The sequence below is a fragment of the Photorhabdus africana genome (assembly GCF_035181445.1).
In the GTDB taxonomy this organism is placed as follows: domain Bacteria; phylum Pseudomonadota; class Gammaproteobacteria; order Enterobacterales; family Enterobacteriaceae; genus Photorhabdus; species Photorhabdus laumondii.
Genome location: NZ_JAXBVE010000011.1, coordinates 57,672 through 115,342, shown reverse-complemented (window position 1 = coordinate 115,342; position 57,671 = coordinate 57,672). Strand labels below are relative to the sequence as shown.

The following is a 57,671-nucleotide window of genomic DNA, read 5'->3' as shown; positions in this document are numbered from 1 at the left end:
GTCTCGGACAGCCAAGATCTATGCCGCTGCGCCCAGTGGATCGGCCTGAAGGCACGCCACATCTCCACAGATATGAGCCGTCTCGATACCCTGCCCCTTCCGATCCTGCTGGATACGGAACAGGGCTGGCAGGTGCTAGAGAGAGTCGAAGGCGAGTGCATTACCTTGTATCAGCCAAGCGCGGGTAAGCTATGTCGCTATCCCCGAACCGTCTTCGCTAGCCATTGGCAAGGCAGCGCCGTGCTGCTGGCGGAGGCGACCGAGCAGCCGAAACGGCAGCGGTTTGGCTTCGGCTGGTTCGTGCCTTCCATCCGTAAGCATGTCAACCAGTTTAGGAACGTAATCCTAGTGTCTCTGATGCTACAGGTGATCGCCCTGGTGACCCCCATACTATTCGAGAACGTGATCGATCGGGTGCTGGTCAGCCGCAGCCTATCGAACCTGCAAGTGCTAGGAATCGCCATGTTGACTCTGGCTTTGTTCGAGCCCGTCTATGGTTTTCTTCGTTCCTGGCTATTCGCCAACCTCGCCAGCAAGGTCAACTCCGAGCTCTCCGGCCGCCTCTATCAGCACCTAGTGACCTTGCCTATGGGCTATTTCCAGCAGCGTCAGACCGGTGAAATCATCGCCCGGGTGCGCGAGATGAACCAGATCCGCCAATTTCTCACCGGTTCAGCGCTGACTATGGTGCTGGATTTGGCCTTCGTCGGCCTGTTTGTCGCCGTGATGTTCTCCTACGCCACCGAGTTAACCTGGCTGGTGCTCGGTTCTCTCGTGCTCTACTTTCTGTTCTGGCTAGGTATCGGGCCCCTGCTGCGTGCCCGGGTATTGCGAGAGTACGAGCTAGGGGCCGACAACACCGCCTTCCTTACCGAGTCAGTCACCGGCATTGAAACCATCAAAACCAACGCTACCGAAGCCGGCTTCCTACACCGCTGGGAGCGGCAGCTCTCTGCTTTCGTCCGCGCATCATTCCACGCCAAAGTGGTGGGGATCTTGGCTGGTCAGGGAATCGACCTAATCCAGAAGCTAACCTCCGCCCTGCTGCTGCTGTGGGGCGTTACTCTAGTAATGGAGGGCAAACTCAGCCCAGGGGAGCTGGTCGCTTTCAACATGCTCTCGGAACACGTGACCCAACCGATTCTGCGTCTGGCCCAAGTCTGTCAGGATTTCCAGCATACCCTGATCTCGATGCGCAGGATCGGCGACATTCTTGATGAGGAGGGAGAAAGTGGCAATGGCGGTCTGGCCTCCGTACCCAAACTACAGGGAGGGGTGAGTTTCAGAGGTGTGCGTTTTCGTTACAACGAGGATGGTCAGGAGGTGTTACGCAACCTCAACATTGAGATTCATCCCGGCGAATTCATCGGTATCACCGGGCCGTCCGGCTCGGGCAAATCCACTCTGGCTCGGCTATTGCAGCGCCTCTATGTACCTCAGCACGGCCAAGTGTTGGTGGATGGGATAGATTTGGCAATCGCGGACCCGGTGGCGCTGCGCCGTAACATGAGCATAGTGCTGCAAGAAAGCGTGCTGTTTGCTGGCACCATCGCCGAGAACATTCGTTTGTGTCGGCCTCAGGCCAGCGATGCGGAAATGTATGAAGCAGCGACTTTGGCCGGTGCCGATGGTTTTATCAAGACGCTGGACCGAGGCTATGAGACCCAAGTCGGCGAGCGTGGCGGCCAACTCTCCGGGGGGCAACGCCAACGCATCGCCCTAGCCCGAGCACTACTGACCAATCCGGGAATATTGCTACTGGATGAAGCCACTAGCGCCTTGGATTACGAGTCGGAAGCGGCAGTCATGACCAACCTACAACGCATTGCGCAAGGCCGCACGGTGATAAGCATCGCCCATCGCCTTAATACCCTGCGCCATGCCCATCGAATTCTGGTGATCGACCAAGGTCAGGTGGTCGAACAGGGCAGCCACGAGCAACTACTCGCCTTGAACGGACTTTATGCCCGACTTTGGACCTTGCAGATGAAGGATTCTTAGATCACAGACGGCTAGTCGTGTCCGTCATAGCCAGTCTTGCAGCGTTGTAACCTATCAATACCAAAGTAGGATTTTCTCAGAGAACCATTATGTCTAATAACAGTAACAACTACCCAGCACTGCTTAGCGCAAGCGGTACAGGATTTCGATTTCAAAAGGGAGCCAGCACCCATGAATGACAGAGCCGAACATCGTCCAGGTAGCGCCGATATCCAGCAATTTGCCATCGACCCTATATTGTTCGCAAAATCCAATACGATCAGTGCTGAAGCATTAGTAAGTGCAGGACAACTCCCGGCAACGGGACACGCCCAATTGGTGAAAGTTAAGGCTGGTTTATACGAAATCGAATACTCGACTCGAAACACGAATCATACCGCTAAGAGTGACACACACAGCGTGCCAGCATATTTCCTCAGCGACAACAGTTCAAGCCCAGCCAACGTGTTGCCAAGCTATGTGGATATTCCTAAGTATACGCTTTCAGGGCGTTTTCTGTTCACAAAAACGTTATCTGGCGGCTCGCTGGTGGTCACCAACCTTGATAAGGATACTTACCGGGTCTACTACGACAGTCGGGCCAACAGCTCGCTACTGTACGACAACGTAGTCATGGCTGTGGACAATAAGGACTACCATATCGCAGGCACCACTGACGGCTGCGCTATGGCGTACATGCAATACATTAATGATGAATGGCAACTGGTGTTCCAGCGCCAAGAGTATCAACAAGATGGTCAGATGCTCTGGCCGAAGTTGCGCGGCGGAGAGGATCCCATCTCGATCCAAGTCGCTAATAGTCAAGTGACTGAGCGTAACCAGGCCCAATTCGCCACCTACCGCGAGCAGGTTCATCAACAACTGAAGAAGGTCGCTGCCCAGTTTGGAGTCTCAACCGAAGGGGTCTCTGACGGTATATATACAGGGGGGAAGTTTTCTCCTGATCATCCGGCGATTGCCGCATGGATGGGCCTGCATGACAAGGTTCAAGCCAAGATCATGGCAAACACTCAGCAGTTGATGAGCAAACGAATCAAACTCTATGAGACCCGGAGAGAAACCCACGAAAAATCTCGGCTTAGCCTGATTGTCCAACAGATAAAGCAGATCAATATTACGCTGGAGTACTACAAGGCGCGATACGATTCAATCTTGTATAAAGCGCTCTCTGCCGAACAAAGCTGGCTATGGCAACAGATCAAAGCCAAGGAGGGTATGGAAGCCGTCGTACGGCTCAACGACGCATCTATCCAAGGCAATGGTCAGGAACCCGGCCACCAAATAGCCGAGCTTACCGCAGAACAGCGGGGAGCCTTGAGGGGCCGCATCACTGAAGCTAGCCGGGCCGAGCACACCAACAAAGTACTAAAACAGACAGCCATATTCAGCGAAGATTTTCGTCGTGCCGGTAGCAGCTTCTATCGTCTGGTGCCACAAGATGTTTATCTATCGTTGATCGGGGACGTATCTGACGGCCGTTGCTATCCCTTAGTCAGAGCCATGGCGGTGGCACTAGCCCACAGGGGCGAAACAGGTATCAAAAATCTGGTGAAAAAACTCTTCCTAGCCGCCTCCCCTGCAACAGGCCATGCCACACTACTAAAAAACAGCCTGGCAAGACTACACTCCAGTGTTGAAGCCGTGCAGGCGTCAACACCACGTGGGATGGTCAAATTGCCCGGTGTGGTTTCTCTGCTAAAGACAGTGACTGGGACCTCGATATTCGCGCTCAATACCCAGAATCACTCAATGATGGTGGGATGTATTGTCGGGGATGAAGGCCGTCGTTACTACTTCTATGACCCCAATGTCGGGATTTTTGCTTTCGACAATTCAACCAACTTCTCCCGCGCAATGGATCAACACCTGATAAAACACGATTTGGCCACTTATTACGGTTCGCTTGGCAGTAAGTCCGCCCCTGTTTTCAACTTGGTAGAGATCGATCCCGGCAAGATGGCCAGTGTACCGGTGGGCAGTAGCTTGGAGGTCGCTGACTTGATCCGCCCAGAAGCACTGATCAAGGTCATAAAGCAACGGCAACAAGTGAAGAAGACAGCTAGCACTCAGGTACAAATTACCAAGGATACCCAACTGCACGCCACATTGGCGACTCTCGATGCCAAGTTATGGGGGACAAAGTTCTACAGGGCCAGTACACGACTCGTCCAGGAAAACAATCTTGATCCGCGCTGGATACCAATGATTGGCAATATCGAGGATCAGGGCGAAGGCAATTACCGCATCCAGTTCATCAATCGCGATCAGCCTGAGGAGACCCGTTGGGTAAGCAGCGGCGATACCACCTTTATCAAATTCCGGCGCTTCATCAATAAACATATGTTTACTGTACGCCAGCATTTCACCTTTGACCGCGGCCAGATACGACCTATCAGCCGTGTCGGCAAGGCCGATCCGGCCGATGGGTTAAATGCCGGGTTGATGATCCAGACGCTGATCCAATGGTTTGCCGATAAGAACGTCGGCGATGTGGCACATGGGACTGTTTCGCCTGACCTGGCTTCCGTGCTGGAGGTTCACGCCTATCTCAATATCGTTGGTATGATTCACAGTGGCACCCTGGACATTGCCAAGGTCGCCGGGCTGGTGCGTATGGCATTACGCAGCAAAACGATAGTCGCCAAAACCTCGCTCAATGGCTTAAACTCTACTCAGGGACCCTCCGGCAGCGAAAACTTCGGTATGCTGTTTAACGGAGCCATGATCGGTCTAGGTGCTTATGAGTTGGCCCACGCCGAGAATGATGTGCAGAAGGCGGTATTCGGCACCCAGTTGGCGTTCGACTCGGCCAGCTTCATCACCAGTACCGCTGCTATGAGAGCTGGACTGCTCGGTGCCTCGACGGCCAGTGCCGTACTCGGTTCAGGAGGCGTGATTCTTGGCGGACTCGCTGTGGGCTTCACAGCACTGGCGCAAGCCTTTGGCGTGGTCTCCGAGGATGTTAAGGCGGTGGGCCGTTACTTTGATATGGTTGACAAAGCGTACAAAGGTAACGGCTATCGATATGATAACGAGAACAAGGTGCTGGTGCCTTTGCCCGGGGCCGTGATCAAGACGCTGGATTTGCGCAAGAATCAGATCGGCTTCGACAGTCAGTACATTTATCGTACCCGCTCGGGTGATACCGGCTCAGGGAAAAATGATTACTTTTTCTGGGTCGCTGATTTTCCGCGCATGGTCAACGACCGTAGTCAGGCGATCGAGGTCCGCAGCGGCATTGGTCACAAGGCCGCCTCCCGGCCTCTTAAGCACGGCGACAGCCGTGTTGTGATCCTGCCGGGTACCCCGAAGTCCTACATCAGCTACGAATACATGCTGCTCCCCGGCGCCACCACGCGCCATGACACGGGCTTTGACGTGATCCGCAGACTTGAGGAAGACAAACGATTCGACTACGACTTCTACATTTTTCCGGGTGAACAGACGATCCGCAGGATTAACCATGAGTACGTCGACACTCCGATCGAGGTAGTGCTCGATCAGCGCAACCGACAACTGGTTGTGCCTGAGTTACCCAAGAAGCTGCATGGCTACCTGAATTACGAGCTCAAGGGCGCGGGCGGCGAGTACCTGATCGGACTGAACGAAGGTACCCGCGTGAAGCTCACGAGCAATATTGCCGGTGCGTTGTCGCGCTGGATCATCGACAGCAGCCAGCTCACCGGTGACCGCATCAGTGTGTCGACGAACCGGTTGGTGGTGGGTGGCGTTGTGGTAGAGCTCGACCCGGCCCAGAACGGGCAGGTTTTAGTGGTTAACAACAGGGGGGAAGTGCGCAAAGTCGATTTCGCTAATCTGACCGCTCAGGTGGTCAGCGTAGATATGAGCAAGTCGCAGAGGCCCGGCCAGCAAATCGAGCAGCACCTGAGCGATCTCGCCAAGGCGCATCAGTTGCACGGGCAGTACGTGGTGGTGGAGAACTACAGATACAACGAGCGAAATGTCGGCCGGGCGTTCTATGACGTGGCCAAAGACCGCATGCTGTTCACCGACACCGACAATGAACAGGCCAGACATGCCCAACTGAGTGCAGTAATAGAAGACCATGCTTATTTCTACGATGCTGACAACTCAGCAGCGTGGCGGGTAAATATCGCCACCGCACAGGTCAACGCACAGTTTGAGATGCGGTTCAATCAGAATGCGGGCAAGATCAACCGGCTATGGCAGGAGGGGAATACGGTCTATCTGGCGCACCGTTATCAGCTAAAGGAAGGGGAAGCTGAGCTGAGTTATCGGCTCCTCGGTGACCGAATGGAGTTGGTCAATGCGGTGGGTGACGATGCGCTGCTCCAGCTTTTAGCACGTACCAGCCAGTATGATGATGAACTCACAGCCATACTCCAGAGCTACGAGAGCAATAGTACGCAGCGTGAAGCGCCAACGTATACGCTGGGCGCACGGCTGATCTACCCAACCAGTGCAGCGCTGGTCACAGTGTTCGGCGTGGATACGGCTGGCGTGGCGCATCGCTACTGGATACGCCCCGGCGACGGAACGCTAATCAAGCCGAATCTGGCGCCGCCAGCGGATCAAACCGTGCATTTCGCAGCAGAACAGCGAACCCGCAGCGCCTGGCCGATCCCGGCTGATCTGATGTTAGCGGGGAGCATGCCGCAGCCCGGCGGCAGGGAAGTGTTCTTCTTCTACAGCAAGGAACAGAAAGCGTTGTTTCGCCAGGAAGGTCCCGGCCAGACTGTTCTCAACGCCAGCCACCCCAGTGCATTGCGCATCAGCACGCCAGCACTAACCAATCTGCTCAACCTGAACGGCAACCTGCTCGCCATCACCGAGGATGGGCGGGTGGCCCGGCTTGACGCGCAGGGGCAGCTTAACTATGAAGCGGTTAACGAGCAGTGGCTCAAGGGGCGTCCCCACTGGTGGCAGGATCTGGCTAGCGTCACCGACGGCAGTACCATTCTGGCTGTGTTCGGAATCAAGAGCACCGACGGCAAAAACCTACTGCCGGTGTGGTACCACAACGGCCAGGTGGTGGTGGCTTCAGCAGCACTACAGGGCAAATCGTTGCAGTTCCTGGGATTCGAAACAGATGGCCTCTACGCGCGACTCTTCGACCCCGAAAGTGGCAAGCTGTATCGCCAGCCAGCCATGACCGAAAAAGCGTTGGCCACAGCTTTTGGCGGCACCAACTTGATGCTCAGCGCCTCGGCACAACTTCCCACTGCCAGTGAATTGATACCTAAATTGCATCTCAAGGAAGCGCGACAGATCGATGCCGGTATGCGCCTGACCACGGTCAAGGGCGAGATCTTACTACGAACCAACGACGGCGAGTTACAGTTAGTTGGCGTTGACAAAGGCTGGCGGCAAAACAACCTGACCCGCCTGCCACAGGCACTCGCCAAACTCACCGACCAGTGGCAGGTCAAAGGGGTATTGACCTTGCAGGACAACAATGCGCCAGGCTGGTTCGATACTGGCAGCGGTCAGGTATTTTGGGGTAATGGCATCCCGGTCTCGAACAATCTGCGCTTTGTGGGGATCGCCGCCGGTGAAAAGACGGCATATGTGTACAGCCCGATGACTCAGGCGCTGTACCAGATCAAGGACGACAGTGCACAGATGCTCAATCAGTTCACCAGCGTGGAGCGCATCGGTTCTTCCCTTCTGCTTCAAGGCGGGATTGTAGAGGACAGCAAAGACGATCTGACGCCACCACTCATTGATGGTGTCGACAGCGTGGTGCTGCATGGCGGAACCAATAGCGATACCTACCGCCTCAGCCGGGCGACATGGTCCCATTACCGTACGGTAGTCATCGATAATGAGGCTCCAGACAAGGCGATGGACCGCCTGATCATACCGGTGATTGATACGGAAAAAATCCTCGTTAACCGCTACGAGGATGACCTGATGCTGACCGACTCGGCCAATAACACTGTTTTGGTGATACGCAAAGTGTTCGGCAGTCAAGCTATAGCTCATCGGCATCTACAAATCGAGCTGGAAGATTTCTCGTCGGTGATCAACGTGGACCACCTGATCGAGGGCTTTACCCAGCAGAGTTACACCGAGGAAAGTCTGATGGAACTGTCTTGGGTCAACAAACAATCCGTCATCCCCGCCCATGCCGCTGTCCCGGACGCAGAGGGGCCAAGTCTGGCAAAGCTGAGCGGCGCGATGGCCTCGCTTCCTGATATCGGCGGTACCCGCGAACACCTGCCGCAAATCCGTCAGGCTTCACAGACTATGCTAACGCCATCACTGATCTCTTAAGGTCGCACGAGAAGCAACAGAAAGGGCGAAATGCCCTTTCTGTCCTATTTATTTAGTTGTGCCTTTTGGAAACTGTCTAATCGACAGGGAACCTTAATATTACAAGGAGAGTTTTTTGTAAATAAGCAATTAGATTTCTAATCTAAAATGGAAAATATAATAATATTTTCAAATTGCAATATAATCCATGTGATAATTTGGCATACATTATTACATGTGATTTTATATTTATCAAAAAATACTTTTCTACTTTATAAAATAAAAACACCACCAAGACTAAAATAAATATTTTTAACTTAAAAATTTGAAATTATATAAAATCGATACACTTAAGATACAAGTTATTAAAGAGGGAATTTTCATGCTCAAGAAATTATTAGTGGTTGGGGCATTAGCAGCAGGTATTGTATTAACTGGAGGAATTGGGTCTGTATCGGCAAGCATACCTAGTAGTTGGAGCAGTTGTTATTCTTCGTCTGTATACACTTCCAATAATGTCAAGTTATATACTCAATACCTTGTTAAAGGAAGCTAATGCATACAACAGCAATGGGATTAAATGGTATCTTAAAGGTTCTAAGGCACTATCTTGTAAAGAAAAAGGTAAAAATGTCACCAAATACGTCGCTAAATATGAAGGAAGAAAACAATAAAATTCTACTGAAAATCCTCATTATAAGCTTTCAGACCGCTGACAAAACACATTGAAAATAATGGAGTTTTTTACTTTATCATGAATAATAATATTTCCTACTTTTCCTTATTAACCTATTTCAACTGCCTTTCATAACGCTATTTACTGAATTCATATAATATTTAACGTACTCAATATATTGATTACCGTACATTATATTGAAATTATTATGCAAAACCCCATCAGATTTAAATAAAATAATCCGATATAAACAATATATACCGGATTATCATATCAAGGTTAAATCATTAATATATCAATATTACACCACCTCCCCTTCATCACTGATTGCCAGCGCCATATTTAAAGCCTGAGCTAAAACAGCTCTATTCTCATTATCTACCAATAAACTAAAATGGTCTCCCGGAATAGCAATGAGTTTAAGCGAAGTATCAGCCATTATTTTCGCCCAACCTAACGACGTATCAATATTTAAAGGTTCCGATTCTTCATCCGTCACAAAAGAAATAGACGGGTAAGGTTCCACCGCATAAAACTGATGCAGCGTTACCGCTAATGCTAATGGTTCATAATCTTTGACTATTTGATCATAATGCTCTATCTGTTCCCAACGCTTTGCCATTAATTCAGCACTTAGATTGACGGGATATAACGCCAGCTCCTGCGCCGCTGCAATAAATTGCACCAAATTCAATTTATCGATTCTCTGGTATAATGCCGCAATCTCTTCAGCATGTTCTTCCCCTAATTGCCTGACCAACTCAGCAAAGAATTGATGTTTTGGTTGCGCTATCTGCTGACCAAAGCTCTGTCCACCGAAACAATGAGGAGCAAGCGTGTCAATCAGCCCCAGAAAATTAACCCGTTCGCCAGCACTCAAAAGCTGTTGAGCAATGGCGTAAACCAATATGCCACCGGAAGAGTAACCACTTAGCCGATATGGGCCTACCGGTTGAACTGCTTTCATCAGGGTGATCATTCTGGCAGCCTGTTCTTCCATCGTTGACATCGGCTCTTCACTGATGGACGGCCAAGGGAGCGCATAAATCGGATAACCCGACGGAATATGCTGAGCCAGCCCGAAAGCATAGGAGTAGTCACCCATGCCACTGGGAACAAAGAACAGCGGCAGCTCTGTTCCATCAAGTCGTACCGATATGGCGCTGTTTTGCGGTTGAGACAGTAAATCCGAGGTGATTTTTGCGGCCAGTTCAGCCAGCACCGGGAATTGGAACAAGGTATTCAATGTGCAGACCATCCCTCGACCCGCGGCAATATTCGTCATTCGCATAGCGAGCAGTGAATGGCCGCCTAATACGAAGAAGTTGTCATATCGACTGACCTGCTCAACACCCAATAACTCACACCAAATCGCTGCCAAGGTGGTTTCTGTCTCGCCTTGCGGCGCTTCATAGACCTGACGAGAAAAATCTTCCTCCCTCGACGCGGCTAATGCCCGGCGATCTAGCTTGCCGTTCGGGGTTTGCGGGAAGGTATCCTGACGCACAAAAGCTGACGGCACCATATAATCCGGCAAAATAGCACTCAGATGCGCACGCAAACTGGCAGTCAGACCTTCATGCGCTTCCGCTACCACATAGGCGACCAAATGCTTGTCCCGACCATTTTCCCACACTAACACCGCCGCCTCTTGTACCGCCGGGTGTTCCAACAATCGGATTTCAATCTCCCCCAGTTCAATCCGGAAACCCCGAATTTTAACCTGCTCGTCGTTACGACCCAGAAATGCCAGATTGCCATCTGGCAAGTAACGGGCCAAATCCCCGGTGCGATACATCCGCGCACCGGATACCGGACTAAAGGGATCGGCTATAAAACGTTCCGCACTCAATTCCGGCTGGTTAAGATAGCCCCGCGCAACCCCGACGCCACCAATATACATTTCGCCAACACAGCCTAATGGGACAGGTTGACCGTCTCTGTCCAGTAGGTAGACGCAGGTATTTTTAAGCGGCTGGCCGATAGAGCTATCATCAGCCGGGGATAATATCTCCTGACAGGTCGCCGTCACGGTATTTTCCGTCGGGCCATAGGCGTTCAACAGTCGAGGTCGGTGGGTTTCCCGCGCAAACCAGTCCTGAATAGCACTCTTTTTAACCGCTTCACCCCCAATAATGATAAACCTGAGGCAATCCGGTAGCGGTAGTGTATTGTCTTTGGCAATCAGTTCAGACCAAAATAACGCCGGTAGAGACATCACGGTGATACGGTTCTGCCAAGCTAAGGCAATAAATTCCTGCATAGAAGTCAGCCAGCGATCATCACGCATGACCAATGTGGCACCATTACACAATGACAAGCAGCACTCTTCTACTGAAACATCAAACGCAAAAGAGGCAAATTGTAATAGCCGGTCTTGTGCGGTGACCGCATAGGTCTCATTAAAACCCAGATGACGTTGATACAGCGCCTGATGTTCTATCATCACCCCTTTCGGCTGCCCGGTTGAACCGGAAGTGTAAATCACATAGGCCAGATGCTGTGGTGTCAATGCAGTCACCAAGGGATTGCTGTCCGGTTGGTCTGGCAGGGTATTCGGCGTAAGTACGGTCAATCCGGTCAGTACTTCTTCGCCAAGCGTCGCTCGGCCAGCTTCATCAACCAGTACCACTGACGGGGCCGTATCATCCAGAATATACGCCAGACGTTCTCCCGGATAAGTCGGGTCCAGCGGCACATAAGCGCCACCCGCTTTCAGCACCGCCAACAAAGCCACCACTATCGCCGGTGAACGTGCCATGCAAATTGCCACCCGCTGATCCGGTATGACGCCCAATGCGATCAGTTGATGGGCAAGACGGTTGGCACGAGAATTTAATTCGGCATAACTGAGGGTCTGTTCTTCATAGACTAATGCAGTCGCTTCTGGGGTTTTCTTTACCTGCTGCTCAAACAGTTGGTGAATACATAATGGATCAGGATACGGGGTCTCAGTAACATTCAAGGTTTCCAGTAGCAGTGTCCGTTCCGTTTCAGGCAGGATGTTCAGCATACGTACCGGCGTCTTCGGGGCCTGTTCAAGCGCTTCCACCAAACTTTCCAGCGCCTGCTGCATATAACCACATAGTCTCTCTGGCTCAAACGGCTGCACCACCAGAGCGGTCAACCCCAACGTAGAACCCCCATCCTCCACCGACAACCCAAATGGGTAGTTCGTTCGTTCCTGTCCGTCCAGAAATTCAATACCTCTGATGACGTCATCCGACGTGGCCGATAAGGCATTGTGTCGATAGTTGAACAGAGCACTAAAGAGTGGCGTACCGCTGGCAATTCCACTGCACCGTTGGGCCAACGCCAATGAAGCATGCTCATGCTCCAACAACCCGGCCAGTCGCAGATGCACCGCACGCACGCTATCCTCTACCGCGGTCTCATCGATATCCAGTCGCAACGGCAAGGTATTCATAAACAACCCCATACCATTGTCTGCCCCTTCTCCCGCCTCCATACGCCCAAACAGGACGGTGCCAAACACCACTTTCTCCTGACCACTGGTATGCGACAGCACCTGTGCCCAAGCGAGATGACACAATGCCGCCAAACTGACACCCAAATGCCGAGCCTGACTACGCAGACGATCATTCAGTTCAGGCGCCAACATCCGGTGAGACTCCCTCATTCGAGATCCATCACGATGCACCTCCGTCAGTCCGAATGGGAATGTTGGCTCATCCACCGCCGCCAACATGTCGGTAAAGAAACGGGTATGTGCCGCCTGATCCCCCTTCAACCGGGTCTGAGCCACCAGATTGCGGAAAGGCACCGGTGCCGGCAGGCTATCCCCCTGCCCGGTAAAATAGGCCTGCACTTCACGGTGCATCACTTCCAGTGTTTCATGGTCACCAATCAAGTGATGCTGCAATTCCAGTAAGAACCAGCGTCCATCGGTTTCCTGAGTGATGACAAAATGCAGTAATGGTGCCTGACTCAAATTAAGACGATAATGCCCCGGATCAAAACGCCGGGTTAACTGGTCAATGACTGGGCCGTCAGCCGGGTCTAGCATCAGTTCCATCACAGGCAACCGTGCCTGACGCCAAACCACCTGCGCCGGAACAGATAATCCCTCCCAGATAAAAGCTGTACGCAGGATGTCATGGCGATCAATCGCCTGTTGTACCGCCGCCAGATAACGGTCCAATAGAGAGCGATTCTCAAAGATCACCGGATAGAGCAACAGATACGGATCGCCTTCTTGTTCCAACAGGTGATGGAACAGGATACCGTCCTGCAACGGTGACAGGGCATAGATATCCTGAATATTAGTGACTCCACCCGGCACCTGCCCGACGATGCGATCAATATCAGTCTGAGTCAGATCAATCAGCGGCAACATTTCCGGCGTCAGCGCCGTAGTGGCTGACGTGATGACGTTAGGCGGCACCACGACAACCTGATGCTGTCCCACTGTTTGCGCCAAGTCTGACAGCACCGGAAATTGGAACAGATCTCGCGCCGCCAATGTTAACCCCAAGCGACGCAAGCGTTCAATCATGCGTACCGCGAGCAGTGAATGGCCGCCCAACACAAAGAAACTGTCATGCCGGCTAATCTGCTCAATACCCAATAACTCACTCCAGATGGCCGCTAACGCTATCTCAGCTTCCCCTTGCGGCGCTTCATAGACCTGACGGGCAAAATCTTCCTCCCGCGGCGCCGGTAATGCCCGGCGATCTAACTTGCCGTTCGGGGTCTGCGGGAAGGTATCCAGACGTACAAAGGCGACCGGTACCATATAGTCAGGTAAAATCGCACTCAAGTATTCCCGTAAATCAGCAGCCAATCTCTCATGCGCTTGCGCTGCCACATAGGCGACCAGCCGTTTGTGCTGCCCGTCATCCAATGCCAGCACCGCCGCCTCTTGCACCGCTGGGTGTTCCATCAACCGAGTTTCAATCTCCCCCAGTTCAATTCGGAAGCCCCGAATTTTTACCTGTTCGTCGTTACGACCTAGGAATTCCAGCTCACCATCCGGCAAGTAGCGGGCCAAATCGCCCGTGCGATACATGCGCGCACCGGCTATCGGACTAAAGGGATCGACGATAAAACGTTCCGCACTCAATTCCGGCTGGTTAAGATAATTCCGTGCCACACCCACGCCGCCAATATACATTTCGCCAACGCAGCCTAATGGGACGGGCTGACCGTACTTGTCCAGCAGGTAAATACAGGTATTTTTAACCGGCCGACCGATAGAACAATCATCTGTCGGGGATAATATCTCCTTACAGGTCGCCGTCACGGTATTTTCCGTCGGGCCATAAGCGTTCAACAGTCGAGGCCGGTGGATCTCCCGCGTAAACCAATCCTGAACAGCGCTCTTTTTCACTGCCTCACCCCCAATGATGATGAGTCTGAGGCAATCTGGTAACGGTAATCCATTGTCTCTGGCAACCAGTTCGGACCAAAATAACGCCGGCAGAGACATCACTGTGATACGGTTTTGCCCGGCTAAGGCAATAAATTCCTGCATAGACGTTAACCAACGCTCATCACGCATCACTAACGTGGCACCATTACACAATGACAAACAGCATTCCTCGACTGAAACATCAAACGCAAAAGAGGCAAATTGTAATAACCGGTCTTGCGCAGTGACGGCATAGGTCTCATTAAAACCCAGATGACGTTGATACAGCGCCTGATGTTCTATCATCACCCCTTTCGGCTGCCCGGTTGAACCGGAGGTATAGATGACATAAGCCAGATGTTGTGGCGTCAGCTCGGCTACCCGCGGGTTACTGTCCGGCTGGTCTGGTAGGATATTCGAGCCAAGTACCGTCAGCTCAGTCAGAGCCTGTTCACCAAGCGCCGCCCGACCAGCTTCATCAACCAATACCACTGACGGTGCCGTATCATTCAGGATATACGCCAGACGTTCTCCCGGATAAGTCGGATCCAGCGGCACATAAGCCCCACCCGCTTTCAGCACCGCCAACAAAGCCACCACTACCGCCGGTGAACGTGCCATGCAAATCGCCACCCGCTGATCCGGTATGACACCCAACGCAATCAATTGGTGGGCAAGACGGTTGGCACGAACATTTAATTCGGCATAACTGAGCGTTTGCCCTTCATAGACTAACGCGGTCGCTTCTGGGGTTTTCTCTACCTGTTGTTCAAACAGTTGGTGAATACATAATGGGTCAGGATAGGGGATTTCCGTGGCATTCAAGGTTTCCAGTAACAGTGTACGCTCCGTTTCAGGCAGGACATTCAGCACACGTACCGGCGTCTCCGGGGCCTGTTCAAGCGCTTTCACCAGACTTTCCAATGCCTGTTGCATATAACCGCATAGCCGATCGGGTTCAAACGGCTGTACCACCTGAGCAGTCAGCCCCAACGAGGAACCCCCATCCTCCACCGACAACCCAAATGGATAGTTAGTCCGTTCCTGTTCGCCCAAGAATTCAATCCCAGCCATCGTCTCATCCAACGCTGCCGGTTGCTCATTATGGCGATAGTTGAACAGGGCGCTAAAGAGTGGGGTTTCACCCTGTACCCCACTGCACCGCTGAGCCAGCGCCAATGAAGCATGCTCATGCTCCAACAATTCAGCCAATCGTAGATGCACCGCCCGTACGCTATCCTCTACCGCGGTCTCATCAATATCCAGTCGCAACGGCAAGGTATTCATAAACAACCCCATGCCATTGTCTGCCCCTTCCCCCGCCGCCATACGCCCAAACAGGACGGTGCCAAACACCACTTTTTCCTGACCACTGGTATGCGACAACACTTGCGCCCAAGCCAGATGACACAACGCCGCCAGACTAACACCCAAACGCCGGGCCTGACTGCGCAGGCGATCATTTAACGTAGCGGTCAGCATCCGGTGGGATTCCGTCATGCGAGATCCATCACGATGCACCTCCGCCAGCCCGAATGGCAACGTTGGTTCATCCACCGCCGCCAACATGTCGGTAAAGAAACGGGTATGCGCTGCTTGACTCACTCCCAGCCGGGACTGAGCCACCAGATTGCGGAAAGGGGCCGGCGTAGGCAGGTGCTCTTCCTGCCCGGCAAAATAGGCCCGCACCTCACGGTGCATCACTTCCATCGTTTCATGGTCGCCAATCAGGTGATGCTGCAATTCCAGTAAGAACCAACGACCATCCGTTTCCTGAGCGATAACAAAATGCAGTAACGGAGCCTGTCCCAGATCAAGACGATACTGACTCGGATCAAAACGCCGGGTTAACTGGTCAATGACTGAGCCGTCAGCCGGGTCTAGCGTCAGTTCCGTCACCGGCAACTGTGCCCGGCGCCAAACCACCTGTGCCGGGGCTGACAATCCTTGCCAAATAAAAGCCGTCCGCAAGGTGTCATGGCGATCAATCGCCTGTTGCACCGCCGCCAGATAACGGTCCAGCAGAGCTCGATTAGCAAAGACTACCGGGTAGAGCAACAGATACGGGTCGCCTTCCTGTTCCAACAGGTGGTGGAACAGAATACCGTCCTGCAACGGCGACAACGCATAGATATCCTGAATATTGGTCATCCCGCCCGGTACCAGTTCAACGATGCGATCAATATCAGTCTGAGTCAGATCAATCAGCGGCAACATCTCCGGCGTCAGTGCCGTGATGGCGGGAGTGATGACGTTAGGCGGTATCATCACCGCCTGATGTTGCCCCAACGCCTGAGCCAATGCTGACAGCACCGGAGACTGGAACAGATCACGCGCCGTTAGTGTCAACCCCAAGTGACGCAGGCGTTCAATCATGCGTACCGCGAGCAACGAATGGCCGCCCAATGCAAAGAAACTATCATGCCGACTTATCTGCTCAATGCCCAATAATTCACGCCAGATAACCGCCAGAGCGATCTCAGCCTCCCCTTGTGGCGCTTCATAAATCTGACGGGCAAAATCTTCCTCCCGCAGTGCCGGTAATGCCCGGCGATCCAACTTACCGCTCGGGGTCTGCGGGAAAGTATCCAGACGCACAAAAGCGACCGGGACCATATAGTCAGGTAAAATCGCACTCAAGTATTCACGTAAATCAGCAGCTAATCTTTCATGCTCTTGTGCCGCCACATAGGCGACCAGCCGTTTGTGCTGCCCGTCATCCAGCACCAGCACCGCCGCTTCTTGTACCGCCGGGTGTTCCACCAAACGGGTTTCAATTTCCCCCAGCTCAACCCGGAAGCCACGGATCTTAACCTGCTCATCGTTACGGCCCAAGAATTCCAGCTCACCGTCCGGCAGAAAGCGGGCCAAATCCCCGGAGCGATACATCCGCGCATCGGATTCCGAACTAAAGGGGTCCGGCAAAAAACGTTCCGCGCTCAATGCAGGTCGGTTCAGATACCCCCGCGCCACACCCACGCCACCAATGTACATTTCGCCAATGCCACCCAATGGAACCGGTTGCCCCTCTCTGTCCAACAGATAGATGCGGGAATTTTTAACCGGCCGACCGATAGAGCGGGCATCTTCCGGGGATAATATTTCCTTATAGGTCACCGTCACGGTATTTTCCGTCGGGCCATAACCATTCAACAACCGGGGCCGGTGGCCTTCCTGCATAAACCAGTCCTGAACAGCGTTCTTTTTTACCGACTCACCACCAATCATGACGAGCCGGAGGCAATCCGGCAGTGGTAACCCGGGATCTCTGGCCGCCAGTTCAGACCAGAATAAGGTCGGCAGAGAAACGATCGTAATACGATGTTGCCGGGTTAAAGCAATAAATTCCCGTACCGAAGCTAGCCAGCTATCATCCCGGATAACCAGTGTGGCTCCGTTACACAATACCGAGAAAAATTCCTCTACTGAAACATCAAACGCAAAAGCGGCAAATTGTAACACCCGATCTTGCTCAGTGACGGCATAAGTGTCATTAAAGCCCAGATAACGTTGATAAATCGCCTGATGTTCTATCATCACCCCTTTCGGCTGGCCGGTTGAACCGGAGGTGTAAATCACATAGGCCAGATGCTGTGGTGTCAATGCAGTCACCAAGGGATTGCTGTCCGGTTGGTCAGGTAGGATATTCGGGTCAAGCACGGTCAACCCAGCTAGCTCGACGTCACCCAACGCCGCCCGCCCGGTCGCATCAGCCAATACCACCGCCGGGGCAGTATCATTTAGGATATACGCCAGACGTTCCGCCGGGTAGGTTGAATCCAGCGGCACATAGGCCCCACCCGCTTTCAGCACCGCTAGAAGCGCCACCACCATCGCCGGGGAGCGTGCCACACAAATCGCTACCCGCTGGTCCGGTACGACACCCAATGCAATCAATTGGTGCGCCAGCCGGTTAGCGCCAGCATTTAATTCTGCATAACTGAGGCGCAGCCCTTGATACTCTAACGCCGTGGCCGCCGGAGTTTGTTCTACCTGTTGCTCAAATAACTGATGAATACATAACGGATCAGGATAGGGAGTTTCAGTCGCGTTCCAAGTTTGCAGTAGCAATGTACGTTCAGCCTCTGGCAACAAATTAAGCTGCCCAACGGGAATTTCATCCCCCATCCTTTTCGATGCGGCCAGCACCTGTAAGTGCTCGCTCATCCGCAAAACGACTTCCGTACTCAGGCGGTTTTCATCATAGATCCAGCGAAAACCCCCCAGTGCATTTATCTGGAGGGTCAACAATTCGCCGGATACCTTTTGATCACGTGGCCTATCACCCTTTATCAACGAGACAGCGATTCGCCACGGTCGGCTTGTTGCCAACGCCGGGATAGCATGCAATGAAGGAGAGCAAGAGAAGAGATCACAACTCAATGTGCCGTGCTGCGCCAACCGGAACAACTCGTCATCAATCCAGCCAGCGACCTCACGCCAAGGCTTATCAAACGCAACCTCAACGGCCATAGGCACTACCGGCGCCAGATTTGCCGATTCATCTTTTACCTTATCCACGCTCCAACCGATTTGGAATACGGTCTGCTGAGTCAAACGCGCAAGGTAAATGACAAAAGTCTGTAACAACGCTCGCAATGGCTCCTCTTCACCATTTTTTGACAGAGGGGGCTGCCAAGCGCTCATTGCCCATATAGGTTCTGTTTGGTCTCCGGCGGTTTCGAAAGGTAACTGGAGGGGTTGCAAAGCAGCAAGACGCTCATACCAGAATAATTCACTGGATGTGAGTCTTTGAAGGATATTCTTTGTATTTCGAGTTTGTTGTGAAACGTCATTTGCATCGGTTATATTTTCTGACGTCTGAGTTTTAAATGCACTTCCCACTTTAGCAATATTATTTTTCATCTACTACTACCTCAACGAATCTGTTAGAAATTTGAGAACCGTCATTCCCGGACAGTCATCACTAATGTTTCTCTCCTACTTCTTGCCCAAAAATAAAAATGGACACATCTGCTATCCATCCAAGAGACTCAGATATCGGATGCACGGCCCGATTAATAACGGCCACTTAGCCAATCTTCAATGCCAATTATCCTGACAACAGACTGAGATATTCCATTTTTGTTCCTATTTTTCAGATAAGCTTGATTAATTCACTGCAATTTTTTTACTTATCCTAAATTCCATAATTAAAAACTTAACCATTAACTGCATTTATTATTCATAATTACCCAATAACCTTTAACTTTATCTGTTTTCAATTAATACCTAATTAAAATGATTTCAAAAATAAATTAAGTATTTTAAAGATAAAAAATACCAATTTATATTTAATTATCAAAATATTACTTTGATAATCATCTGTGAAATAACCCTCCACCGCGATGCATCTTGAAATCCATTGGGTATATATTAATTCCAAATACACTTATTCAAGAGGTATAAAATAACCCTGTGCATTCAATTATATCAAAATATAACGCCAAGCTAAAAATAATTCATAAAAAATTATTTTTCAACAATAAGACAATACCGCTAACGAATATAACACAAATGGATAAATATAAATTACATTTAACTTGATGACATATTGTTTTGTAATAATTATAACATGAAAAAAAATATAAATGTTATTATATCCAGAACCACCAATAAACAATTTAAAATTAAAATAACTTAATTTTCCATAGCTTCATAATAATACACAACGTAATCTATATATTACTCAATAATATTGACTATCGCCCAAATTAAATAAGTTTCCATAATTATGCTCCACTTCCAACCAGCCCTTGTGTACCAAGACATACAGCCTTTCCATCCAAGCGGTCCGTAGAATCAATGAGATAGGCTACAGAACCAATATTGTTCAAAAAGAAAACAAAAGACATAAGTGTATCGGTATTATGGAAAGCTATTTATAATCTTAATCACTCTTTAACTTAGGATCAGAATGCCAAGCACCATCCCATAACATTTAAAAAACCTGTTGATAAATCGTCACCGCTTTTGGGAGTAGCGATGTCAGAAAATGAAGTATTGGACGGTATCTTTGGTACTGTTATCCAAGTATCCTCTGGATGAAGGATTTCTTTCGTAAAATTTATCTAAAGCATCCATAATAAGTAATCTGTTGTTTGGAATTTATCTTAATATAGTGTTATGCACTAAAAATATACAATTCAAATTATAAGCCAAGGTTTATTTTTACTTGTAAGGATACTTTTTTAGGGTATTTTAAGACGTAGGGTTTTAGCAAAATCCATTGTAAATTTTTCTCTTAATGAGAATGACAATTATTATGTGAATCCAAGATTAATGGAAATATAAGTAATCGATATTTTGATAAGATGGTTATTATTATGCGAATGCAAGTTAAAAACTCATTTAAATGAATGGCTTTCATAAAGTAGTTGTTGTAAATATAATATTTTCTCGTTTTTCCTTTTCTGATATTTTATTCTTTAGGCTCTTCTATTAATGCATTCGGTAAAGATTTGCCTGAGGAAATCTGAGACAATGTTTTTTGTAACTTGGTAGAAATACTATAAATGGTAATGACTAACTAATAAGACAGAGAAACAGATTGTGGCAAACAAAGAAAAACGGCCTCACCATGACGGATTATTCAAATATTTTTTAACGCAGCCTGAAACGGCCAGGGAGTTTTTATCCCTTTATCTGCCCGAAGAAATCCAGTTGTTGTGTGATTTAGCCACATTGAAACTGGAGCCCGGCAGTTTTGTGGATGAGCATTTACGTCAACTGCACAGTGATGTGTTGTACTCGGTCGAAACGGCCCGGGGACAGGGCTATATCTATTGCCTGATTGAACATCAGTCCACCCCTGACCCGTTAATGGCCTGGCGGCTGATGTATTATGCCATGTTAGCCATGGCGGCTCACCTGAAAAAAGGCCATACTGAACTCCCGTTGGTGGCACCTCTGCTGTTTTATCATGGTGAGATTCGGCCGTATCCTTACTCAAACCGGTGGCTGGATTGTTTTACGCTCCCTGAACAGGCGGCTCGCTTATACCGTCAGGCGTTTCCGTTGGTGGACGTCAGTGTGCTCAGCGATGAAGAGATCCTGACGCATAAAGGGGTTGCCCTGATGGAGCTGGTGCAAAAACATATTCGCTGCCGGGATATGCAGGAATGGCTCCTCCAATTGGTGGAACTCTTGAATGCGGGGTATAATACAACTGAGCAGCGCAATGTGGTGTTACTCTATATTTTACTGAATGGACATACGCTGGATCTCTCACAATTTGTCCATCAACTGATTGAACAATCTCCGGAGCATGAAACGATGTTGATGACTATTGCAGAACAGCTTGAACAAAAAGGGCTTGAGCAAGGTATCAAGCAAGGTATTGAGCTAGGTCGAGAGGAAGGCCGAGAAGAAGGCCGAGAAGAAGGCCGAGAAGAAGGCCGAGAGGAAGGCCGAGAGGAAGGCCGAGAGGAAGGTATTGAACTAGGCCGAGAGAAAGGTAAAGTGGAAACGGCTCGTGCCTTATTACGGCATGGCGTGAGTTTGGACATTATTGTTACCAGTACCGGACTGAGCCGAGATAAAATTGAAGCGTTAAATTAATCTTCTCTTTTACAGCAAAATGCCGATATTCAAAATCGGCATTTTTGTTCCTATTTATAGGGAGCAAAATGACACCTTAAGAGCATGGGGAATGCGATTAGGTGAGTTGTTTGCGGAAACAAAATGACTTGTTCTGTTCCGTCAAAACCTCAATGTTCATGCGCCTGATGTGACGGTTTATTATTGATTTTGGCATCCAAACAGAGTTCATATACCCAATGGATTTCAAGATGGATCGCGACGGCAAGGGAGCGAATACGCCATTAATTAATAACCAAAGAGGAACTAGCCTCCTATAAACTTACCTGCACTTAATTAATCAAACTGGCGAAGGACAAAAATAACTTGCATAAAATAACCTCTTTTGGTAGCTATAATTGAGAACACTAATGTCAATAATGAGGGCAAACTGAATGACTAAATTAATTCTTACGCTGTCTATTATCCTTGGTCTTACAGGGTGTGTTTCGCAGAAACAACCACTTTCTCTTGATTACATCGCAGGTAATGAAACATTTCATTTATCCAAACCTTGTGTAGAACAAGCTCTTTCTGCAAAAGAAATCGGTGATGATTTACCTGTGAATGCCAATAACATTTTTATTAAGGTTAAGAAAGGGCTGAATTGTAGTGACCGATTCAAACTTTTTTTAGCAAGAAACTTAGGGAAAGAGCTGTTTATTTACTTTGATGGTAAACCAGTTATCAAAACCAGACTTGGTTCGATGATTCATCCAGAAGAAGGCTTCCATCAAGCAGTAAAATCGAAATCATTGTCAGATGAAATTCTTAGAGCCTTGAATTAATGAAGGGCCTATGGTTGCTACCCTTATGTTTCATTTATCCTTCGAAAAAAGCAAATCATAGGCTCAACACGATCTTCTCCACTCACTCTTTTGATCATCAATTAATCGACAAAATAGAAAATAATCATTCATTCATAATTTTCCTATCCCCAAAGACAAATAAAACCGCGCTTAATACCTAAAATGAGTAACTCCTACCATACCAATTAATAATTATCACACACTATTAATTAATATTCCCTAAAAATATTCATTACTTATAATCAGGCCGCTTTATTAAATGCGAACTAAATAATCGCGAAATAAATATTTTCAGCATAAATAATAACCGCCATAAGGCAGGTTGCTGCGGTAGCTATAGCTATAGCTCGGAGCTAATCAAAACCTTAGTGTTAATCAAAACAATCTATACCCAATGGATTTCAAGATGCATCGCGGCGGCAAGGGAGCGAATCCCCGGGAGCATAGCAAACTATGTGACCGGGGTGAGTGAGTGCAGCCAACAAAGAAGCAACTTGAAAGATGACGGGTATATAACGCTTTGTTTATCTTTTAAACATAAATAACCAATCAAGGAATAAATCATGTCTACAACTCCAGAACAAATCGCTGTTGAATATCCGATCCCTACTTATCGGTTTGTTGTCTCAATTGGTGATGAGAAAGTCCCTTTTAACAGTGTTTCCGGGCTCGATATTTCTCATGACGTCATCGAATATAAAGACGGCACCGGTAATTATTATAAAATGCCCGGCCAACGTCAGGCGATCAATATTACGCTGCGTAAAGGTGTCTTCTCCGGTGATACTAAACTTTTTGATTGGCTTAATTCTATTCAACTTAATCAGGTCGAGAAAAAAGATATTTCAATTAGTTTAACCAACGAAGCCGGCACTGAAATCCTGATGACCTGGAGCGTGGCAAATGCCTTCCCAACTTCATTAACCGCTCCTGCTTTTGATGCCACCAGCAATGAAGTCGCGGTTCAGGAAATTAGCCTGACCGCAGATCGAGTCACTATTCAAGCGGCTTAAGACTCATTTATAAAGCTGTTTACTCAAAATATTGCACAATAATTGGAGGCAACATGCCAACATATTCCTATCCCGGCGTTTATATTGAAGAGGACGCTTCACCCGCACTCTCCGTTCGTTCCAGTGCAACAGCAGTGCCGGTCTTTGCTGTTGCAAACAACAGTTCATTAATATCAGATAAACCCTATATTCGTGTTAGTAGTTGGATGAACTATTTGACACTAAAAGGCGGAGAACCATTTAATCCCAAGAATATCCTTGACGTTTCACTGCGTGCCTATTTTATTAACGGCGGTGGATATTGCTATCTCGTCAAAACTAAAGAGTTAGAAACACACGTGCCAAAACTTGACGATGTGACATTATTAGTTGCTGCCGGAGAAGAGATCAATGAGGTGACAGGGAAACTTTGTCAACCGGGCAAAGGGTTATTTGCCATTTTTGACGGCCCACAAAGTGATACCGATATAAAAGAACCAGAAAAAGCGCTCAAATCTTATTCCCCTACTGCTTATGGCGCAGTTTATTACCCTTGGCTGACCGCTGAATGGGGAGAAAATAAAACCGCCATTGATATTCCGCCCAGTGCGGTTATGGCCGGTATCTATGCCAGTGTCGATAACAGCCGGGGGGTTTGGAAAGCACCCGCTAACGTTCCGATTCAGGGCGGATTACAACCTAAATACCCAGTAACCGATGATCTGCAAACGCAATATAACCAAGGCAAGGCACTGAATATGATCCGTACCTTTCCTAAGAGCGGCACGCTGGTTTGGGGTGCCCGTACACTTGAGGACAGCGATAACTGGCGTTATATCCCGGTCCGCCGCCTGTTTAACAGTGCAGAGCAAAATATTAAAAATGCCATGAATGCCATGGTATTTGAACCCAACAGCCAACCCACTTGGAAAGCCGTCCACCGCGCTATCGATAACTATCTCCATACTTTGTGGCAGCAAGGCGGGTTGATGGGCAATAAAGCCGAACAAGCTTATTTCGTCCAAATCGGTAAAGGTCTCACCATGACCGATGACGATATCAAGCAGGGCAAAATGATTGTCAAAGTGGGTCTGGCGGCAGTTCGTCCAGCCGAATTTATTATCTTGCAGTTTACGCAGAACATCGCTCAATAATCGGAGGCAACATGCCAGCTATACCAACTACACCAACTTATCCTGGCGTCTATATTGAAGAAGATGCATCACTGGCTCTCTCCGTTAGCCAAGGGAACACGGCAATCCCGGTTTTTATTGGCCGTTTCTCACCGAAAAAAATCAGCGCAACGCCACAAATAACACGCGTGAGTAGCTGGTTGGATTTCACTAATCTGTTCAATGTGGGTTGTATTACGTCGGTAACCGTCAAATCAACTGAGTCTACTCCACCCCCTTCCCTTTCTGTTCCTGAGAAAAGCGAAGGTCATGCAGATAACAAACACAACGCAGAAACTAAAGCTAATGCGGAAGCCCAAGACTATGCAGCAGTTGCCCCTGTAACAAAGCCTACTCTTCACGTAGACGGTAAAAGCACTCATTACATTCATCAGATGATTACCGTAACCTACACGACAAGCAGTGATGCTTTAAAACTTTATTTCCAAAATGGTGGCGGACCTTGTTATATCCTGCCAATTTCTAATTCAGAAGAGACCAACATACTGGCATTAATCCCTCAGTTAATTGAGCAGGCTTTAGACATTACCTTGATCGTCTGCCCTGAACGGGATTTTTCTTATCAGAATGCAATATATGGCAGCCTGACCCCTTTATTAAAAGCAGGATATTTTCTTATCGCGGATAATCCAGATAAAACACCCATCATCAGCGCTAATGTGCCTTCACAAACCGCGACTTATTATCCGGCAGTGAAAACCTCACAACTTATTCAGATGGAGGAGAGTAGCGTCACGGTTTCAGGTTATCAGGATGCAAAAGTTACCCATCTGGCAGAACTCAAACAGCAAAACTCAGGACTCTATAAGCAAGTTATCGAGGCAATAAAACAAAAAATTGCTGATAACAAAAAACTCATTCCCGCCAGTGCAGTGATGGCAGGTGTCTATTGTGCTACCGATGCTCGTCGGGGCGTCTGGAAAGCACCGGCGAATGTTGTTCTCAGCGGGATTAGTGATGTAGCGGATCGGCTCAGCGACAATGAACAAAGCACCATGAATCAAAAAGGTATCAATGCTATTCGCTATTTCACCAACAAAGGTTTTGTCGTCTGGGGCGCACGTACTCTGCAAGATGATGATAACTGGCGCTACATTCCGGTTCGGCGTTTATTTAATGCGGCAGAACGGGATATCAAGCAAGCCATGCGATTTGCCGTGTTTGAACCCAACAGTCAACCCACCTGGGAACGGGTCCGCTCAGCCATTGACAACTATCTCCATCAACTCTGGCAGCAAGGGGCACTGGCTGGTAATAGCCCGCAGGAAGCCTATTTTGTCCAGATTGGTCAAGGTGTCACCATGTCCGACATTGACATTAAACAAGGTAAAATGGTGGTTAAGGTTGGGATGGCGGCGGTCCGTCCGGCTGAATTTATTATCCTGCAATTTTCGCAAAATGTAACACAGTAACCATACTAAGGCGCGGTTCGCCGCGCCTGTTCTAGTGAGGAACCGAAAATGGAAATAAAACAGCCCGGCGTCACCATCACGGAGAACCTGCTATCCCAGCAACAAGATGAGGCGTTTATCGGTGTGCCGGTTTTTATCGGCTATACTCAACCGAGTAAAAACAATCATGCTAAAAACAATCATGTTAGTGACAAAACCGCCGTCAAGCTCAACAGCCTGACCGATTTTACCCTGTCATTTGGTGAATCAGGATTAATATACTATTCCGTGCGTCACTTTTTTGACAACGGGGGTCAACAAGCCTATGTGCTGTCGTTAGGATCTGATAAACCCCGCGGCGATTTTCACTCATTGAGCTTTACCCTACAGCAAGATTGGGTTAAACAAGCGATTGCGGCACAGAGTGCTATCACGCTGATTGTGGTTCCCGATATTGTCTATCTGAATCAGATGGATGCTCCCGATTCGGAAATCGATCAATACGACAAGATTCAGTTCTGGCTACAATTTTGGCAATCAGTACTTAGTCTCTGCCAGTGCCGACGCGGCATCATGGGATTGCTGGATGCCCCCGATGATCCCGCCCTAGCCGCGAAATGTTTAACGCATCTCTCTTCCAGTGATCGGCAATGGGGTGCCGCATACTGGCCAAGATTGAACAGTGCCTATCAGGAACAAGATCGGCCTGTTGTTCTTTCGCCGACTGCGGCGGTGGCCGCCGTCATTCAGCGTCACGATAACCAAATGGCGGTCTGGCACGCCCCCGCGAATGTCGCGTTAGCCAAGGTGATAAGCCCAATACGCTCTCACATTGAAGCCGATGCCCTGTTTAATCAGAATGGCCCTTCGTTGAATCTGGTGCGCAGCTTCCCCGGCAAAGGGATCAAGATCTGGGGATGCCGTACGCTGGACAATACCCCCGATTCTCCCTGGCGCTATATCCAGACACGCCGTCTGGTTTCCTATATCGAAGCCCATATGACTCAACTGGGCCGGGCCTTTGTGTTTGAACCCAATAACGCCATCACCTGGATGAAGTTTAAAGGTCAGGCTTACAACTGGTTACGTCAGTTATGGCTAAATGGCGGACTGCGCGGTACGCAGGAAGATCAAGCATTTGAGGTGTTGCTGGGGGTTGACGAATCGATGAGCGAAGCGGATCTACGGGCCGGGAAAATGATCATGAAGATCAGGCTGGCGCTACTCATTCCGGCGGAATTTATCGAGTTGAATCTGACATTTGATACCCGTACCGGGATCACCCATTAAGCAGGGGAAAAATATGAACAATTTATACACCCCGTCGGTGTCACACCGTTTTATCGCCAGTTTTCTGTTTAACAATATCCCCAGTCCACTCGACATTGCCTTTCAACGGATATCGGGGCTGAGCCGTGAACTGCAAACCACCCAACACAGTCAGGGCGGAGAAAATGCCAGAAACGTTTGGCTAGCGGAGAAGATCCAGCACGGTAGCTTGGTACTGGAACGCGGTGTTATGACCGTCACGCCGCTGACCTGGGTGTTTGATCGCGTCCTGCGCGGCGAGAAAGCCGTGTATGCCGATGTGGTTATCATGCTACTGAATGAACATTCAATTCCCGTGGCAAGCTGGACATTAAGTAACGCCCTGCCGGTTCGCTGGTCTACTGGCGACCTTGATGCCAATAGCAATACGGTGCTGGTGAACGCGCTGGAATTACGTTATCAAGATATGCGTTGGTTAGGAGTGAAAGCATGACTGTTGAAATTAAGGAGCTGATTATTCAGGCTAAAGTGACCGATTCAGCGAGTCACTCGGTCATTCCACGAACACTGACGCAGGAAGTGCTGGATAACGCCGACCTGATTGAAAAAGTGAAACAAGCAGTATTAGATGCATTGCGTGAAACAGGAGGTCATTATGAGCTTAATTGAACGCAGCCTGTCCAAACTCACCCTCACCGCTTTCAAGGACCGTGAGGGGAAAACCTCGGTAGGCAGTTTACAGGCAATGTATAACCCCGATGCCATCCAGCTCGATTATCAAACCCGTTATCAGCAGGATGAAAGCATTAACAGTGTCAACCAAAGCAGCCGCTATGTGTTATCCCAACCGGCGGGACTGTCATTAGTCCTGTTATTTGACGCCACCATGCCCGGCCACAACACCCCGGTAGAAACGCAATTGGCAACGCTAAAAGCCTTATGTGCCGTGGATGCCAGTACTCACGTTCCTCACTTTCTTAAAATCAAATGGGGCAAAATGCGTTGGGGAAACAAAGGCTATTTTGCCTGTCGGGCCAGTGGTCTCAGCCTTCATTACACCCTGTTTGATCGGGATGCCACACCGTTGCGGGCCAGCGCTACCCTATCTCTGGTGGCAGATGAAAGCTTTGTGATTCAAGCCACCGAGCAGCAATTAAAATCACCCCCGGCTACTGCGGTTAACGTCACGGATATGCTCTCCCTGCCGTTGATCGCCTTAGGCGCCGGCGCTTCTTTGGCGGGAGGTATTGATTATCTCTCGCTGGCCTGGCAAAACGGTCTGGATAATCTTGATGACTTTACCCCCGGACAAACGTTGCAAGCACAGAGGAAAGCATGAAGATACCAGCGATAACGATCAAAATAGACGGCAAAGCCCTCAGTCAATTTACGGTTATCACTCTGACCGTTAACCATCATATTAATGGCATCCCCTCGGCTAGCATCACGCTAGGGATCGCCGGTGATGCCTGCCATATTTTTGATGCCAAGGCACAAGCTGAACTGGCAAGTTGCCGCCCTAATCATCAACTTAGCGTGCAGATCGAAAAAGCCGTGGTGTTTAAGGGGATCATCGTTCGGCAAACATTGGGGCTTAAAGGTCAAGACAGCATCATTACTCTGACCGCCAAACATTCGTTGCAAAAATTAACTCACAACTTTCACTCGCAACTGTTCAACAAACAGAGTGATGAGGCGATTATCAAGAAGTTGTTTAGCCAAGCGGGTATCCCTGTCACGATAAAACCAGCCCCTCAGCTTAAAACGGTGCATGAGCAAATGGTGCAATTTCGCTGCAATGACTGGGCTTTTCTAAAAAACCGGCTGTTCGCGACCCGTACTTGGCTGCTGCCCGGCAACGATAGCGTGACGCTGGTCACCCCGGAATCCCTTAATCGGTCAACCGTGCATACCCTCCACCAGCGAGCCAACCATCAGGATGCGGTGCTATTTGAAGCGAATCTGCAATGGGATAACCAACGCAATCCCAAAACAGTGAATGTACAATCCTGGGATATCGCCCAACAGAAGCTGTCTCCAGCCCATCAGGTAAAAAACAGCGGCCTTGGTCGCAATCAACTCGCCACAGACAACCTGACATCATTGACCAACCAACCATGGCAGTGGGTTTTCAGCTATCCATTGGATAATGAACAGGCTAAACAGCTTGCTCAAGGTATCCTGAATAACCGCCGAAGCCACAACGTCTCCGGTAATTTTGAAGTCGAAGGTGATAACCGTTATCAAACGGGAGATATTCTGGCGTTAAACGGCTTTGGTCAGGGGATGGATGGTCAGGCGATTATCACCGGTGTCAGTCAGACCCTCAATCAACGGCAAGGCTGGCGTACTCGGCTAACGCTGGGGCTACTACCGGAAACAGAGCACGTTGTCCCACAGGCGAAAGAGTTGCATGTCGGGATCGTGGAAAAATACCAGCGAGATAGCCAATCATTAGGCCGCATTCCGGTCAAAATACCGGCGTTAAACTTAACCAACGGCACCCTTTTTGCCCGCCTAGGTAAACCTTACGCCAGCCATGAAAGTGGTTTTTGCTTCTACCCTGAACCGGGGGATGAGGTGATTATCGGCTTCTTTGAATGTGATCCTCGCTTCCCGGTGATATTAGGCTCGATGCACAATCCTAAAAACAAAGCGCCGTTAGAACCGAGTGAAAAAAATCCGGTGAAAACCTTAGTGATTAAACAGGGGGAAAATCAGCAAGCATTACTCTTTAATCAGCAAGATAAAACCCTCGCATTAAATAGCGGAAAACATACCTTATCTCTGCAACAGGATAAAGATATCACGCTTAATTCCGCTAAGAATCTTATTACCCATGCTCAGGAAATTAAAATAGAGGCGCAAAAATCGCTGTCCGCCTCTGGAAAATCCGGCGTAGATATTAAAGGTGCGAAGATTAACTTAACACAATAATAAGGCAGTACGATGACAGACAAAGCATTAGCCAATAAAGTATTAGCTGATATTTATGGCCGGGGCTGGGCATTTCCGCCACAGTTTTCGATAAAAGATCATTCTCATCCTGAAATACCCACCGGCGTCACCATAGCGGAAGGCGCAGAGAATGTTCGCCAGAATATGAAAATCCTTTTTCTCACCGAACCCGGCGAACGGATTATGCGTGAAAATTACGGCTGTGGCCTGAATGATTATCTGTTTGCCAATATCAGTGACGAATTGATGGCAGAGATGCAAACCCGGATTGAAGAGCGGGTACTGCGCTATGAACCGCGCGCAAATATTACCGAGATTCAGGTAAACCAGAGAACGGATTTACCTAATACCCTGCATATTCAGGTCACTTACGCCCTGAGAGGCAGCGAAATCAGCCAGCAACTTGAAGGTGTCCTTGAAGTTAGCGAGGGCCAGTTACGGGTGAACCTATGAGCAAACAACTGGTCGTTGATGGCGACAATTTGCTGTTCGAACCGTTATTCGGCAACCGGCAGGTCACTATTCTGGGACCGGCAACCATCCGGGGCAGCGGACACGCCCAAATTCAGGGCAAAAAGATCGCCATTGTCGGCGATGAAAAAAAGGTGCAACTTCAAGCGCAATATATCACCCCAAGCCACCCAGTTCCCGGCATGGGGATGGTCACCATTGCGCAATTGGATGCCAGCCAGCAGGTAAACTTCTGCCGTAGTCCAGTCACGGTGATTGTGGTCGGGCAACAATTTATCGCCCGTTTTACCCCGACACAGCCAGCCAATAATCCATCGAGTGGCCCGGATGTGACAGCCCCCAGTATGGGCAAAGGCCGGTTTATTGCCAGCCAATATGCGGTCACTGCCGGATAAATACCTTTTTAACTTTATTTTAAATAACAGGCGGTAAAAATATGGGACAAGCTGAGTTAGAAAATAAACTCTCTGCTATTGTGCCGGATACTGTATTTAAACTTGATGAAAGAAGTACGCTAGATATTTTAAATTGGCTTAAAGCTTACGCTAAAGAAATTCCTTTCGATCAAGAGAAAAAACAGTTCTGGGATAGTTTCTACTTTATTCAAGAAAATAATCCTCAACAACTAGCGGATATTTACCAAAATGTAAATAAAGCTGATGGCCTTTTACCGGCACATCAAGCTTTTGTTTTGGCTTTTTTAACGTTATTAGAAACAACTAATCGATTATTAAATACCTTTCCGGCCCGGCACCGTGATCTTTATTACCGGGAATTATTGGGACTGAAACCCAAAAAAGCGCAAGCAGATAAAGTTGCTATCGGTATTACTCTGAATACGGACAGTACAGAATTTCTGGTCGCCCGGGGAACGCTGTTTGACGCAGGACAAGACAACGCAGGTAATCCGTTACAATATGCATCTGATACGGATTTACTGGCGAATCAGGGAAAATTAACCGATCTACGTTGGCATCGGCAAGTTGGCAATGTCTTGAAATCAGCAATACTATTAAGTGACTCAGACAACATTGAATTCCCCAAAAACGGTATTCAACTTTTTAGCGAAACATCCAATGATCTTGAGGTTCAATCTGCCCCTCTGAATGGGAGCAAAGCAAATATATCATCATCAATCCATGACACATTCTACTTAGGCTTTACCAATGTATTACCGGGACAAACTCTATCTCTCTATTGGCAATTAGCAGGCATTAAATCGCTCGCGTTATCTTGGTTTTATCTCAACAAGAGCAATAGCTGGAGCAAATTAGACAAATTAGTTGATGACCAAACCCATAACCTGTTTAACCGGGGTATCTGGCGCACCTTATTGCCACAGGATGCGGCAAATCAGGCGGCTTTGATGCCGACGGGACGCTACTGGCTGAAAGCCGAAATAACGCATCAAACCGATCCGCAAGATTACCCACGTATTAATGGTCTACTGTATAACGCTACCACAGCGACGTTAATCAACACAGAATCTGTTGAGCAGGAACACTTTATCAACGGATTAGCCGCCGACAGCATTAAACAGCCGGTAAACACGGTTGTTGCCGTCAGCAACGTCACCCAACCTTGGGCCTCTTGGGATGGTCATCCGCAAGAAACCGAGCAAGCCTTCCTGACGCGGCTCCCGGCTCGGTTATCTCACCGTAACCGGGCGCTGAGTTGGGGCAACATTGTCACCTTATTAAAAGAGCAATTTGTCAGCCTGTTTGATGTCAAATACCCGTCTGCCAGTGAATTAACCAAAATCCCGGCACCGGAAAAACAGCAACTGATTGTGATCCCTGACAGCCGTTACAAAGATAACGATGACGCGCTGCGTCCAACGTTAAACCCCGCTCGGCTGGCAGAGATGGTCGAGTGGATCAAACAACTCAGCAGCCCTTGGGCAACCCTTGAGATCAGCAATCCCACTTACGTTGACGTTAATGTGAACTACCAAGTGACCTTTACCGCAGGCGTTAACCCCGACTACGGATATCATCAGCTACAACAGCAATTAAGCCGAAAATATATGCCGTGGGGCGAAAATACCGCTGTCGGCGTGACAACCGGTAATCGCATTGATTACTACCAATTATTCGCCACGATCCAACAATCCTCTCTGGTGGAACGCGTCACCGATTTAAGCCTAACCATCGCTAATCGAGTCGCGGGTGCCGTGGGTAAAAGTATCGAAGCCGCCGATAATGAAGTGCTGATTTTAGTCTGGTCAGAGCAGCGTCCCTCAAACCAAGGAGTTAACCCATGAGTCATCAGGATGCCCTGTTTCCCATCGTCAAAGACGATATTACCTTCGATGCCTTACTCGCTCAGGCCAAAACAGTGATTGAGCAGCAATCCGGCCAATGCTGGAGCAATACCAGTGAAAATGATCCCGGCATCACCTTATTGGAAGCCTGCTGTTATGGTGCCTCCGATCTGGCCTACCGCCACACATTACCACTGAGAGACCTTCTAACGCCAAAACCAGAAGACCAAACATCCGGCGACGGTATTTTTCCTCAGGAGTTCGGCCCACAACAAACACTGACCTGCGGCCCGATCACCGCGGAAGATTATCGCCGGGCTTTATTGGATTTACATAGCAGCGACACGGTTAATGAAACAAACAAAGGTTATTTTTTCTTTAATGATGCCCAATTAATTCGTGAACCTGAAAACCAACGTTATCAGTATTGGTATGACAAACAGAAACGTGAATATAGCTTTAAAAACTCCGGATCAGATAGCCAATTAACATTAAGAGGAAATTATTGGCTCTATTTACTCCCTAGTCGGGACACTGAAACTAATAAAACACTGGCTGAGGAGAGGCTGAAAACTTTCCTAAAAGATAACCGTAATCTGGGGGAATTCATCAGCAAAATTATCTGGCTGCAACCTACCGATCTCCCCTTGCAGATTGATATTGAACTTGAAGATAACGTCATCGATTTTGCTGATATTTTCGCTCAAGTTTATATGACGGCAGAACAGATGGTACTGCCAAAGCCCGAACGTTATACCACTCAGGCCATGAAAGATCAGGGTTACCATCATGAAGAGATATTTGCCGGCCCTTATTTACATCACGGTTGGATACCGACCTTACCTCAAGCCAAAGATTACACCGGCGATACGGTATTAAATCTCAGCCATCTGGTTAATCGATTATTAGCGATTAAAGGCATTCAGAGTGTAACCCGGCTGGCATTAGCGCATCACGACAAAACGATTACGCCATTGTCAGACGATAATTGGTCTTGGGAAATCGCTCAAGGATATTACCCCAAACTATGGGGTAACGATCCCTTAGCATTAATTACCTCAGCAAACAGCCCGCTTACCATTATTGCCAAAGGCAGCGTTAAAATTAGCGTTTCCAAACAACAGGTGGAAGACAAAATAATTGAAAAACCGCTAATTAATACACAATCGGAATTATTGAATTGGGGAAAATATCGTAAGATCTTGGATTACTATCCGGTAAGCAATAAATTACCGGCTTGCTATGGATTACAGACCTATGCCCGCAACCAACAGCAAATACAGTTGCATCAATTTATGCTACCGTTTGAACAAATGTTGGCTAACGGCTGTGCCGAACTCGCCCTTTTACCAAAACTATTAGCCTTTAAACAACGGGGAGAAACAGTATACGGCGCTCAATGGCCTTTTAAAGCCGATACTGTCAGTCAACAAGCCCATCAAAACATAGAAACTGATTTAATAGAAAAGCTCAATAATGATTCTCAAATCCATTATGATAAAGGCAATAATAAAGATAAAAACTATGCCAAGGAGCTGACAATTCTGGATTACCTATTAGGCTATTTTGGTACTCATCGCGCAGCCAGACCATTAACACTAAACACACTCGATTTTCTCAATACCCAACGCGGCTATCTGGCTCAACAACCGGAACTGACCTATCAACGTAATAATATTCGGATTGATAAAGTGTCGGCGCTACAAAAAAGAATTGCCGCCCGCTTGGGTTTAGGCGGGGAATGCTTCAGTAAAACACCTAATCTGGATGGCTTGCCTTTTTATTTAATTGAGCATCGTCAACTTTTGCCGATAAAACCCAATACGAAATTCGACGATAAACAAAAACCTGACGATCTAAAGGTAATTGAAGAGAGTTCAGGCTCTAAAAATCATCAACTCATCATCACACAGCAAGGTATTGCAGGTCGGTTATTACAAGGTCAGGTGATTAATCTGATAATTATTGAAGGTGATAGAGAGTTTATATTACGGAGCCAAATGATCACCGAAGTAACAGGAGATACCTTTTCCCTTAGTACGCGTAACAGCAGCGATTTGGAACGCAATCTGGATAGAATAAAACTGGCATTTAATAATGGTAATCTGCGCTGGCAAAATAGCCCAGTGTGGCTGGAAGATATGGATTATCAATTGGTTTATGCCGATGAGACATATAAAAATGCTACCGACGATCAACGTTGGATTACTTCCAGTGCTCAAAGCCCCTTCCCTGCCATGATTGAAATAGGTGACGAAATCACCCTGAAATATGTGATTACTCCCTCTGGGCCAGCCTCAAAAATATCACCTCGTACAGCTCTCGCTGAACCACCCGAATATGAACTCAAAGCGCGGGTGGTTAAATTTAATCGTATTCAAGGCAAGATATTAATTAAACGCAACCAAGACTCACCGAATAAAAACTTTCCAAAAGAGGCCGAAGCATGGCGTTATCGCTGGTATTTCTCCAGCGAAAAATACGCTTTGGCTGACCGCTTTTCATTTGTAGTTAGCGTAGTAGTGAATCGTCAGTTAATTGAGAATGACAAAGTTGATCCTTATAAATTGGAATCTTGGGTGAAAACAGAAATATTAGCTGAATTCCCCGCACATATTTCAATGATTATTCACTGGTTATCACCGGAACATTTTAAAGATTTTGCCAGCACCTATAAACGCTGGCAAAACAATGACGCCCCTTTAGGAGACGAAGCATACCATATTTTAGAAACCTTAACCTTGGGACGCCTACCTTCTGATGCAACCGGTATTGGTAATATGCGAATTGCCACTAAACAGCAACGTACCGAGGTAATTGGTGAGTCTGGCACTCAATGGAATGCAACAGTCATAACAAGTAATCAATTATTATATGTGCCTAAGCCGTAAGAATAGCTAAACTCAATGCAATTATTAATAAAGACAGTAGCAAAAATATAAACTAATTTATCCAATATAAAAATAAATTAATATAGCACTACAAAAGACTTATTTTAATATTAAATATCTTCTCCTGTTTAATTATACAGGAATACCTATAAGATATTTAAATCATAATAATTTAACACCATATAATATAGGATGATAAAAATGGAAAAAAAATCTAATCTATCTAATGCAAAATCCAATATGGAAAACATTAAATCAAATGGCCCATCAGCAGATGATTTAAAAAGGCGCTTTAAAGAAGGCAGTATTCCATTACAAACCGATTATGCCGATCTGATTAATATTGCTGATATCGGTCGTCGGGCTATTGGTAAAGCGCCCGGTCAAACGGATAACCCAAATTCAGCCCTGAAACTGAATAATGACGGTGCACTAGCGGTAAAAATTAACGACAACGGTGGTTTAAAAGCAGATGAGCATGGATTAAGTGTAAAAATCAAGAATAAAAGCCTGTCAGTTGATAATAGTGGATTAGCAATCAATGCTGGCGGAGGATTGAGAATTAACAACGATAAGCTTGAAGTCGGTAATTATCACGGTATTGAAATAGTTAATGAAGGGGTAAAAGTTAAAGCTGGTAATGGCATTAAGGTAGACAATAACGGTGTCAGTATTGATACCAATAAAGTACTCCCCACAGGAATGATCGTAATGTTTTCTGGTGATAGCGCTCCTACAGGTTGGGCTTTCTGTGATGGTAGTAATGGAACCCCAGATTTAAGAAGTCGTTTTGTCATGTGTAGTGAAACTATTTCTGAGACAGGGAAAAGCAGTAATAAAGCCAGTGGGGGTGGGAATAGAAAAAATTTTTCCATAAATACAGAACCAACTCAAGTTTCTGTCACTGTTAATGTGCAAGAAACTACATTAACAGTAGCACAAATACCTAAGCATGATCATATTGGAGGTATGCCTTACTGTTTGAATAATGCAATTAAATATGACAGATTTACTGATCAAACGACGGAAGATGCAATATATAATTCCAGCGACAATGACAAAGTAATGATGAAAACCGGATATCGTATTTACCCACACACATCAAACACAGGAGGAGGACAAGGACATAATCACCAAGCAACAGCCTCATCCCCTTCACATAATCACAGCGTTGATGTAATGCCGCCTTATTACTTATTAGCCTTTATTATGAAACTTTAATTCTATTCTACAAATACAGATTTAAATTACCTATTATTTACTCATTACCAAGGAAATATCAATATGACTTCGGAGCCAAATCTGTTAAATCGGATTACCATTACTATTGCAGCTAATAATCAACAGGTAGCTAAAAAAGTATTGCATGGCTCCCTGCTTAATCAAGCCAATATAAATCAATTACTCAATTCATACTTTGACGAATATAACATTCATCAGGATATCTCTTTAGAGACATTAACCCTTAATCTTGGTGAAATAAATCCCCATGACTTTAATTCATTATTCCCTGCTCGCCTAAAGTCTGAGCTGAATAAAGTACTTAACCAATATCAGATAAACAACCATCAAGAAGAAACTCTACTGAATAAACCAACATTTAATAAATTTACCGATAACTCTTCCGCATTATGCGATAATAATTTAATTGATGCGGAGAATTTCATTCACTCTTTATATCAACAAGATTTCCAACCAAACATAATGGAGGCAATAACATATAAGAAAGACATTCAGATTAATAAACTTATTGATCAATTAACACAAATAGAGAGAAAATGGATATTGCTACTGGCAAAAAGCTGCCTGTCTGAACATGGCATACAACGGCTTTTTGCTATCAAGCAACCCGCATTATTCATTGCCATTAACCGCAGATTATCCGAAAAAGTAAACAAACCACAACATCAAGAGGAGCTTGTCTCCTCCGCACAACTGATACTCAATGCACTGGAATATCTACAGCGGCATAATATTCAGGAAATACCTAAACCCGATGCTAAAATCATTTCCCGTATTATCACTGAACTTAATAACGGCGTACTTAATACCGATCCTATTATTAAGCTATTTCGCCAAGCTATGAGCCAAAACACGCCATTAACTAGTTGGCTAAAACAACTCTGGCAAACCATTTCTGTTTCACGGCTTTGCCAAAAACATCTGTCGGTTGAAGAATACCAATATCTATTGGCACGCTTTATGCCAAACCATATAGATAAAAACCTACCCGGTAAACAATCAACCATAAATAACGTTAATTTTTCAAATGTTCAGCAACATCAACCTCTGGTAAATCAGAAGGTCATGACCGAAGATCAGAAAATACTTTCAATATCAAACACTCCATGCCAAGTCAATAATGCCGGCATATTAATGCTCTGGCCGATGCTACCCGCATTGTTTAATCAACTTGGCCTACTTGAGGGGGAAAAATTTATCCATCGTCAAGCCCAATACCATGCTGTTAATTTCCTTGACTATCTAATTTGGGGAACCGACGAAACACCGGCAGAACGTAAAAGACTCAATAACATTCTGTGCGGACTTATGATCAATGAAAATACCAAATCAATCTCTGTTGAACCAGAAAAACAATTAATCACCACGCAATGGCTGGATACCATTATTACTCAGCTTCCCGGCTGGAAAAAATTAAGCTGCAATGACGTCCGCCAATTATTCTTACAACGACCGGGTGAATTATTGGTAAACGAGCAAGAAATCAAAATCACCATCCAGCAACAGCCATTTGATGCATTGTTGGCTGACTGGCCGTGGCCATTAAATATCGCCAAACTTCCTTGGTTGGATCGCTCTTTATTAATCGACTGGAAAAATATTTAACAGGTTTATATGAACGCTTTACTTAAAAACAACCATGATATGGTGACAGAATTACACTGGATTTATCCCCATCTGGAACGTATTGATCTACGATTACAACATTACTATTACCAACATGGAGAAAAATACGATTATTTACCGGAGAGTTTTCTACTTACCGAAGATGAATTAAACCAGCATCTGGAAAAACCACAGGGTATTCCTCATTGGATCACTCAACAAGATGATATTATTAACTTCCCTGAAATCGACGAAAACCCCAATGCATTATCACAATTAGTTGAACGTTTTGATCTCACTGAATTTGAACGGGATGTTTTACTATTAGGTTTATTACCCCATTTCGATAGCCGTTATCATGCGTTATTTGCTGCTCTGCACGGTAACAGTAAAAAACAGTGGCCTAGCTTTAACTTAGCCATTGAATTATTTAGCCAACGCCAAGGTGATCGGCCATTACGACAAAATAGCTTTCTACCGCAAACACCGTTAATCAGTCATCAACTATTACGGCTTAATAACCACGAAGAGTCTATTTGGTTACAAACTCAATTTCTAACTCACAGCGCTGTCTGGCATTTCTTATCAGGCCAACGGGTTATTTTACCGCCACTGACAACTTGTGCTTATTGGCACTCTTCTGCCTCACATCGTTGGTATCCACAATCCCTTTACCCTTCACTTGAAAAGATATTATTAAATAAAACCGACAAAATACGCCCGCTGGTCATACTCAGAGGAAAACAAGATAGCGCCCGAGAATTGGCGGTAAGCAATATGATGGCTCGTCATGATATCAGTACATTAACTCTAGACTTAGCTCAATTACCGGAAGAAAATAACTCTAACTTGCTGATAGATACAGTACGGGAAGCACGATTACATGATGCCTGTTTATTAATTCGCAATTTTTCTTTGCTCAAAGATGAAAAGAAAATATTACACAGCGAATTCGCCACGTTATTGAGCCAAGCAAAATTACGCGTGGTTTGTCTGGCAGAACCACAAGATTCATTAGTGTGGATTAAACATTTACCAATAGTGCAAATTAATATGCCACCCCTGACTCTGGCAGATAAAAAAGCCATGCTGGAAGCAAGTCTATCGAATAATATCGCCCAGAAAATAAATATCACTCAATTATGCCAACGTTTTTCATTTACCGCAGAAACATTACCGCAAATCCTTAAAGAAGCGAATCAATACCAAATACTCCGACAACCGGAAGGCCAATTGGAAGAAACCGATCTGCGTAAAGCATTAAGTTTACGTGCTCAACAGAATTTCGGTAAATTAGCGCAACGAATAACACCCAAACGCAGCCTTAATGATTTAGTGGTTTCAGATACATTAACGCAACAATTAAAAGAGATTATTGCCACCATTCATTACCGTGACCAAATTCTAAGTACTGGCTTTCAGGAAAAAATCGGTTATGGTACCGGTATTAGTGCGTTATTTTATGGCGAATCCGGGACCGGCAAAACAATGGCCGCCGAAGTGATTGCCGGGCATCTTGGCGTTGATTTGATTAAAGTGGATCTCTCTACCGTGGTGAATAAATACATCGGTGAAACAGAAAAAAATATCTCTCGTATTTTTGATCTGGCCGAAGCGGATTCCGGTGTACTGTTTTTCGATGAAGCGGATGCCTTATTTGGCAAACGCAGTGAAACCAAAGATGCGCAAGACCGACATGCCAATATTGAAGTTTCTTACTTATTACAACGATTGGAAAATTATCCGGGATTAGTGATTTTAGCCACCAATAATCGTAGCCATTTAGACAGCGCCTTTAATCGCCGTTTTACCTTTATTACCCGTTTTGCTTATCCCGACGAAATGTTACGTAAAAAAATGTGGCAAGTCATTTGGCCTGAACAAATTAAATTATCCGATACCATTGATTTTACCCATCTGGCTAAACGCGCTGATTTAACCGGGGCTAATATTAGAAATATTGCGCTATTAGCCTCAATGTTAGCGAAAAATGACCACTGTGAACAAATCGAAAATAAACATATCAATCGAGCGGTTACACTCGAATTAAATAAAACTGGCCGATTGGTTTTTTAAATACTCAATAGGATAAACATAAATATGACAACCCTAACTGCCTCTAACAACGCGATTATTGAATTAAATAATGCATTAAATACTGTTTTATCCCAGTATTTAAATATCAATGGCAATAAAATTGATATCCGCTTTGATCTGCCGGAAATTAATTCTATTCAATCAGAACCGACAGTCAGTGTATTTCTTTATGACATCAATGAGGATTTACAATTACGTTCTGCCGAACCAAGACGTTATAACCCGATGACCAGCACATTATTACCGGGATGGGTCAATATCAATTGTAACTATTTAATTACTTATTGGGACGCTAATAAACCATCAAGCGACAGTTCAAGCCCGGATAGCCGACCCAATAATCAAGCCGCACAAGTGATGACCCGGATTTTAAATGCATTAATTAATAACCGTCAATTAACCGGCATTCCCGGTGCTTATACCCGAATTATTCCCCAACAGGAGAATTTAAATAGCTTGGGTAATTTCTGGCAAGCTCTCGGTAATCGCCCTCGCCTCTCTCTAATGTATTCAATTACCGTACCGATGAAACTGCAAAATATTAAAGACAATATTACACCCATTAACCAAATTTCCGCTTCTGTGGAGCAGAAACCCAACCTAAATAATTCACAAATCAACCAAGCTCTGGTAGATAAATTATGTGCCGATTTAGGTGGTACAAAAGATGCTCGTCTTGCTTTGGCTAAAGTCAATTTGATCACTGAATTCGCTACAGTCAATAATGAAAATCAGAAAAATATAAGTGTCACTATTGAAACTTCTGGCATTACCCATTTAATTTATTTACCAAAAATAAAAGATATGCTTTCAAAATGGCAAAATAACCAGAGTGCTGTTGTTGAGATAAACGGTGTCGGTATTATTATCTCCAAAGAAAATTCTGATAAATTAATTGGGATTTAATTTTATTTCTATTCAATCATATGATGATAAAATAAGTCCTTCACCAATAACTAACAGGTAATAATATGCCAAACAACAAATACAGTGAAAAAATTAATCACTCAGAAAATAAAACGGAAAAACCTTCAATACATTCTAACCAATATAATACGATGAATAGCTGCATATTGGGATTAGGATTGGATTTACAGTCAAAGAAAAGATTAAGAACAGGGAATGAACGAAATATAGAAGGTGCACAACCTTTTATTCCATCCCCTTCGAAACAAAAACAATATAGTACCAGCCCCATAGCAATGACTGATATATTAAATGAAAGCGCACTGACTTCACAACCAATTATTACCGATTTAATTAATCCGCAAAAGATAAAAATGTCAGACGGCGTAAAAAATATTTTAAATAACAAAGAAGGAGGCGGAGATCTAGTGTTCAAGGCACTACAGATTAAACCATCGGATGAAACTCTGCCATTCAATGCATTAAAAATTGTCGATACCTGGCAAAATGAAATACCGGATCAAGACATGTCTATTTTAGCTTATTGGGCACCACAAGGAGGATATGTTGATATCCCGGCCCAACCCGATATCAGCCGCAATCCACAGTATGTATTTACCCCAAATTTCAGTGGATGTTCATTTGTGGTCGATAAAATGAATAAAGATACTCTCCGGGTTCGGCACGTACAAGGTGGTCAAGAAGATGTTGAATATAATAACCAAAATATTGATCACGGAATGGGTATGATTACAGCAATGGAATTCCGCGATTATGGATACCATGAGGCTGATGGCAAAGTTATAGAAAATACCTATGGTTTTGCATTCTTAAAATTTAGCCCAGAGGAAAAACAATGGCAACTTCACTATCAGAAAATAGCCGCAGCCCCTAATATCATAAATATAAAAACTAAATCTAGTTGGTTGCCATTCAATAAGCCTTTAATTGAAGCCGATACCTTTACCTTCAAAAATATGAAAGTCCCTGGATATATACCCTATGGATTTCAAGATGCATCGCGGCGGCAAAGGAGCGAATCCCCGGGAGCATAGCAAACTATGTGACCGGGGTGAGTGAGTGCAGCCAACAAAGAAGCAGCTTGAAAGATGACGGGTATAGTAGGAAGAATATCAATAACAATTAATATATACTCTATGGATTTCAAGATGCATCGCGACAGCAAAGAAGTGAATCCCCGGGGGATATATTTAATAATATAACCCTCGTTATTTCCAATGATAATTAATTTTTCAAATCCATGCATTTTGTTATTTTTCTGATTAATCAGATAATTATTGCACCAAAACGTTGATAGTAAAAACAAGACAAATCTGAAAATAGATCTTAGTTAAATACCTATTATTCAATTTTATGATTAAATACACATACAAAATAAAAACGGATAACATTATGCTGTAAGCTAAAACTATTGCACTAAAGAAACATCTATGAGAGTTTGTCTCTCAATCTAAAATAGATGAACTATTTAAATATTTATACTCGTGGCATCACAATTATCTGAATAATCATTCTCAGACAAATCTTAAGCATAAAAAATTTAATTATTATAGAGGACTTATCAATGTTCAAACACTCTACTGCGGACAAAGAACTTAATAAAGGACATATTTCTCCGCTCAAGAAAAAGGGATTATTAGTGGGTAGCGATCATGCACCAATCGACATACCAGTGATAGCGCATCGTTATGATAGCAATAATCAGCTTGCACAAGCGAGATCGTTGAGAAATAGTGACTCTGGTCAGGAGATCCCTTTTCATGATGTTATTACGGGATTTCGTGGTGATCAAGTAACCTCTTTAGAATCTGGCTCGGGAGCTATAGGAAAGCATTGGGGGAAAAATAGATTAGGCCACAATATTACCGGTATTAATGTAGTTAATGGCGCATCGGGAACTGTGGGAATAAAAATTAACTTACGAGATATTCGGCCCGGGTATCCGGTCATTGTCACTTCAGGGGCGTTAAGCGGTTGTACTATGGTGTATGCCGTGAAGGATAATTATTTCTTCGCCTATCATACGGGCCAAAAACCGGGCGATGATGAATGGAAAACCGGCCAGGACGGCGTTGTCACTACCGGTCAGAGTCATAAAGCCCTTTTCTCGGATGGCAAACCAATTGCGGTTAATAAAGAAAATAATGATTTAGTGAATATTTTTGCAGAGTATGATCAGAGTGTTATTACCTATATGGGAAAACAGGCCGTTGTGATTGATAATACCGCAGAAAATGTCAGCGTTTTTAACTATGATGAAATCAAACTTGGAAAACCGGCTATTAGAGCCGGCTATAGCTATGCCCTGTTAGCTAATGATAACGGCAAGGTGAGCGTCAAAGTATTATCGGAGGACGCTATCGTTTCACCTGGCAAGAAAGTCAATAGTATTGAGGTTATCAATTCACTCAAAAAACGGTTGTTATATACCTTATAGATTTCAAGATGCATCGCGGCGGCAAGGGAGCGAATCCCCGGGAGCATAGAGAACTATGTGACCGGGGTGAGTGAGTGCAGCCAACAAAGAAGCAACTTGAAAGATAACGGGTATATACTAATTGGCATACTCCCGCCTCACATAATTGGTATCCACAAACTCTTTATCATTCACTGGAAAAGATATTATTGAATGAAACCGATAAAATACGTCCATTGGTCATACTCAGAGGAAAAGAAGGCAGCGCCAGAGAATTAGCGGTCAGTAATATTATGGCATATCATGGTATTCATACCTTAATCCTTGATTTAGCCTGCCTGCCCGATGAAGAAAACAGTGTCAAAATATCCAGCTTATTAGCGGATGTAATACGGGAAACTCGGTTACATGATGCCTGTTTATTAATCCGCAAATTCTCTTTGCTTGCAGCGGAAAAGAAAATATTACACCACGAATTATCTATTTTACTGAATCAGCCAAAATTACGCGTGGTTTGCCTGGTAGAATCGGGAAATGGATTAGCTTGGCTTAAACATCTACCAATGGTGCAAATTGACATGTCAGTAATGACTTTAGCAGAGAGAAAAACAATGCTGAAAGCAAGTTTACCGGAGAATGTCGCTCAGGAAATCAATATTACGTAAGAAAATGTGGCAAAAAATTTGGCCTGAACAACTGACATTATCCGATGAAATTGATTTTGAACATCTGGCTAAAAGATTTGATTTAACCGGAGCGAATATCAGAAATATCGCCTTATTATCATCCATATTGGCAGCAAATGACAATATTGGACAGATTGAAAATAAATATATAGAACGTGCCGTGATACTTGAATTAAATAAAACTGGCCGCTTAGTATTTTAAAAATTAAGTAGAATTGGAGTCAATATGACAACTATAATTGCTTCTGACAATGCGATTATTGAGATTAATCAAGCATTAAATGATATTCTAATTAAATATTTAGACATTCCCGGTCAAAACATTGATATTCGTTTTGATCTACCCGAAATTAATTCCATTCAATCAGAACCGACAGTCAGTGTATTTCTTTATGAAATACATGAAGATCTACAATTACGTTCTGCCGAATCAAGACGTTATAATCCGGCAACCAATACATTATTACCGGGATGGATAAATATTAACTGCAATTATTTAATGACTTACTGGGAGCCGAATAAACCATCGAACGACAGCGCCAGCCCGGACAGCCAGCCAGATAATCAGGCGGCACAAGTCATGACGCGTGTTTTAAGAACATTGATTAACAATCGCCAATTAACCGGTATTCCCGGTGCTTATACCCGGGTTATTCCCCAACAGGAAAATTTAAATAGCTTAGGTAATTTTTGGCAAGCTCTTGGTAATCGCCCTCGCCTCTCTTTACTTTATTCCATTACTGTACCTATGAAACTGAAAAATATTGAAGACAATGTAATCCCAGTCAGTAAAATATCCGCTTCTGTGGATCAAAAACCCAGTCTAGATAATTCACAAATAAACCAGGCTTTAATCGATAAATTATGCGTGGAATTAGGCGGTACAGAAGATGTACGTCTTGCCCTTGCTAAAGTGAATCTGACAATTGAACCTGATACAGAAAATAATCAAAATCAGGAAAACGAAAACATTATTGTTAAAGTTTCGGGTATTACTAGCATAACTTATTTACCACAAATAAAAGATACACTTACCAAATGGAAAAGCAGTCAAGAGGCTATTGTTAAGATAAATGGTGTCGGCATAGTTGTTTCTAAAGAAAATGCGGATAAGTTAATTGGGATTTAAAATTAATTTTTATACTAAAATAACAAACAATCATTCACCTAATAAACAATTATTTATTAAAATTAATTATTTTTAATATTTTTATTTTATTTTCCCGTGTTAGTGTTAATAAAACTAAAACAGTGAAACACTAATTTAATCCATATATTATTTACTATTCAATCAATCCAATCCATAGGTGGTAATATCATGCCAATACGTGACCTTATAAAAAAATTCGAAATTAGCCCTCAAGCAGCTCAAGCTATTGGTGCTCTTGCAAGATCAAATAGCAGTAAACAAGCTGAGCACCAAACTGAACACCTTGAACTTGATACATCTAAAAATAGAAGAGATAGAAAAGATTTAAATGCACAAGCCACCCCAAATCAACAGCACACCAAAAAACTGGAAACCGAAGTAAAGAATAGAGGCAGTGAAAGTAAAGCACAGGCGCATACACCAGATTTGGTGATGAAAAAAGAAAGCTCAGTAACACCGAACACTCGCAAAAGTCCGAATGAAAAACTCAAAGCTGAAGATATTTTCTATCAGTATAAAGATAGATTTTCGCCTTCCGATAGAAAATTACCATTTGAAATAATGAATGAAATCACCAATAATGAAATAGCATTCTCCTCTGAAAAAGCACCCGAAAGTCATTTAGATAAAGTAAAAGATAAGAAATTCACGCTGAGGCATTATACGACTGCTCAAACAGAAGAACCTGTATTTAATGAAATTGGATCAAACTTTAATTTGGTCAATCAGGGAATAAAAACATTAAAGCGTACTCAAGGAAGCAACACTAATGAAGATGATTGGAACCGTCTAGGAAATACGGCATTTACTTTCTTCTTGTTAGCAATAGATGGAGAAGTATCTGATAGAAAATTCCTGTCTAATACGACTCACTTTGCAGAAATTGATATAGAAAACCCTGCTGAACTTAAAGAACTTGGGTTAGATGAAACTGAGTTCTTTGCTTCTCCTGATTTGCTTCACGAAAAAAATCTTTCCCAAGCCCCTGCTGTAAAAGGGAAACTATCTGACTTAAAATCATTATTATTAAAACAATCTGGCATAAAACCAGTTCAATTACAGTCTTTAGGTGCAAAAGGGATTCTGGAACGTATAGATAGTAAGTTTAATGGCAGTCTTGAAATAAAAATCCCAGGAAACGTGAAAGTGAAGGAATGGAAAAAAGTCGAGAAATAAAAATTTAATCATCGATATTTTATTATCATCTCTTTTCACACATTTTTTCACCAAAATATTAATAGGAGATAATATGTTATCCACAGAAAAACACAATAAAGATACTAAACACCCAAGAAATAGAGAAAGAAAATTCTCAATACAACCAGAAAACTCTACTCAAGATGATGAGGATATAAAAAATAATTCCTTAGGAGTTGGGCTAGATTTAGATCAAATGATAAGAAATACGTCTTCCACCTTAACAAATGCCCCTCAAAAACCCGAAGATGGATATTACTATCATATTTCCAGAGGAAATAATTTACAAAGCTTCCTACAAAACGGATTTAAACCGCAAGGCTCACCTGGCCCAACCTTATCTGAAGAAGATTTTTCACGTAGAAAAATTGGTATCATAAAGCTTATCTACTCTATTATAGCCACGACTATTAATAAAAACCCTAAAGCAAAGAAAATCTCTAAAGATAATTTCCTTATGCCTCAAGAATTTTGGCATGAGTTCAAAAATTTTTATCAGAACATCCCCACTCAAACAAATATCGATGATCAATTATTAAAAAAATCCATTACGGAAAGTATCGACAAACTTGACCAAAATAAATTTATGGAGAAGCACAGTGACCGTAAGCAAACTATTATCAACAATGAGAGAGAAGCTATTCTGCAACAAGATGAAAGGATTAACGAAATTATTTCAAGCAGAGCAAAAATGATACAGCAACGAGAAGCTGAAAATACTGAAGGATATATCTATCTTGCCCCACACAAAAACACACTTTTGGAATATATGAAACATTTACAGGAAGAAAAAAATCTATTTCTTATATTAGCAGTCAAAGAGGACATATTCACCGAAAAAGGATTAGAACAAGATCCACAAGAACCTCATGGGGCCGTCAGATATAAGGGAGCATTATCTACAGAAGAACTTAATTTTGTTAATCAAGAAGGTCAAATCTGCGCAATACCTGAATCTATTGGGGAAATGGATTATGGCGATTTTGTTTTAAATCAGCAGCAAGTCATAGATTTTTGTAAGAAATAAAATGAGGGTAAATATAATTTCAAACATAAAATTATATTTACCAGAGATAGAAACCCTACACTTTCGGCTCACATAAAAGGTGGAAAGAAAAATAACTTACGTGAAAAGCTATTTTTTAATGAAGACAAAGATGATAGAAAAGGAAGTTATTATAAAAGTAAGCCAATACATATCAAAGATGTCAGAAAAATGACCTATCAGGAGATGGAAGAAATTATTAATTCCCCGGATTATCATGTTATTTTAGGCTATTGTTTTAGTCGCAATGATCAGGCTTTGCGCTTTTATACCGATACAAATCCAGTAACAAGTTATGTTGATACGATTAAGAGATGGGGTCACTGCAAAAACTGTCCATATTGCTGGCGTATGGTTACCATACGGAAGAGCAGCTAAAAAGCGTGCTAAACTACTTATTACAGGCGGGAGATACCGCCGATCCAGAGGGTTTTATCCGGCGACTGGCAGAGCAGTCCCCGAGGTATGAGGAGGTACTGATGACAATAGCGCAAAGATTGGAACATAAAGCACGTCAGGAAGGACACCAGGAAGGACGCCAGGAGGCAACGTTAAAAATTGCTCATGCATTGCTGAACAGTGGAATCGATCATGAAACGGTGATGAAAACCACCGGTCTAAGTCAGAACGAACTTGAGCAAATACGCCACTAACTCGTGCTGGGAGTTCTTAATCAGTATTCAACGATTCGTGTTAAAAGAGAATCTTACGGTGACTGGCAAAACAGTCACCGAGGTATGAATCTCGACCGTGAAACGGTGATGGAAATCACTAGGGTGAACTTGAACAAACGTCTGACAAAGTTACTATTGATACGTTATCGGCATAAAAATGCTTGAGTCAATGCACAAAACGCATAGAAGCGGCACATTTACATTCCAAACGAAAGACTGTTTGAATCCACGTGCTTCTGAAATCGCTGTTCTCTCTTTTCACCCCAATAAACATTCTAACTCATTTCACTAGCAATCATTTTCATGATTATATTTCTATTCAACAGTTAATTTATCGTTGAAATTATTAAAGAACAAAACTACCTGGCAATGAAAAACCCCATAATCGCGTGATATTATTCAACATGAAAATCACACCTGTTATTTATTTTCATGTTTACAGAAAGTAATAAATTAACGCTGATACACAAAATCATCAAAACCCGCCACATCAATTAAAAATAAATATCATTATTAATTGATGCTACCGCTTAAAAATCCATTCTCTATAATCACCTCGCTTTATCAAATGTGATTTAAATAATCATTGAACACATTCTTTAATACGAACAAAGACCTCCATAAATCAGGTTATTGCGGTAGCTATACCCAATCGTTAGGTGCTAAGGAAAACAAAGTAATAGCCGTTTTTCTTATATTCAAAATGTAAACAATCAAGGAAAAAATCATGTCTACAACTCCAGAACAAATTGCTGTTGAATATCCAATTCCTACTTACCGATTTGTTGTCTCGATCGGTGATGAGCAAATCCCTTTTAACAGCGTTTCTGGCCTCGATATTTCTCATGATGTCATAGAATACAAAGATGGTACCGGCAATTACTATAAAATGCCCGGTCAACGTCAGGCGATTAATATCTCACTGCGTAAAGGGGTATTCTCTGGCGATACTAAACTTTTTGACTGGATTAACTCTATTCAGCTTAATCAGGTTGAGAAAAAAGATATTTCAATCAGTTTAACCAACGAAGCCGGCACTGAAATTTTAATGACCTGGAGCGTGGCAAATGCCTTCCCAACCTCATTAATTTCTCCTTCTTTTGATGCCACCAGCAACGAAGTTGCCGTGCAGGAAATTACCCTGACCGCAGATCGAGTGACCATTCAAGCGGCTTAAGATTCATTTATCAAGCTGTCTACTCAGAATATTGCACAATAATTGGAGGCAACATGCCAACGGTACCAACCTATCCCGGCGTTTATATCGAAGAGGACGCCTCACCCGCACTCTCTGTTCAGTCCGGTGCAACAGCAGTACCTGTCTTTGCCGTCGCAAAAGACAATTCATTAATAACCGATGATTCTTATATTCGTGTTAACAGCTGGCTGGAATATCTGTCGCTCAAAGGGGGACAATTTACTGCCACCGATAAGCTTGATATCGCACTACGCGCTTATTTTATTAATGGCGGTGGATATGGCTATCTGGTTAAAACCGCAGAGTTAGAAAAACATGTGCCAAAACTCGATGATGTGACATTGCTGGTTGCTGCCGGAGAAGAAATCATCACTGCCGCAGACGCCCTTTGCAAATCTGGCAAAGGATTATTCGCCATTTTTGATGGTCCAATCGCTCAAATAACCCCAGACCAAAAACCCGATGACGTACTTAAACCCTATACCGCTACAGCCTATGGCGCAGTTTATTATCCCTGGCTGACCGCTGAATGGGGAGAAAATAAAGCCGCTATTGATATTCCACCCAGCGCCGTCATGGCCGGTATTTATGCCCGTGTCGATAACAACCGGGGTGTTTGGCAAGCGCCAGCAAATGTCGCTGTTCAAGGCGGATTGCAACCTAAATATCCGATGACTGACGACCTGCAAGGGAAATATAACCAGGGTAAAGCCCTGAATATGATCCGCACTTTTCCTAAGAGTGGGACGCTGGTCTGGGGCGCTCGCACACTTGAGGACAATGATCATTGGCGTTATATCCCGGTTCGCCGCCTGTTTAATAGCGCAGAACGGGATATTAAAAATGCCATGAGTTTCGCGGTCTTCGAACCCAATAGCCAACCCACTTGGAAAGCGGTCCACCGTGCTATCGATAACTATCTTCACACCCTCTGGCAGCAAGGCGGCTTGATGGGCAGCAAAGCTGAGCAGGCTTATTTTGTTCAAATCGGTAAAGACGTCACCATGACTGATGACGATATTAAGCAGGGCAAAATGATTGTCAAAGTGGGTCTGGCGGCGGTTCGTCCAGCCGAGTTTATTATCTTGCAGCTTACGCAGAATATCGCTCAATAACCGGAGGAAATATGCCAACAATACCAACTTTTCCTGGCGTCTATATTGAAGAAGACGCATCACTGGCACTTTCTGTTAGCCAGGGAAATACCGCAATACCCGTTTTTATTGGGCGTTTCTTACCGAAAAAAACCAGCGCAACACCTGAAATAACACGCGTGAGTAGCTGGTTGGATTTTACTAACCTATTTAACGTAGGTTGTGTTAGATCAATAGCAATCACATCAACCGAACCCACGCCTCCCAAACCAGAACCGACTCCTCCTGAAAAACCTCAAACAGTCGAAGACGATGTATCAGTCAAAAACAACGAAGGAGTTGAAAACGATACAGAAGTTGCCGCCACGACACAGGCTACAACGCCCAATGCAGATGAAACTCCCCCCGGATACACTTATCAGGTCGCCGTCGATATCTACACAATAAGCAGTGATGCTTTAAAACTTTATTTCCAAAATGGCGGCGGACCTTGTTATATCCTGCCAATTGCTGATACCAGCAAGGCTAATACGCTGGCATTAATCCCGGCGTTGATTGAGCAGGCTTTAGAAATCACGTTAATTGTCTGTCCTGAACAGGATGCTGATTATCAGAGCCAGATATATAACAGCCTGACCCCTTCATTATTAAATAACGGCTATTTTCTTATCGCCGATAACCAAGATAAAGCAACCGCTATCAGCGCTAATGTCCCCTCACAAACTGCAACGTATTATCCCGCAGTGAAAGTCTCACAGCTGATGCAAACGGAAGAGGCTCTCGTCGCTGTTTCAGGCTATAAAGATGCCAATACAACCCCAGACAAAGTGACTAATCTGGTACAACTCAAAGAGAAAAATCCCGATGTCTATCAGCAAGCGGTGACTACAATACAGAACATAAGTAAAACGATTCCCGCCAGTGCAGTGATAGCCGGTGTCTACTGCGCCACCGATGCCAGCCGGGGTGTCTGGAAAGCACCCGCTAATGTTGCGCTGAGTGGGATTAGTGATGTAGCAGACCGGCTCACGGAAGATGAGCAAGGCACCATGAATCAAAATGGTATCAATGCGATCCGTTATTTCAGTAACAAAGGTTTTGTCGTCTGGGGTGCGCGTACTCTGCAAAATGATGATAACTGGCGATACATTCCAGTTCGGCGTTTATTTAATGCGGCAGAACGGGATATCAAGCAAGCCATGCAATTTGCCGTGTTTGAACCCAACAGCCAGCCCACCTGGGAACGCGTCCGCTCAGCGATTGATAACTATCTCCATCAACTCTGGCAGCAAGGGGCACTGGCCGGTAACAGCCCACAGGAAGCCTATTTTGTCCAGATTGGTCAAGGTGTCACCATGTCCGACGACGATATTAAGCAAGGCAAAATGGTGGTTAAAGTTGGCATGGCGGCGGTCCGTCCGGCTGAATTTATTATCCTGCAATTTTCGCAAAATGTAACACCGTAACCGTATGAGGCGCGGTTCGCCGCGCCTGTTCTAGTGAGGAACCGAAAATGGAAATAAAACAGCCCGGCGTCACCATCACGGAGAACCTGATATCCCAGCAACAAGATGAGGCATTTATCGGTGTACCGATTTTTATCGGCTATACCCAACCGGCTAAAAACAATCACGCTAAAAACAATCATGCTAAAAACAATCGTATTAGTGACAAAACCGCCGTCAAGCTCCACAACCTGACCGATTTTACCCTGTCATTTGGTGAATCAGGATTAATGTACTATTCCGTGCGCCACTTTTTTGAAAACGGGGGTCAACAAGCCTATGTACTGTCGCTAGGATCTGATGAACCCCGAGACAATTTTCAATCATTGACCACCACCCTACAACAAGATTGGGTTAAACAAGCGATTTCGGCACAGAGTGCTATCACGCTGATTGTGGTTCCCGATATTGTTTATCTGAATCAGATGGATGCTCCCGATTCAGAAATCGATCAACACGATAAGATTCTATTCTGGCGACAGTTTTGGCAATCAGTACTCAACCTTTGCAATAGCCGACGCGGCATCATGGGATTGCTGGATGCCCCCGATGATCCCGCCCTGGCCGCTGAATGTTTAGCCCAGTTCTCTTCCAATGATCGGCAATGGGGTGCCGTATACTGGCCAAGGTTGAACAGTGCTTATCAGGAGCAAAATCAGCCTGTTGTACTTTCACCTACCGCCGCAGTGGCCGCCGTCATCCAGCGTAACGATAACCAAATGGTCGTCTGGCATGCCCCCGCGAACGTTGCGTTAGCCAAAGTCATCAACCCGATACGCTCTTATATTGAAGCTGATGACCTGTTTAACCAGAACGGCACTTCGTTGAATCTGGTTCGTAGCTTCCCCGGCAAAGGGACAAGGATCTGGGGATGTCGCACACTGGACAATACGCCCGGTTCTCCCTGGCGCTATATCCAGACGCGCCGTCTGGTTTCCTATATCGAAGCCCATATGACTCAACTGGGCCGGGCCTTTGTGTTTGAACCCAATAACGCCATCACCTGGATGAAGTTTAAAGGTCAGGCTTACAACTGGTTACGTCAGTTATGGCTAAACGGCGGACTGCGCGGTACGCAGGAAGATCAGGCATTTGAGGTGTTACTGGGGATTGACGAATCGATGAGTGAAGCAGATCTACGGGCCGGGAAAATGATCATGAAGATCAGGCTGGCACTGTTAATTCCGGCGGAATTTATCGAGCTGAATCTGACATTTGATACCCGCACCGGGATCACCCATTAAACAGGGGCAAAATATGAACAATTTATACACCCCGTCGGTATCACACCGTTTTATCGCCAGTTTTCTGTTTAACAATATCCCCAGCCCTCTCGACATTGCCTTTCAACGGATATCTGGCCTCAGCCGTGAGTTGCAAACTAGCCAACATAGTCAGGGTGGGGAAAACGCCAGAAATACCTGGCTGGCCGAGAAGATCCAGCATGGCAGTCTGGTACTGGAGCGCGGCGTTATGACCGTTACGCCACTCACTCTGACGTTTGACCGCGTCCTGCGTGGTGAGAAAGCCGTGTATGCCGATGTGGTTATCATTCTACTGAATGAACATTCAGTTCCCGTAGCAAGCTGGACATTAAGTAATGCGCTGCCAGTTCATTGGTCTACCGGGGATTTTGATGCCAATAGCAATACGGTGCTGGTCAATACTTTGGAGTTACGTTATCAGGATATGCGCTGGTTAGGAGTGAAAGCATGACCGTAGAAATTAAGGAGCTGATTATTCAGGCTAAAGTGACCGATTCAGCCAGTCACTCCAGCGCACCACGCACACTGGCGCAGGAAGCGCTGGATAACGCCCAACTGATTGAAAAGGTGAAACAAGCCGTGTTAGATGCCTTGCGTGAAACAGGAGGCCATTATGAGCTTAATTGAACGCAGCCTGTCCAAACTCACCCTCACCGCTTTCAAGGACCGCGAGGGGAAAATCTCGGTAGGCAGTTTGCAAGCCATGTATAACCCCGATGCCATCCAGCTCGACTACCAAACCCGTTATCAGCAGGATGAAAGCATTAACAGTGCCAGTCAAAGCAGCCGCTATGTATTATCCCAACCGGCGGGTCTGTCATTAGTTCTGTTATTTGATGCCACCATGCCCGGCAACAACACCGCAGTAGAAACGCAGCTGGCAATTTTGAAAGCCCTGTGTGCCGTGGATGCCAGTACCAACGTTCCCCACTTTCTTAAAATTAAATGGGGCAAAATGCGTTGGGAAAACAAAGGCTATTTTGCTTGCCGTGCCAGTGGCCTTAGCATCAGTTACACCCTGTTTGACCGGGATGCCACGCCATTGCGGGCCAGCGCGACCTTATCCCTAGTGGCAGATGAAAGCTTTGTGATTCAAGCCACCGAGCAACAGTTAAAATCACCACCCGTCACCGCAGTCAATGTAACCGATATGCTCTCCCTGCCGTTGATCGCCTTAGGTGCCGGCGCTTCTTTGGCGGGGGGTATTGATTATCTCTCGCTGGCCTGGCAAAACGGTCTGGATAATCTTGATGACTTCACCCCCGGGCAAACACTGCAAGCGCAGGGGGAAGCATGAAGATACCCGCAATAATCATCAAAATAGGGGGTAAAGCCCTCAGTCAATTTACGGTTATCACTCTGACAATTAACCATCAAATCAATAGCATCCCCTCGGCTAACATCACGCTGGGGATCGCCGGTGATGCCAGCCATATTTTTGACGCCAAAGCGCAAGCTGAACTGGTAAGCTGCCGTCCGAATCATGAGCTTAGCGTGCAGATCGAAAAAAACGTGGTGTTTAAGGGGATCATCGTGCGGCAAACATTGGGGCTTAAAGGTCAGGACAACCTCATTACCCTAACCGCTAAACACTCGTTACAAAAATTAACTCACAACTTCCATTCGCAGCTGTTCAACAAACAAAGTGATGAGGCAATTCTCAAAAAACTATTCAGTCAGGCCGGTATCCCTGTCACGATAAAACCAGCCCCTCAGCTTAAAACGGTACATGAGCAAATGGTGCAATTCCGCTGTAATGACTGGACGTTTCTAAAAAGTCGGCTGCTCGCGACCCACACCTGGTTATTGCCCGGCAACGATAGTGTGACACTGGTCACCCCGGAATCCCTGAACCGGTCAACCGTGCATACCCTCCACCAGCGAGCGAGCCATCAGGATGCGGTGTTATTTGAAGCGAATCTGCAATGGGATAATCAACGCAGCCCCAAAACCGTGAGTGTACAATCCTGGGATATCGCCCAACAAAAACTATCTCCAGCCCATCAGGCAAAAAGCAGTGGTCTGGGTCGTAATCAACTTGCCACAGATAGTCTGACATCATTGACCAACCAAGCATGGCAATGGGCTTTCAGCTATCCATTGGACAATGAACAGGCCAAACAGCTTGCTCAAGGTATCCTGAATAACCGCCGAAGTCATAACGTCTCCGGTAATTTTGAAGTCGAAGGCGATAACCGTTATCAAACGGGGGATGTGCTGGCGTTAAACGGCTTTGGTCAAGGAATGGATGGTCAGGCGATTATCACCGGTGTCAGTCACACCCTCAATCAACGGCAAGGCTGGCGTACCCGGCTAACGCTGGGGCTATTACCGGAAACAGAGCAAGTTGTACCACCGGTTAAAGAGCTGCATGTCGGGATCGTGGAAAAATACCAAAAAGATAACCAGTCGCTGGGGCGTATTCCGGTCAAAATCCCGGCTTTAAACTTAACCAACGGCACCCTTTTTGCCCGGCTGGGTAAACCTTATGCCAGCCACGAAAGTGGTTTCTGCTTCTACCCTGAACCGGGAGATGAAGTGATTATCGGCTTCTTTGAAGGTGATCCACGCTTCCCGGTGATATTAGGCTCGATGCACAATCCTAAAAACAAAGCACCATTAGAACCGAGTGAAAAAAATCCGGTGAAAACCTTAGTGATTAAACAGGGAGAAAATCAGCAAGCATTACTCTTTAATCATAAAGATAAAACACTCGCATTGAATAGCGGAAAAAACACCTTATCTCTGCAACAGGATAAAGATATCACGCTTAATTCCGCTAAGAATCTTATTACCCATGCTCAGGAAATTAAAATAGAGGCACAAAAATCTCTGTCCGCCTCCGGTAAATCCGGCGTAGATATTAAAGGTGCGAAGATTAACTTAACCCAATAATAAGGTAATAAGATGACAAATAAAGCACTAGCCAATAAAGCATCAGCCGAAAAAGTATTAGCCGATATTTATGGTCGGGGTTGGGCCTTTCCGCCACAATTTTCTATTAAAGATAGTACGTATAAAGATAGCACGCATCCTGAAATACCCACTGGCGTCACCATGGCGGAAGGGGCCGAAAACGTTCGCCAAAATATGAAAATTCTTTTTCTCACCGAACCCGGTGAACGAATTATGCGTGAGAATTATGGCTGTGGCCTGAATGATTATCTGTTTGCCAATATTCGTGACGAAATGATGGCAGAAATTCAAACCCGGATTGAAGAACGGGTATTGCGTTATGAACCCCGCGCCGATATCAGCGAAATCCAAGTGAACCAGAGAACCGACCTGCCCAATACCCTGCATATTCAGGTCACCTACACGCTGAGAGGCAGCGAAATCAGCCAGCAGATTGAAGGCGTCCTCGAAGTGAATGAAGGCCGGGTACAGGTGAGTTTATGAGCAAACAACTGGTGGTAGATGGCGATTTCTTGCTGTTCGAACCATTATTTGGCAACCGGCAAGTCACCATT

38 protein-coding genes and 3 pseudogenes (2 of these 41 cut by a window edge) are annotated in these 57,671 nt (G+C 45.5%); 40 read left to right on the top strand and 1 reads right to left on the bottom strand.

Features of this window, described 5'->3' with window-relative positions; all coding sequences use genetic code 11:
- Window positions 1-2,001: the 3' portion of a type I secretion system permease/ATPase gene (locus SLS51_RS08945; protein WP_323837498.1), read on the top strand. Its footprint begins 159 nt before the window's first position; 2,001 of the gene's 2,160 nt are visible here — the last part of the coding sequence; its start codon lies beyond the left edge, outside the window; its stop codon occupies window positions 1,999-2,001.
- 171 nt (window positions 2,002-2,172) lie between these two features.
- The gene (locus SLS51_RS08940; protein WP_323837496.1) at window positions 2,173-8,259 is read left to right on the top strand and encodes a TcdA/TcdB pore-forming domain-containing protein; all 6,087 of its coding nucleotides are present in this window, start codon (window positions 2,173-2,175) and stop codon (window positions 8,257-8,259) included.
- 956 nt (window positions 8,260-9,215) lie between these two features.
- On the opposite strand, the gene SLS51_RS08935 is transcribed toward SLS51_RS08940, so the two are convergent.
- The gene (locus SLS51_RS08935) at window positions 9,216-19,151 is read right to left on the bottom strand and encodes a non-ribosomal peptide synthetase (protein ID WP_323837494.1); all 9,936 of its coding nucleotides are present in this window, start codon (window positions 19,149-19,151) and stop codon (window positions 9,216-9,218) included.
- 1,014 nt (window positions 19,152-20,165) lie between these two features.
- On the opposite strand from SLS51_RS08935, the pseudogene SLS51_RS08930 reads away from it, so the two are divergent.
- The 38 genes and pseudogenes from SLS51_RS08930 to SLS51_RS08755 form a co-directional block, all read left to right on the top strand.
- Window positions 20,166-20,303 (top strand): annotated as a pseudogene (locus tag SLS51_RS08930) (type VI secretion system tube protein Hcp); the annotation flags it as partial.
- A 534-nt stretch (window positions 20,304-20,837) separates the two neighbouring features.
- Window positions 20,838-21,845 carry an Rpn family recombination-promoting nuclease/putative transposase gene (locus tag SLS51_RS08925; protein WP_323837492.1) on the top strand — a complete coding sequence of 336 codons (1,008 nt, stop codon included), beginning with the start codon at window positions 20,838-20,840 and terminating at the stop codon, window positions 21,843-21,845.
- Window positions 21,846-22,258: 413 nt separating this feature from the next.
- Window positions 22,259-22,651, top strand: a complete 393-nt coding sequence (locus tag SLS51_RS08920; RefSeq protein ID WP_323837490.1) for a hypothetical protein — start codon at window positions 22,259-22,261, stop codon at window positions 22,649-22,651.
- Between the two features lie 584 nt (window positions 22,652-23,235).
- The gene (locus SLS51_RS08915; RefSeq protein ID WP_011145991.1) at window positions 23,236-23,685 is read left to right on the top strand and encodes a phage tail protein; all 450 of its coding nucleotides are present in this window, start codon (window positions 23,236-23,238) and stop codon (window positions 23,683-23,685) included.
- 53 nt (window positions 23,686-23,738) lie between these two features.
- Window positions 23,739-24,818 (top strand): phage tail sheath family protein, encoded by a 1,080-nt coding sequence (locus SLS51_RS08910; protein WP_323837488.1) that lies wholly within the window; start codon window positions 23,739-23,741, stop codon window positions 24,816-24,818.
- Between the two features lie 20 nt (window positions 24,819-24,838).
- Window positions 24,839-26,269: a phage tail sheath family protein gene (locus SLS51_RS08905; protein ID WP_323837512.1), complete on the top strand. Its 1,431-nt coding sequence runs from the start codon at window positions 24,839-24,841 to the stop codon at window positions 26,267-26,269.
- Window positions 26,270-26,317: 48 nt separating this feature from the next.
- Window positions 26,318-27,538 (top strand): phage tail sheath C-terminal domain-containing protein, encoded by a 1,221-nt coding sequence (locus SLS51_RS08900; protein ID WP_323837486.1) that lies wholly within the window; start codon window positions 26,318-26,320, stop codon window positions 27,536-27,538.
- Window positions 27,539-27,551: 13 nt separating this feature from the next.
- Window positions 27,552-28,010: a phage tail protein gene (locus SLS51_RS08895; protein WP_113024977.1), complete on the top strand. Its 459-nt coding sequence runs from the start codon at window positions 27,552-27,554 to the stop codon at window positions 28,008-28,010.
- A complete protein-coding gene (locus tag SLS51_RS08890) occupies window positions 28,007-28,186 on the top strand; it encodes a DUF5908 family protein (protein ID WP_323837481.1) in 180 nt (59 codons plus the stop codon). Before SLS51_RS08895 ends, SLS51_RS08890 begins: the two co-directional genes overlap by 4 nt.
- Window positions 28,173-28,856 carry a CIS tube protein gene (locus SLS51_RS08885; protein WP_323837479.1) on the top strand — a complete coding sequence of 228 codons (684 nt, stop codon included), beginning with the start codon at window positions 28,173-28,175 and terminating at the stop codon, window positions 28,854-28,856. Before SLS51_RS08890 ends, SLS51_RS08885 begins: the two co-directional genes overlap by 14 nt.
- Window positions 28,853-30,454, top strand: a complete 1,602-nt coding sequence (locus tag SLS51_RS08880; protein WP_323837477.1) for a phage baseplate assembly protein V — start codon at window positions 28,853-28,855, stop codon at window positions 30,452-30,454. The genes SLS51_RS08885 and SLS51_RS08880 overlap by 4 nt, the downstream gene beginning before the upstream one ends.
- Window positions 30,455-30,466: 12 nt before the next feature.
- Window positions 30,467-30,928, top strand: coding sequence for a GPW/gp25 family protein (locus SLS51_RS08875; RefSeq protein WP_323837475.1), 462 nt, complete (start codon window positions 30,467-30,469; stop codon window positions 30,926-30,928).
- Complete coding sequence (locus SLS51_RS08870) at window positions 30,925-31,341, top strand: contractile injection system spike tip protein (RefSeq protein WP_323837473.1); 417 nt, start codon at window positions 30,925-30,927, stop codon at window positions 31,339-31,341. Before SLS51_RS08875 ends, SLS51_RS08870 begins: the two co-directional genes overlap by 4 nt.
- A gap of 41 nt (window positions 31,342-31,382) precedes the next feature.
- Window positions 31,383-33,209 carry a baseplate J/gp47 family protein gene (locus SLS51_RS08865; protein WP_323837471.1) on the top strand — a complete coding sequence of 609 codons (1,827 nt, stop codon included), beginning with the start codon at window positions 31,383-31,385 and terminating at the stop codon, window positions 33,207-33,209.
- Window positions 33,206-36,100, top strand: a complete 2,895-nt coding sequence (locus tag SLS51_RS08860) for a baseplate wedge protein (protein WP_323837469.1) — start codon at window positions 33,206-33,208, stop codon at window positions 36,098-36,100. Before SLS51_RS08865 ends, SLS51_RS08860 begins: the two co-directional genes overlap by 4 nt.
- Before the next feature lie 201 nt (window positions 36,101-36,301).
- Entirely contained in the window at window positions 36,302-37,321 is a 1,020-nt protein-coding gene (locus SLS51_RS08855; protein WP_323837467.1) for a tail fiber protein, read from the top strand.
- A gap of 63 nt (window positions 37,322-37,384) precedes the next feature.
- Window positions 37,385-38,947 (top strand): contractile injection system tape measure protein, encoded by a 1,563-nt coding sequence (locus SLS51_RS08850; protein WP_323837465.1) that lies wholly within the window; start codon window positions 37,385-37,387, stop codon window positions 38,945-38,947.
- Window positions 38,948-38,956: 9 nt separating this feature from the next.
- A complete protein-coding gene (locus tag SLS51_RS08845; protein WP_323837463.1) occupies window positions 38,957-41,023 on the top strand; it encodes an ATP-binding protein in 2,067 nt (688 codons plus the stop codon).
- Between the two features lie 24 nt (window positions 41,024-41,047).
- Window positions 41,048-41,950 carry a Pvc16 family protein gene (locus SLS51_RS08840; RefSeq protein ID WP_323837461.1) on the top strand — a complete coding sequence of 301 codons (903 nt, stop codon included), beginning with the start codon at window positions 41,048-41,050 and terminating at the stop codon, window positions 41,948-41,950.
- Window positions 41,951-42,015: 65 nt separating this feature from the next.
- Window positions 42,016-43,005: a hypothetical protein gene (locus SLS51_RS08835; protein ID WP_323837459.1), complete on the top strand. Its 990-nt coding sequence runs from the start codon at window positions 42,016-42,018 to the stop codon at window positions 43,003-43,005.
- A 530-nt stretch (window positions 43,006-43,535) separates the two neighbouring features.
- Window positions 43,536-44,408 (top strand): cytotoxic necrotizing factor Rho-activating domain-containing protein, encoded by an 873-nt coding sequence (locus tag SLS51_RS08830; RefSeq protein WP_165577795.1) that lies wholly within the window; start codon window positions 43,536-43,538, stop codon window positions 44,406-44,408.
- Between the two features lie 122 nt (window positions 44,409-44,530).
- A pseudogene (locus SLS51_RS08825) lies at window positions 44,531-45,049 on the top strand (ATP-binding protein); the annotation flags it as partial.
- Window positions 45,050-45,056: 7 nt separating this feature from the next.
- Window positions 45,057-45,275 carry a hypothetical protein gene (locus SLS51_RS24625; protein WP_439126856.1) on the top strand — a complete coding sequence of 73 codons (219 nt, stop codon included), beginning with the start codon at window positions 45,057-45,059 and terminating at the stop codon, window positions 45,273-45,275.
- 24 nt (window positions 45,276-45,299) lie between these two features.
- Window positions 45,300-46,202, top strand: coding sequence for a Pvc16 family protein (locus SLS51_RS08820; RefSeq protein ID WP_323837456.1), 903 nt, complete (start codon window positions 45,300-45,302; stop codon window positions 46,200-46,202).
- 189 nt (window positions 46,203-46,391) lie between these two features.
- A complete protein-coding gene (locus SLS51_RS08815) occupies window positions 46,392-47,399 on the top strand; it encodes a hypothetical protein (RefSeq protein ID WP_323837454.1) in 1,008 nt (335 codons plus the stop codon).
- A gap of 73 nt (window positions 47,400-47,472) precedes the next feature.
- Complete coding sequence (locus SLS51_RS08810; protein ID WP_323837452.1) at window positions 47,473-48,447, top strand: hypothetical protein; 975 nt, start codon at window positions 47,473-47,475, stop codon at window positions 48,445-48,447.
- A gap of 30 nt (window positions 48,448-48,477) precedes the next feature.
- Window positions 48,478-48,843, top strand: coding sequence for a hypothetical protein (locus SLS51_RS24115; RefSeq protein ID WP_369293938.1), 366 nt, complete (start codon window positions 48,478-48,480; stop codon window positions 48,841-48,843).
- Window positions 48,792-49,118, top strand: a pseudogene (locus SLS51_RS08805) (Rpn family recombination-promoting nuclease/putative transposase); the annotation flags it as partial. The gene SLS51_RS24115 and the pseudogene SLS51_RS08805, both read left to right, overlap by 52 nt.
- Window positions 49,119-49,866: 748 nt before the next feature.
- Window positions 49,867-50,316, top strand: a complete 450-nt coding sequence (locus SLS51_RS08800; RefSeq protein WP_011145954.1) for a phage tail protein — start codon at window positions 49,867-49,869, stop codon at window positions 50,314-50,316.
- Window positions 50,317-50,369: 53 nt separating this feature from the next.
- On the top strand, window positions 50,370-51,452 hold the full coding sequence (locus tag SLS51_RS08795) for a phage tail sheath family protein (RefSeq protein ID WP_323837450.1): 1,083 nt from the start codon (window positions 50,370-50,372) through the stop codon (window positions 51,450-51,452).
- Window positions 51,453-51,463: 11 nt separating this feature from the next.
- Entirely contained in the window at window positions 51,464-52,897 is a 1,434-nt protein-coding gene (locus tag SLS51_RS08790; protein WP_323837448.1) for a phage tail sheath family protein, read from the top strand.
- A gap of 47 nt (window positions 52,898-52,944) precedes the next feature.
- Entirely contained in the window at window positions 52,945-54,180 is a 1,236-nt protein-coding gene (locus tag SLS51_RS08785) for a phage tail sheath family protein (RefSeq protein WP_323837446.1), read from the top strand.
- Between the two features lie 13 nt (window positions 54,181-54,193).
- Window positions 54,194-54,652, top strand: a complete 459-nt coding sequence (locus SLS51_RS08780) for a phage tail protein (RefSeq protein ID WP_011145950.1) — start codon at window positions 54,194-54,196, stop codon at window positions 54,650-54,652.
- Window positions 54,649-54,828: a DUF5908 family protein gene (locus SLS51_RS08775; RefSeq protein WP_054480017.1), complete on the top strand. Its 180-nt coding sequence runs from the start codon at window positions 54,649-54,651 to the stop codon at window positions 54,826-54,828. The genes SLS51_RS08780 and SLS51_RS08775 overlap by 4 nt, the downstream gene beginning before the upstream one ends.
- On the top strand, window positions 54,815-55,498 hold the full coding sequence (locus SLS51_RS08770; RefSeq protein ID WP_011145948.1) for a CIS tube protein: 684 nt from the start codon (window positions 54,815-54,817) through the stop codon (window positions 55,496-55,498). Before SLS51_RS08775 ends, SLS51_RS08770 begins: the two co-directional genes overlap by 14 nt.
- The gene (locus SLS51_RS08765) at window positions 55,495-57,096 is read left to right on the top strand and encodes a phage baseplate assembly protein V (RefSeq protein WP_323837441.1); all 1,602 of its coding nucleotides are present in this window, start codon (window positions 55,495-55,497) and stop codon (window positions 57,094-57,096) included. Before SLS51_RS08770 ends, SLS51_RS08765 begins: the two co-directional genes overlap by 4 nt.
- A gap of 12 nt (window positions 57,097-57,108) precedes the next feature.
- The gene (locus SLS51_RS08760; protein WP_323837439.1) at window positions 57,109-57,600 is read left to right on the top strand and encodes a GPW/gp25 family protein; all 492 of its coding nucleotides are present in this window, start codon (window positions 57,109-57,111) and stop codon (window positions 57,598-57,600) included.
- Window positions 57,597-57,671: the beginning of a contractile injection system spike tip protein gene (locus tag SLS51_RS08755; RefSeq protein WP_054479997.1), read on the top strand. 342 nt of this gene lie beyond the right edge of the window; 75 of the gene's 417 nt are visible here — the first part of the coding sequence; it begins with the start codon at window positions 57,597-57,599; its stop codon lies beyond the right edge, outside the window. The genes SLS51_RS08760 and SLS51_RS08755 overlap by 4 nt, the downstream gene beginning before the upstream one ends.

Coding starts and splice junctions, on each gene's coding strand:
- SLS51_RS08845 (WP_323837463.1), top strand. CDS start 38,957: ATGAACGCTTTACTTAAAAACAACCATGATATGGTGACAGAATTACAC.
- SLS51_RS08765 (WP_323837441.1), top strand. CDS start 55,495: ATGAAGATACCCGCAATAATCATCAAAATAGGGGGTAAAGCCCTCAGT.
- SLS51_RS08855 (WP_323837467.1), top strand. CDS start 36,302: ATGGAAAAAAAATCTAATCTATCTAATGCAAAATCCAATATGGAAAAC.
- SLS51_RS08885 (WP_323837479.1), top strand. CDS start 28,173: ATGAGCTTAATTGAACGCAGCCTGTCCAAACTCACCCTCACCGCTTTC.
- SLS51_RS08915 (WP_011145991.1), top strand. CDS start 23,236: ATGTCTACAACTCCAGAACAAATCGCTGTTGAATATCCGATCCCTACT.
- SLS51_RS08865 (WP_323837471.1), top strand. CDS start 31,383: ATGGGACAAGCTGAGTTAGAAAATAAACTCTCTGCTATTGTGCCGGAT.
- SLS51_RS08875 (WP_323837475.1), top strand. CDS start 30,467: ATGACAGACAAAGCATTAGCCAATAAAGTATTAGCTGATATTTATGGC.
- SLS51_RS08840 (WP_323837461.1), top strand. CDS start 41,048: ATGACAACCCTAACTGCCTCTAACAACGCGATTATTGAATTAAATAAT.
- SLS51_RS08830 (WP_165577795.1), top strand. CDS start 43,536: ATGTTCAAACACTCTACTGCGGACAAAGAACTTAATAAAGGACATATT.
- SLS51_RS08920 (WP_323837490.1), top strand. CDS start 22,259: ATGACTAAATTAATTCTTACGCTGTCTATTATCCTTGGTCTTACAGGG.
- SLS51_RS08815 (WP_323837454.1), top strand. CDS start 46,392: ATGCCAATACGTGACCTTATAAAAAAATTCGAAATTAGCCCTCAAGCA.
- SLS51_RS08850 (WP_323837465.1), top strand. CDS start 37,385: ATGACTTCGGAGCCAAATCTGTTAAATCGGATTACCATTACTATTGCA.
- SLS51_RS08880 (WP_323837477.1), top strand. CDS start 28,853: ATGAAGATACCAGCGATAACGATCAAAATAGACGGCAAAGCCCTCAGT.
- SLS51_RS08760 (WP_323837439.1), top strand. CDS start 57,109: ATGACAAATAAAGCACTAGCCAATAAAGCATCAGCCGAAAAAGTATTA.
- SLS51_RS08900 (WP_323837486.1), top strand. CDS start 26,318: ATGGAAATAAAACAGCCCGGCGTCACCATCACGGAGAACCTGCTATCC.
- SLS51_RS08775 (WP_054480017.1), top strand. CDS start 54,649: ATGACCGTAGAAATTAAGGAGCTGATTATTCAGGCTAAAGTGACCGAT.
- SLS51_RS08785 (WP_323837446.1), top strand. CDS start 52,945: ATGGAAATAAAACAGCCCGGCGTCACCATCACGGAGAACCTGATATCC.
- SLS51_RS08790 (WP_323837448.1), top strand. CDS start 51,464: ATGCCAACAATACCAACTTTTCCTGGCGTCTATATTGAAGAAGACGCA.
- SLS51_RS08820 (WP_323837456.1), top strand. CDS start 45,300: ATGACAACTATAATTGCTTCTGACAATGCGATTATTGAGATTAATCAA.
- SLS51_RS24625 (WP_439126856.1), top strand. CDS start 45,057: ATGTGGCAAAAAATTTGGCCTGAACAACTGACATTATCCGATGAAATT.
- SLS51_RS08860 (WP_323837469.1), top strand. CDS start 33,206: ATGAGTCATCAGGATGCCCTGTTTCCCATCGTCAAAGACGATATTACC.
- SLS51_RS08770 (WP_011145948.1), top strand. CDS start 54,815: ATGAGCTTAATTGAACGCAGCCTGTCCAAACTCACCCTCACCGCTTTC.
- SLS51_RS08810 (WP_323837452.1), top strand. CDS start 47,473: ATGTTATCCACAGAAAAACACAATAAAGATACTAAACACCCAAGAAAT.
- SLS51_RS08870 (WP_323837473.1), top strand. CDS start 30,925: ATGAGCAAACAACTGGTCGTTGATGGCGACAATTTGCTGTTCGAACCG.
- SLS51_RS08795 (WP_323837450.1), top strand. CDS start 50,370: ATGCCAACGGTACCAACCTATCCCGGCGTTTATATCGAAGAGGACGCC.
- SLS51_RS08835 (WP_323837459.1), top strand. CDS start 42,016: ATGCCAAACAACAAATACAGTGAAAAAATTAATCACTCAGAAAATAAA.
- SLS51_RS08890 (WP_323837481.1), top strand. CDS start 28,007: ATGACTGTTGAAATTAAGGAGCTGATTATTCAGGCTAAAGTGACCGAT.
- SLS51_RS08935 (WP_323837494.1), bottom strand. CDS start 19,151: ATGAAAAATAATATTGCTAAAGTGGGAAGTGCATTTAAAACTCAGACG.
- SLS51_RS08800 (WP_011145954.1), top strand. CDS start 49,867: ATGTCTACAACTCCAGAACAAATTGCTGTTGAATATCCAATTCCTACT.
- SLS51_RS08940 (WP_323837496.1), top strand. CDS start 2,173: ATGAATGACAGAGCCGAACATCGTCCAGGTAGCGCCGATATCCAGCAA.
- SLS51_RS08780 (WP_011145950.1), top strand. CDS start 54,194: ATGAACAATTTATACACCCCGTCGGTATCACACCGTTTTATCGCCAGT.
- SLS51_RS08910 (WP_323837488.1), top strand. CDS start 23,739: ATGCCAACATATTCCTATCCCGGCGTTTATATTGAAGAGGACGCTTCA.
- SLS51_RS08895 (WP_113024977.1), top strand. CDS start 27,552: ATGAACAATTTATACACCCCGTCGGTGTCACACCGTTTTATCGCCAGT.